Source organism: Micromonospora aurantiaca ATCC 27029, from assembly GCF_000145235.1.
GTDB lineage: Bacteria > Actinomycetota > Actinomycetes > Mycobacteriales > Micromonosporaceae > Micromonospora > Micromonospora aurantiaca.
Genome location: NC_014391.1, coordinates 449,617 through 505,555 on the forward strand (window position 1 = coordinate 449,617; position 55,939 = coordinate 505,555).

At 72.6% G+C, this 55,939-nt stretch carries 52 protein-coding genes and 1 tRNA gene (2 of these 53 running past the window's edge); 33 read left to right on the top strand and 20 right to left on the bottom strand.

The annotated features are described in order from the left end of the window. From MICAU_RS02225 to topA, 5 genes are all read left to right on the top strand, one after another. Positions 1 to 102: the 3' end of an ATP-binding protein gene (locus MICAU_RS02225; RefSeq protein ID WP_013283650.1), read on the top strand. It extends 336 nt beyond the left edge of the window; the window shows 102 of its 438 coding nt (coding positions 337–438); its start codon lies beyond the left edge, outside the window; the stop codon is at positions 100 to 102. Positions 103 to 423: 321 nt separating this feature from the next. Further along, a complete protein-coding gene (locus tag MICAU_RS02230) occupies positions 424 to 2,772 on the top strand; it encodes a sodium-translocating pyrophosphatase (protein ID WP_013283651.1) in 2,349 nt (782 codons plus the stop codon). Between the two features lie 101 nt (positions 2,773 to 2,873). Further along, positions 2,874 to 3,416: a hypothetical protein gene (locus tag MICAU_RS02235; RefSeq protein ID WP_013283652.1), complete on the top strand. Its 543-nt coding sequence runs from the start codon at positions 2,874 to 2,876 to the stop codon at positions 3,414 to 3,416. Then, on the top strand, positions 3,407 to 4,015 hold the full coding sequence (locus tag MICAU_RS02240; protein ID WP_013283653.1) for a hypothetical protein: 609 nt from the start codon (positions 3,407 to 3,409) through the stop codon (positions 4,013 to 4,015). The genes MICAU_RS02235 and MICAU_RS02240 overlap by 10 nt, the downstream gene beginning before the upstream one ends. Before the next feature lie 268 nt (positions 4,016 to 4,283). Continuing rightward, positions 4,284 to 7,094 carry a type I DNA topoisomerase gene (gene topA / locus MICAU_RS02245; protein WP_013283654.1) on the top strand — a complete coding sequence of 937 codons (2,811 nt, stop codon included), beginning with the start codon at positions 4,284 to 4,286 and terminating at the stop codon, positions 7,092 to 7,094. Positions 7,095 to 7,140: 46 nt separating this feature from the next. Here topA and MICAU_RS02250 read toward each other — a convergent pair whose 3' ends face one another. Together MICAU_RS02250 and MICAU_RS02255 are read right to left on the bottom strand one after the other, a co-directional pair. Next, positions 7,141 to 8,061: a DUF559 domain-containing protein gene (locus MICAU_RS02250; RefSeq protein ID WP_013283655.1), complete on the bottom strand. Its 921-nt coding sequence runs from the start codon at positions 8,059 to 8,061 to the stop codon at positions 7,141 to 7,143. 111 nt (positions 8,062 to 8,172) lie between these two features. Then, positions 8,173 to 9,489 carry a D-arabinono-1,4-lactone oxidase gene (locus MICAU_RS02255; RefSeq protein WP_041798765.1) on the bottom strand — a complete coding sequence of 439 codons (1,317 nt, stop codon included), beginning with the start codon at positions 9,487 to 9,489 and terminating at the stop codon, positions 8,173 to 8,175. Positions 9,490 to 9,708: 219 nt separating this feature from the next. On the opposite strand from MICAU_RS02255, the gene MICAU_RS02260 reads away from it, so the two are divergent. Further along, positions 9,709 to 10,284, top strand: coding sequence for a TetR/AcrR family transcriptional regulator (locus MICAU_RS02260; protein ID WP_013283657.1), 576 nt, complete (start codon positions 9,709 to 9,711; stop codon positions 10,282 to 10,284). 80 nt (positions 10,285 to 10,364) lie between these two features. On the opposite strand, the gene MICAU_RS02265 is transcribed toward MICAU_RS02260, so the two are convergent. Further along, complete coding sequence (locus MICAU_RS02265; protein WP_013283658.1) at positions 10,365 to 11,573, bottom strand: amino acid deaminase/aldolase; 1,209 nt, start codon at positions 11,571 to 11,573, stop codon at positions 10,365 to 10,367. A gap of 148 nt (positions 11,574 to 11,721) precedes the next feature. Here MICAU_RS02265 and tmk point away from each other — a divergent pair, with 148 nt between their 5' ends. From tmk to MICAU_RS02295, 6 genes are all read left to right on the top strand, one after another. Continuing rightward, positions 11,722 to 13,947, top strand: a complete 2,226-nt coding sequence (gene tmk, locus MICAU_RS02270) for a dTMP kinase (protein WP_244879714.1) — start codon at positions 11,722 to 11,724, stop codon at positions 13,945 to 13,947. Further along, positions 13,944 to 15,215: a DNA polymerase III subunit delta' gene (locus tag MICAU_RS02275; RefSeq protein ID WP_013283660.1), complete on the top strand. Its 1,272-nt coding sequence runs from the start codon at positions 13,944 to 13,946 to the stop codon at positions 15,213 to 15,215. The genes tmk and MICAU_RS02275 overlap by 4 nt, the downstream gene beginning before the upstream one ends. A gap of 133 nt (positions 15,216 to 15,348) precedes the next feature. Beyond that, positions 15,349 to 15,678, top strand: a complete 330-nt coding sequence (locus MICAU_RS02280; RefSeq protein ID WP_013283661.1) for a YbaB/EbfC family nucleoid-associated protein — start codon at positions 15,349 to 15,351, stop codon at positions 15,676 to 15,678. Between the two features lies 1 nt (position 15,679). Beyond that, positions 15,680 to 15,985 (top strand): hypothetical protein, encoded by a 306-nt coding sequence (locus MICAU_RS02285; RefSeq protein WP_013283662.1) that lies wholly within the window; start codon positions 15,680 to 15,682, stop codon positions 15,983 to 15,985. Further along, positions 15,985 to 16,653, top strand: a complete 669-nt coding sequence (locus MICAU_RS02290) for a hypothetical protein (protein ID WP_013283663.1) — start codon at positions 15,985 to 15,987, stop codon at positions 16,651 to 16,653. The genes MICAU_RS02285 and MICAU_RS02290 overlap by 1 nt, the downstream gene beginning before the upstream one ends. 259 nt (positions 16,654 to 16,912) lie before the next feature. Further along, complete coding sequence (locus tag MICAU_RS02295) at positions 16,913 to 17,755, top strand: PSP1 domain-containing protein (RefSeq protein WP_013283664.1); 843 nt, start codon at positions 16,913 to 16,915, stop codon at positions 17,753 to 17,755. 125 nt (positions 17,756 to 17,880) lie between these two features. On the opposite strand, the gene MICAU_RS02300 is transcribed toward MICAU_RS02295, so the two are convergent. Continuing rightward, complete coding sequence (locus MICAU_RS02300; RefSeq protein ID WP_013283665.1) at positions 17,881 to 19,611, bottom strand: metallophosphoesterase family protein; 1,731 nt, start codon at positions 19,609 to 19,611, stop codon at positions 17,881 to 17,883. A gap of 132 nt (positions 19,612 to 19,743) precedes the next feature. Between MICAU_RS02300 and MICAU_RS02305 the strand changes: the two genes are divergently transcribed. Continuing rightward, positions 19,744 to 19,817 (top strand) — tRNA-Thr (locus tag MICAU_RS02305). A gap of 136 nt (positions 19,818 to 19,953) precedes the next feature. Here MICAU_RS02305 and MICAU_RS02310 read toward each other — a convergent pair. Together MICAU_RS02310 and MICAU_RS02315 are read right to left on the bottom strand one after the other, a co-directional pair. Next, a complete protein-coding gene (locus tag MICAU_RS02310) occupies positions 19,954 to 20,607 on the bottom strand; it encodes a hypothetical protein (RefSeq protein ID WP_013283666.1) in 654 nt (217 codons plus the stop codon). Positions 20,608 to 20,689: 82 nt separating this feature from the next. Beyond that, a complete protein-coding gene (locus tag MICAU_RS02315) occupies positions 20,690 to 21,550 on the bottom strand; it encodes a helix-turn-helix transcriptional regulator (protein WP_041799166.1) in 861 nt (286 codons plus the stop codon). A gap of 96 nt (positions 21,551 to 21,646) precedes the next feature. On the opposite strand from MICAU_RS02315, the gene MICAU_RS02320 reads away from it, so the two are divergent. Together MICAU_RS02320 and MICAU_RS02325 are read left to right on the top strand one after the other, a co-directional pair. Then, a complete protein-coding gene (locus MICAU_RS02320) occupies positions 21,647 to 22,369 on the top strand; it encodes an SDR family oxidoreductase (RefSeq protein WP_013283668.1) in 723 nt (240 codons plus the stop codon). Positions 22,370 to 22,371: 2 nt separating this feature from the next. Next, positions 22,372 to 22,794 carry an Atu4866 domain-containing protein gene (locus MICAU_RS02325; RefSeq protein ID WP_013283669.1) on the top strand — a complete coding sequence of 141 codons (423 nt, stop codon included), beginning with the start codon at positions 22,372 to 22,374 and terminating at the stop codon, positions 22,792 to 22,794. Between the two features lie 53 nt (positions 22,795 to 22,847). Here MICAU_RS02325 and MICAU_RS02330 read toward each other — a convergent pair whose 3' ends face one another. Continuing rightward, positions 22,848 to 23,675, bottom strand: a complete 828-nt coding sequence (locus tag MICAU_RS02330) for a TrmH family RNA methyltransferase (protein ID WP_013283670.1) — start codon at positions 23,673 to 23,675, stop codon at positions 22,848 to 22,850. Between the two features lie 129 nt (positions 23,676 to 23,804). Here MICAU_RS02330 and MICAU_RS02335 point away from each other — a divergent pair, with 129 nt between their 5' ends. Together MICAU_RS02335 and MICAU_RS02340 are read left to right on the top strand one after the other, a co-directional pair. After that, positions 23,805 to 25,979: an acyltransferase family protein gene (locus MICAU_RS02335; protein ID WP_013283671.1), complete on the top strand. Its 2,175-nt coding sequence runs from the start codon at positions 23,805 to 23,807 to the stop codon at positions 25,977 to 25,979. Between the two features lie 42 nt (positions 25,980 to 26,021). Beyond that, entirely contained in the window at positions 26,022 to 26,606 is a 585-nt protein-coding gene (locus tag MICAU_RS02340) for a DUF3592 domain-containing protein (RefSeq protein WP_013283672.1), read from the top strand. Between the two features lie 39 nt (positions 26,607 to 26,645). Here the strand turns inward: MICAU_RS02340 and MICAU_RS02345 are convergent, their stop codons facing one another. Then, positions 26,646 to 27,266 (bottom strand): pyridoxamine 5'-phosphate oxidase family protein, encoded by a 621-nt coding sequence (locus MICAU_RS02345; RefSeq protein WP_013283673.1) that lies wholly within the window; start codon positions 27,264 to 27,266, stop codon positions 26,646 to 26,648. 167 nt (positions 27,267 to 27,433) lie between these two features. On the opposite strand from MICAU_RS02345, the gene MICAU_RS02350 reads away from it, so the two are divergent. The 3 genes from MICAU_RS02350 to MICAU_RS02360 are packed head-to-tail and all read left to right on the top strand — an operon-like array spanning position 27,434 to position 29,638. Beyond that, complete coding sequence (locus MICAU_RS02350) at positions 27,434 to 27,940, top strand: DUF2231 domain-containing protein (RefSeq protein ID WP_013473600.1); 507 nt, start codon at positions 27,434 to 27,436, stop codon at positions 27,938 to 27,940. After that, entirely contained in the window at positions 27,937 to 28,473 is a 537-nt protein-coding gene (locus MICAU_RS02355) for an Hsp20/alpha crystallin family protein (RefSeq protein ID WP_013283675.1), read from the top strand. The genes MICAU_RS02350 and MICAU_RS02355 overlap by 4 nt, the downstream gene beginning before the upstream one ends. Positions 28,474 to 28,480: 7 nt before the next feature. Further along, positions 28,481 to 29,638, top strand: coding sequence for a glycosyltransferase family 9 protein (locus MICAU_RS02360; RefSeq protein WP_013283676.1), 1,158 nt, complete (start codon positions 28,481 to 28,483; stop codon positions 29,636 to 29,638). Here MICAU_RS02360 and MICAU_RS02365 read toward each other — a convergent pair. Both MICAU_RS02365 and rfaE2 read right to left on the bottom strand, forming a co-directional pair. Continuing rightward, positions 29,613 to 30,485 (bottom strand): glycosyltransferase family 2 protein, encoded by an 873-nt coding sequence (locus MICAU_RS02365; RefSeq protein ID WP_013283677.1) that lies wholly within the window; start codon positions 30,483 to 30,485, stop codon positions 29,613 to 29,615. The genes MICAU_RS02360 and MICAU_RS02365 overlap by 26 nt on opposite strands. After that, positions 30,482 to 32,320, bottom strand: a complete 1,839-nt coding sequence (rfaE2, locus tag MICAU_RS02370; protein WP_013283678.1) for a D-glycero-beta-D-manno-heptose 1-phosphate adenylyltransferase — start codon at positions 32,318 to 32,320, stop codon at positions 30,482 to 30,484. Before rfaE2 ends, MICAU_RS02365 begins: the two co-directional genes overlap by 4 nt. A gap of 126 nt (positions 32,321 to 32,446) precedes the next feature. Here rfaE2 and MICAU_RS02375 point away from each other — a divergent pair, with 126 nt between their 5' ends. Then, entirely contained in the window at positions 32,447 to 33,004 is a 558-nt protein-coding gene (locus tag MICAU_RS02375) for a type 1 glutamine amidotransferase domain-containing protein (protein WP_013283679.1), read from the top strand. Positions 33,005 to 33,057: 53 nt separating this feature from the next. After that, complete coding sequence (locus tag MICAU_RS02380) at positions 33,058 to 34,725, top strand: MDR family MFS transporter (protein ID WP_013283680.1); 1,668 nt, start codon at positions 33,058 to 33,060, stop codon at positions 34,723 to 34,725. 7 nt (positions 34,726 to 34,732) lie between these two features. Here MICAU_RS02380 and MICAU_RS02385 read toward each other — a convergent pair whose 3' ends face one another. Continuing rightward, positions 34,733 to 35,224: an NUDIX domain-containing protein gene (locus tag MICAU_RS02385; RefSeq protein WP_013283681.1), complete on the bottom strand. Its 492-nt coding sequence runs from the start codon at positions 35,222 to 35,224 to the stop codon at positions 34,733 to 34,735. Between the two features lie 100 nt (positions 35,225 to 35,324). On the opposite strand from MICAU_RS02385, the gene MICAU_RS02390 reads away from it, so the two are divergent. Beyond that, entirely contained in the window at positions 35,325 to 36,959 is a 1,635-nt protein-coding gene (locus MICAU_RS02390) for a fatty acid--CoA ligase (protein WP_174361760.1), read from the top strand. Positions 36,960 to 37,139: 180 nt separating this feature from the next. Here the strand turns inward: MICAU_RS02390 and MICAU_RS02395 are convergent, their stop codons facing one another. From MICAU_RS02395 to MICAU_RS02415, 5 genes are all read right to left on the bottom strand, one after another. Beyond that, on the bottom strand, positions 37,140 to 38,153 hold the full coding sequence (locus MICAU_RS02395; protein ID WP_013283683.1) for an NADPH:quinone reductase: 1,014 nt from the start codon (positions 38,151 to 38,153) through the stop codon (positions 37,140 to 37,142). A 90-nt stretch (positions 38,154 to 38,243) separates the two neighbouring features. Further along, positions 38,244 to 39,380 carry a glutathione-independent formaldehyde dehydrogenase gene (locus MICAU_RS02400; RefSeq protein WP_030274411.1) on the bottom strand — a complete coding sequence of 379 codons (1,137 nt, stop codon included), beginning with the start codon at positions 39,378 to 39,380 and terminating at the stop codon, positions 38,244 to 38,246. A gap of 41 nt (positions 39,381 to 39,421) precedes the next feature. Continuing rightward, positions 39,422 to 40,075: an HAD family hydrolase gene (locus MICAU_RS02405; protein ID WP_013283685.1), complete on the bottom strand. Its 654-nt coding sequence runs from the start codon at positions 40,073 to 40,075 to the stop codon at positions 39,422 to 39,424. A gap of 32 nt (positions 40,076 to 40,107) precedes the next feature. Beyond that, positions 40,108 to 40,956, bottom strand: coding sequence for an SCO6745 family protein (locus MICAU_RS02410; protein ID WP_030274408.1), 849 nt, complete (start codon positions 40,954 to 40,956; stop codon positions 40,108 to 40,110). Positions 40,957 to 41,095: 139 nt separating this feature from the next. Continuing rightward, positions 41,096 to 41,848, bottom strand: coding sequence for an FKBP-type peptidyl-prolyl cis-trans isomerase (locus MICAU_RS02415; RefSeq protein WP_013283687.1), 753 nt, complete (start codon positions 41,846 to 41,848; stop codon positions 41,096 to 41,098). Positions 41,849 to 41,911: 63 nt separating this feature from the next. Here MICAU_RS02415 and MICAU_RS02420 point away from each other — a divergent pair, with 63 nt between their 5' ends. Then, positions 41,912 to 42,304 (top strand): PPOX class F420-dependent oxidoreductase, encoded by a 393-nt coding sequence (locus MICAU_RS02420; protein ID WP_013283688.1) that lies wholly within the window; start codon positions 41,912 to 41,914, stop codon positions 42,302 to 42,304. Positions 42,305 to 42,352: 48 nt separating this feature from the next. Here the strand turns inward: MICAU_RS02420 and ku are convergent, their stop codons facing one another. Next, the gene (ku, locus tag MICAU_RS02425) at positions 42,353 to 43,345 is read right to left on the bottom strand and encodes a non-homologous end joining protein Ku (protein WP_013283689.1); all 993 of its coding nucleotides are present in this window, start codon (positions 43,343 to 43,345) and stop codon (positions 42,353 to 42,355) included. An 87-nt stretch (positions 43,346 to 43,432) separates the two neighbouring features. On the opposite strand from ku, the gene ligD (MICAU_RS02430) reads away from it, so the two are divergent. Both ligD (MICAU_RS02430) and ligD (MICAU_RS02435) read left to right on the top strand, forming a co-directional pair. Beyond that, on the top strand, positions 43,433 to 44,371 hold the full coding sequence (gene ligD, locus MICAU_RS02430; RefSeq protein WP_041799168.1) for a non-homologous end-joining DNA ligase: 939 nt from the start codon (positions 43,433 to 43,435) through the stop codon (positions 44,369 to 44,371). Beyond that, entirely contained in the window at positions 44,361 to 45,269 is a 909-nt protein-coding gene (gene ligD / locus MICAU_RS02435) for a non-homologous end-joining DNA ligase (RefSeq protein ID WP_013283691.1), read from the top strand. The genes ligD (MICAU_RS02430) and ligD (MICAU_RS02435) overlap by 11 nt, the downstream gene beginning before the upstream one ends. Here ligD (MICAU_RS02435) and MICAU_RS02440 read toward each other — a convergent pair. After that, positions 45,202 to 46,284: a hypothetical protein gene (locus MICAU_RS02440; RefSeq protein WP_013283692.1), complete on the bottom strand. Its 1,083-nt coding sequence runs from the start codon at positions 46,282 to 46,284 to the stop codon at positions 45,202 to 45,204. The two genes, ligD (MICAU_RS02435) and MICAU_RS02440, sit on opposite strands and share 68 nt — an antisense overlap. Before the next feature lie 95 nt (positions 46,285 to 46,379). After that, positions 46,380 to 46,754 (bottom strand): DUF4267 domain-containing protein, encoded by a 375-nt coding sequence (locus tag MICAU_RS02445; protein WP_013283693.1) that lies wholly within the window; start codon positions 46,752 to 46,754, stop codon positions 46,380 to 46,382. Positions 46,755 to 46,842: 88 nt separating this feature from the next. On the opposite strand from MICAU_RS02445, the gene MICAU_RS02450 reads away from it, so the two are divergent. The 6 genes from MICAU_RS02450 (at position 46,843) to MICAU_RS02475 (ending at position 53,812) form a co-directional block, all read left to right on the top strand. Beyond that, the gene (locus MICAU_RS02450; protein WP_013283694.1) at positions 46,843 to 47,421 is read left to right on the top strand and encodes a TetR/AcrR family transcriptional regulator; all 579 of its coding nucleotides are present in this window, start codon (positions 46,843 to 46,845) and stop codon (positions 47,419 to 47,421) included. A gap of 27 nt (positions 47,422 to 47,448) precedes the next feature. Further along, positions 47,449 to 48,144 (top strand): TIGR03089 family protein, encoded by a 696-nt coding sequence (locus MICAU_RS02455; RefSeq protein WP_013283695.1) that lies wholly within the window; start codon positions 47,449 to 47,451, stop codon positions 48,142 to 48,144. A gap of 391 nt (positions 48,145 to 48,535) precedes the next feature. Then, positions 48,536 to 49,393: a GNAT family N-acetyltransferase gene (locus MICAU_RS02460; RefSeq protein ID WP_013283696.1), complete on the top strand. Its 858-nt coding sequence runs from the start codon at positions 48,536 to 48,538 to the stop codon at positions 49,391 to 49,393. Further along, positions 49,386 to 49,709, top strand: coding sequence for a hypothetical protein (locus tag MICAU_RS02465; RefSeq protein ID WP_013283697.1), 324 nt, complete (start codon positions 49,386 to 49,388; stop codon positions 49,707 to 49,709). Before MICAU_RS02460 ends, MICAU_RS02465 begins: the two co-directional genes overlap by 8 nt. A 92-nt stretch (positions 49,710 to 49,801) precedes the next feature. Continuing rightward, positions 49,802 to 50,755 (top strand): zinc metalloprotease, encoded by a 954-nt coding sequence (locus MICAU_RS02470; protein WP_013283698.1) that lies wholly within the window; start codon positions 49,802 to 49,804, stop codon positions 50,753 to 50,755. Between the two features lie 150 nt (positions 50,756 to 50,905). Beyond that, positions 50,906 to 53,812 carry an RHS repeat domain-containing protein gene (locus tag MICAU_RS02475; protein WP_013283699.1) on the top strand — a complete coding sequence of 969 codons (2,907 nt, stop codon included), beginning with the start codon at positions 50,906 to 50,908 and terminating at the stop codon, positions 53,810 to 53,812. Positions 53,813 to 53,859: 47 nt separating this feature from the next. Here the strand turns inward: MICAU_RS02475 and MICAU_RS02480 are convergent, their stop codons facing one another. Further along, entirely contained in the window at positions 53,860 to 55,539 is a 1,680-nt protein-coding gene (locus MICAU_RS02480; protein WP_041784416.1) for a DNA repair helicase XPB, read from the bottom strand. A gap of 216 nt (positions 55,540 to 55,755) precedes the next feature. Here MICAU_RS02480 and MICAU_RS02485 point away from each other — a divergent pair, with 216 nt between their 5' ends. Beyond that, positions 55,756 to 55,939, top strand: partial view of a L,D-transpeptidase family protein gene (locus MICAU_RS02485; protein ID WP_013283701.1) — the start only. The gene runs 692 nt beyond the window's last position; the window shows 184 of its 876 coding nt (coding positions 1–184); its start codon is at positions 55,756 to 55,758; its stop codon lies beyond the right edge, outside the window.

Sequence of the window (55,939 nt, forward strand, 5' to 3'; positions counted from 1 at the left end):
TTCGCGCTGCTCGCCGGTTTCGTGGAGGATCTCCAGGTTCGTCCGGTCGACGACGGCGTCGGCACCGAGGTACGGATGTCCTGGCCGGCCGGCCGCGCCTGACCCGAAACGCACACGCAGGCCGCGCTCCCCGAAGGGGGAGCGCGGCCTCGTCGTATTGGCCGCGCCATATATCAGATTTCTTCGCATAACACAGTTACGAAGATCATCGAGACACGGTGCCCCCTCGGTGTGACCTCCGCCACGCCAGAGGGCTACAGTACGCGGGTTGTCAGCAAGTGATCCCGTCCCGTAGCCAGCGGGAACGGGAGTTCATCGCTGGTCCGCCGGAGTGGGTCGGCGCGCGCTTGCGAGTCCGCATCCAGGCGTCGGCCCGTGCGTCTCCACAGGTCGGCGCGAGTTGTTCGGTACAGGAGGACATAGATGTCCGGGACCTTGGCCGCCGACGGCGGCGCACTGTCCCTTACCGGAGCCAACGTGACGTACGTCGTCATCGCCGCGGTCATCGCGCTGGTGGCGCTCGTCTTCGCGGCCGCCCTCACCAGGGCGGTCCTGGCAGCCGGTAAGGGAACCACCAACATGCAGGAGATCTCCGGCGCGGTGCAGGAGGGCGCGTCGGCGTACCTGCTGCGGCAGTTCCGCACGCTGGCGATCTTCGTGGTGATCGCCGTCGTGCTGCTCTTCCTGCTGCCGGTGCACGACACCGACGGCAACGAAACGCTCGTGAAGGCCGGCCGCTCGGCGTTCTTCGTGGTGGGTGCGCTGTTCAGCGCGTTCATCGGCGGCGCCGGCATGTGGCTGGCCACCCGCGCCAACCTGCGGGTGGCAGCGGCCGCGCGGGAGCGGGAAGGCGGCCGCGAGGCCGCCATGAAGATCGCCTTCCGCACCGGCGGCGTGGTCGGCTTCCTCACCGTCGGCCTCGGCCTGTTCGGTGCGGCGCTGGTCGTGCTGATCTTCCGGGGTGACGCCCCGACCGTGCTGGAGGGCTTCGGCTTCGGCGCCGCGCTGCTCGCCATGTTCATGCGGGTCGGCGGCGGCATCTTCACCAAGGCCGCCGACGTCGGCGCCGACCTGGTCGGCAAGGTCGAGCAGGGCATCCCGGAGGACGACCCGCGCAACGCCGCCACCATCGCCGACAACGTGGGCGACAACGTGGGCGACTGCGCCGGCATGGCCGCCGACCTGTTCGAGTCGTACGCGGTCACGCTCGTCGCGGCGCTGATCCTCGGCCGGGCCGCGTTCGGCGAGACCGGCCTGGTCTTCCCGCTGATCATCTCCACCATCGGCGTGCTGGTCGCGATCGTCGGCGTCTTCATCACCCGGCTGCGCGCCAGCGACCGCAACGGCCTGACCGCGATCAACCGGGCCTTCTACCTGTCCGCGCTGATCGCCGCGGTGCTCGTCGCGATCGCCGCGTTCGCGTACCTGCCGGCCACGTTCGCCGAGCTGGAGGGCGGGCTGACCGACGTCGACCGCAACCCGCGGCTGGTCGCCATCGGCGCGGTCGTGATCGGTATCGTGCTGGCCGCCGCGATCCAGGCGCTGACCGGCTACTTCACCGAGACCAACCGGCGTCCGGTGCAGGACATCGGCAAGAGCTCGCAGACCGGCCCGGCCACCGTCATCCTCGCCGGCATCAGCGTCGGCCTGGAGTCGGCCGTCTACTCGGCGCTGCTGATCGGCGCCGGCGTCTTCGGCGCGTTCCTGCTCGGCGGCAGCTCGATCACGCTGTCGCTGTTCGCCGTCGCGCTGGCCGGCACCGGCCTGCTCACCACCGTCGGCGTCATCGTCGCGATGGACACGTTCGGCCCGATCTCCGACAACGCGCAGGGCGTGGCCGAGATGTCCGGCGACATCGACGAGCACGGCGCGCGGACGCTCACCGAGCTGGACGCCGTCGGCAACACCACCAAGGCGATCACCAAGGGCATCGCGATCGCCACCGCGGTGCTGGCCGCCACCGCGCTGTTCGGCTCGTACACCGACACGCTGCGCTCGGCGTACGAGGACGCGGGCGTGGGCGACGTCGGCACCGAGATCCTCAACTCGCTCAACGTGTCCAACCCGCGCAACCTGGTCGGCCTGATCATCGGCGCGGCGGTGGTCTTCCTCTTCTCCGGCCTGGCCATCAACGCGGTCTCCCGCTCGGCCGGCGCCGTGGTGATGGAGGTACGCCGCCAGTTCCGCGAACTGCCCGGCATCATGGACCGCACCCAGCGGCCCGAGTACGGCAAGGTCGTGGACATCTGCACCCGGGACGCGCAGCGCGAGCTGATGACCCCCGGCCTGCTGGCCATCCTGGCCCCGATCGCTGTCGGCTTCGGCCTCGGCCCGGGCGCGCTGGCCGCGTACCTGGCCGGCGCGATCGGCGCGGGCACGCTGATGGCAGTGTTCCTGGCCAACTCCGGTGGCGCCTGGGACAACGCCAAGAAGCTGGTGGAGGACGGCGCGTACGGCGGCAAGGGCTCCGACGCGCACTCCGCCACCGTCATCGGCGACACCGTCGGTGACCCGTTCAAGGACACCGCCGGCCCGGCGATCAACCCGCTGATCAAGGTGATGAACCTGGTCTCGCTGCTGATCGCCCCGGCCGTGGTGGCCTGGAGCGTGGGCGACGACAAGAACCCGGCGCTGCGCATCACCATCGCCGTGGTGGCCGCGCTGATCATCGCGGCCGCAGTGGTGTTCAGCAAGCGCAAGGGTGTGGCGATGACCGACGAGGACAGCGGGGCCGGCACCCCGGACCAGCGTCCGGAGACGGTGAACGCCTGATCGCACGCGACGGTTCCCGGCCGGCCCCGGCCGGCCGGGAACCCCGTGCCCGGCAAACCTGACCGGTGGCGGTTCCGCCCGGAGGTCGTACGCTGCATCGCATGCGTACGCGCCGGGCGGCAACCGCCGGAAAGCTCACGGTGGTCCTGGCCACGCTGGTCCTCGTGGTCGCCGGGTGCGGTGGCGGTCCCAACCCCCGGGTCTGGGCCGCGTCGGTGTGCCAGGCGCTCACCCCGTGGCGCGCGGAGATCTCCAAGCTGACCAGCAGCACGCAGCAGCAGATGACCGCGCAGACCACCCCGGCGCAGGCCAAGGAGAACCTGGTCCGGCTCTTCGCCGGTGCCGAGCAGGCCAGCGAGACGGCCCGGCGCAAGGTCGAGGAGGCGGGCGTGCCCGAGGCCGAACGCGGCGCCGAGGTGTCCGCCGGGTTCCTGGGGTCGCTGAGCAAGATGCGTGACGCGTACGGCCGGGCCCGGTCCGCCATCGACCGGCTCGACACCGCCCAGGCCGGTCCGTTCTACGACGGCGTGCGCGCCGCCGTGGACACGCTCAACAAGGAGTACGACGCGAGCGCGCTGGACACCAGCAAACTCAACTCGACCGAGCTGAAAGAGGCCTTCGACGAGGTCCCGGAGTGTCGCTGACCCCTCCCACCCCGAAACCGGCCCGCCAGCCCTCGCTGTTCTCCACCGAGGCGGCCGATCCCGCGCTGGCGGACCTCGCCGGCCTGCTCGCCGGGCCGGGTGAGGTGGGGCGGATGGGCGGCACGGCCCGGATCTCCGTGGTGGTCGACGCCGCCTGGCGGGTGCACGTGCTGGTGGCCGAGCTGGGCGCCCGGGGTGTGCCGGCGAGCTGGGAGCCGACCGAGGACGGGCGGCACCGGGTGCGCACCGCGTACACGAGCATGCTGGCGCCGCTCGCGCGGGCCTGGCTGCGCGGCGGTGTGAAGCGGCCACCGGCCCGTTTCCACCTGGACGGGCGGCGGCTGCGGCTCTGGGCGGCCGCCGCCGGCACGGCCGAGCCGGCCGGATTCCGGCTGCGGCTCGGACCGGCCGACGAGCCGTCCTGGCCGGTGGTCCGCGCCGCGCTGGCGGCGGTGGGTCTGCCGGCCGCGTTCGTGGAGCCGGACGAGGGCGGGCCCGCGTTCCGGATCGGCGGGCGGCGGATGTCGCGGCTCGCCGAGCTGGTGGGGGAACGGCCGGCGACGGCGCCGGTGGCGGACTGGCCGGGCTCCCGGGGCTGACCGCCGCTGTCCGAAGCCGGACACCCGGGGAGGGCTCCGCCGGGGGTACGCGATCGTCACAGTGACCCGCCTGTCGCCCTACCCACGGTGTACCGTGACGCCGTCCGGCAGGGTGCGGCCGGCGGTCGCCGGGAGGGCGGCCCGTTTGCCGCCCACGAAACCCGGAACGCGGACGGCGCGTTACGTTGGACATCCGGACCGCCTGTGGTCCGGGTGGCGCAACACGGCCCGAAGCGGGCATGGCGTAGGAGTGAGGTCGGGGAGAGACGTGCCGAGCAACGCTGGAACCACCCGTCTGGTCATCGTCGAGTCACCGGCGAAGGCCAAGACGATCTCGGGCTACCTCGGCCCGGGGTACGTCGTGGAGGCCAGCTTCGGCCACGTCCGGGACCTGCCCCGCAACGCTGCCGACGTCCCGGCGAAGTACAAGGGTGAGCCCTGGGCGCGCCTCGGCGTCGACGTCGACAACGGCTTCCACGCGCTCTACGTGGTCTCGCCCGACCGTAAGCAGCAGATCAGCAAGCTGGTGAAGCTGGCCAAGGAGGTCGACGAGATCTTCCTGGCGACGGATGAGGACCGCGAGGGCGAGGCCATCGCCTGGCACCTGGTGGAGACGCTCAAGCCCAAGGTGCCGGTCAAGCGGATGGTCTTCCACGAGATCACCAAGCCGGCCATCCAGGCCGCAGTGGCGAACCCCCGGGAGATCGACCGCGACCTGGTCGACGCCCAGGAGGCGCGGCGCATCCTCGACCGCCTCTACGGCTACGAGGTCTCGCCGGTGCTGTGGAAGAAGGTCATGCCGAAGCTGTCGGCGGGCCGGGTGCAGTCGGTGGCGACGCGCATCGTGGTCGAGCGGGAGCGCCAGCGGATGGCGTTCCGCACCGCCGAGTACTGGGACATCCTGGCCACGCTCGCCGTGGCGAAGCCGGGCGAGGGCCCGCGGACGTTCAACGCCACGCTCGTCGCGCTCAACGGTGACCGGATCGCCACCGGCAAGGACTTCGAGCCGACCACGGGTCGCGTTCGCGCCGGTGCGGGTGTCGTCCACCTCGACGAGGGCGGGGCCCGGGGCCTGGCGGCCCGCCTGGCCGACCAGCCGTTCACCGTCACCCGGGTCGAGGAGAAGCCCTACCGCCGCCGCCCGTACGCGCCGTTCATCACCTCCACACTCCAGCAGGAGGCGGCCCGCAAGATGCGGTTCTCGTCGCAGCAGACGATGCGCACCGCGCAGCGCCTGTACGAGAACGGCTACATCACCTACATGCGTACCGACTCGGTGAACCTGTCCGAGACGGCCATCACGGCGGCCCGCCGGCAGATCGTCGAGCTGTACGGCGAGCGCAGCGTGCCGCCGGAGCCGCGCCGCTACACCGGCAAGGTGAAGAACGCCCAGGAGGCGCACGAGGCGATCCGCCCCGCCGGCGACAACTTCCGCACCCCGGGCGAGGTGGCCAAGGAGCTGTCCGCCGAGGAGTTCAAGCTCTACGAGCTGATCTGGCGGCGCACCATCGCCTCGCAGATGACCGACGCGGTCGGCTCCAGCGTGTCGGTGCGCATCCGCGCCGTCTCCTCCGCCCAGGAGGAGGCCGACTTCGGCGCGACCGGCAAGACCATCACCGACCCGGGCTTCCTGCGCGCGTACGTCGAGTCGAGCGACGACGAGAACGCCGAGGCCGAGGACGCCGAGCGGCGGCTGCCCACGCTGGTCAAGGACCAGCCGCTGACCGCCGACGAGCTGGCCGCGCAGGGCCACCACACCCAGCCGCCCGCCCGCTACACCGAGGCGTCGCTGGTCAAGGCCCTCGAAGAGCTGGGCATCGGCCGGCCCTCCACGTACGCGTCGATCATGCAGACGATCCAGGACCGCGGGTACGTGGTGAAGCGCGGCCAGGCCATGATCCCGTCGTTCCTGGCGTTCGCGGTGATCGGGCTGATGGAGCGGCACTACCCGCGACTGATCGACTACGACTTCACCGCCAGCATGGAGAACGAGCTGGACGAGATCGCCGGTGGTGACCACGCCGCCGTCGACTTCCTCACCTCCTTCTACTTCGGCAGCACCAACGGCACCGGCGACCAGGCCATCGCCCACGCGGGCGGCCTGAAGAAGCTGGTCACCGAGAACCTCAGCGAGATCGACGCGCGCAGCGTCAACTCCATCCCGCTGTTCACCGACGACGAGGGCCGCGAGGTCGTCGTCCGGGTCGGCCGGTACGGGCCGTACCTCCAGCGGGCGCTGCCCGGCGAGCAGCAGGCGCCGACGCCGGCGGCCTCGGGTGAGGGCGAGGAGAGCGGCTCGCAGGGCGACCGGGCACCGATCCCGGAGGGCCTGGCGCCGGACGAGCTGACCCCGGAGAAGGTGCACGAGCTGTTCCTCGGCGGCGGCGGTGAGCGCAAGCTCGGCGACGACCCGTCGACCGGCGAGCCGATCGTGCTCAAGTCCGGCCGGTTCGGCCCGTACGTGGCGAGCGGCGAGCGCAAGTCGTCGCTGCTGCGCTCGCAGACGCCGGACAGCCTGACCCTGGAGCAGGCGTTGCAGCTGCTGCGCCTGCCCCGGCTGATCGGCGTGGCCCCGGACGGCGTCGAGGTGTTCGCCAACAACGGCCGCTACGGCCCGTACGTCAAGCGCGGTGACGAGTTCCGCTCGCTGGACTCGGAAGACAAGATGTTCACAGTCACGCTGGACGAGGCGCTGGCGTTGCTGGCCGCCCCGAAGACGCGTCAGCGCCGGGCCGCCGCGCCGCCGCTGCGGGAGATGGGCAACGACCCGCTCACCGAGAAGCCGCTGGTGATCAAGGACGGGCGCTTCGGACCGTATGTGACCGACGGCGAGTTCAACGCGTCGCTGCGGCGCGGGCAGACGCCGGAGGAGCTGACGCTGGAGCAGGCGTCGGAGATGCTGGCCGAGAAGCGCGCGAAGGGCCCGGCGCCGAAGAAGAAGGCCGCGAAGAAGGCCGCCCCGGCGAAGAAGACGACGGCGGCGAAGAAGACCACGGCGGCCAAGAAGACCACGGCCGCCAAGAAGGCTCCCGCGAAGAAGGCCGCCCCCAAGAAGGCGACCTCAACCCCGAACGAGTGATCTTGGTACGGAAACGCCCTTCCAGGGGCGGGGCCGTACCAAGATCTCAGTCCGGCCAGCCTGCGGATCGCAGGGCGGCACGCAACTGGGTCACGACGCGGGTGGGGTCGTTGCGGACCGCCCAGGCGGGGAAGCGGAGCACCCGGTCACCGGTGGCCCAGACGTCGTTCTGCCGCTGCATGTCCGCCCAGGCGGTCCTCGGGTCGAGGTGCTGCCCGCCGTCGATCTCGACGTGCACACGCCACCGCTCGAACCAGACGTCCAGGTAGCGCCGCCGCCCGGTGGCGTTCCGCCGCACGACCTGGAGGGACGGTTCGGGCAGCCCGGCCCGACGGACGAGATCGAGGAAGTCGAGTTCGGCGAGGGAGTGGGCTCCGCCCGCCGCGTCCGTGGCGGTCGCCAGGATCAGGCGACGGCGGCGCGCCCGGGGAAGCCGTTCCAGCACCCGGTGCAGGTCGTCGCCCCAGACCAGGCGTTGCTGGAAGCCCGCCGCGATGACAGCCCGTGCCTCCTCGTCGGTCGCCGCCCACTGCGCCGCGTCGACGAGCGAGCGGGCCGGCATGGTCCGGCGGGGCCGGCCGACGGTGAGCACGTCCTCCGGCGGAAGTGCGGTGGTGCGATGGATCCGCACAGCCGGTGGCAGGGTTCGCGTCTGATGCCGGGCCGGCAGCAGCAGATGCACCAGCCGGCTCTCGTAGCGCCGTAGGCCCCATGCCTGAGCCGCGGTGAGTCCACCCAGCGTCGCCGCCGGTCCCGCCGCGAGCACCGCCACCCAACGCCACTCTTTCGGACCCACCGGCCCGTTGTGGGTGACGTAGACGCGCCGGTGCGCCTGCCGCCAGCGCCCGCTGCCCAGCCGGTGGCGGATCGCCTTCTCGGACAGGAACCGTCGAGCCTGCGTCGCTTCGAGCACCCGTTCCTGATGGAACAGCAACCAGCTCAACTCGTCGGCGTCATCCCCCGGCATCTCCACACATGAATCCCACCCGCTGTCCCGTCGTCCCTGCTGCCCCTGTGGACAGCCGTCGAGATCTTGGTACGGAAACGCCCCTCGAGGGGCGTCCTCGTACCAAGATCCTCAAGCGCCCAGGACCTGGGTCAGGTAGGGGTTCTGGAAAAGGTTGTGGGGGTCGAGGCGGGCGCGGACGGACTGGAAGTCGGCGAATCTCGGGTAGGCGCTCGCGAGGGACTCGGCGGTGCGCCAGTGCAGCTTGCCCCAGTGCGGCCGGCCACCCAACTCGGTCGCCACCTGCTCGAACGCGCGGAAGTACGGCTCGTACGGCATGCCCACGTACTGGTGCACGGCGATGTACGCCGAGTCCCGCCCGTACGAGTGGGACAGCCAGATGTCGTCGGCGGCGGTGAACCGCACCTCGACCGGGAACAGCACCTTGAACGGCAGCCGGTCCACGATCCGGCGCAGCTCGGCCAGCGCGGTGGGCAGCGCCTCGCGTGGCAGGCCGTACTCCATCTCCACGAAGCGGACCCGGCGCGGTGTGCAGAACACCCGGTCGGAGCGGCCGGTGTAGGTGCGTTCGGTGAGCGCGCGGGCGGAGACGGCGCTGATCCGGGGTGCGAGGGCGGGTACGGCGCGGCCGAGGCGGCAGGCGCCGGCGAAGACGGTGTTGGAGAGGAACTCGTCGTCCAGCCAGCCGCGCCAGCGGGGCAGCGGCCGGTCGTCGGCGGGTACCCGGTCGTTTGTCTTGACCTGCACCCGGTCGGTGTAGGGGAACCAGTAGAACTCGGCGTGGTCGTGCGCGTCGTACAGGCCGGGCAGGTCGTCGAGCACCTCGGCGAGCGGGGCCGGGCGTTCGTGCGCGCGCAGCACGAAGGCGTCCACGCAGCGCAGCGTGACCTCGACCAGCACGCCGACGGCGCCGAGCCCGACCCGGGCGGCGTCGAAGACGTCGCGGTTCTCCTCGGCCGAGCAGCGCAGCACCTCGCCGGTGCCGGTGACGAGCGTCAGCCCGACCACGAAGGTGGACAGGCAGCCCAGTTTCGCCCCGGTGCCGTGGGTGCCTGTCGACAGCGCACCGGCGATGGTCTGGGCGTCGATGTCGCCCAGGTTCGGCATGGCGAGGCCGTGCCCGGCGAGCAGTTCGTTGAGCGTGTGCAACGTCATCCCGGCCGGTACGGTGACCAGGCGGCGCGCCACATCGACTGTGACGTCCGTCTCCAGCGCGGCGAGGTCGATCCGGTGCCCGTCGGCGACGGCGGTGGCGGTGAAGGAGTGGCCGCTGCCGGTGGCCCGGACGGTCCGGCCCGCCGCGGCGGCCTGGCGCACCGCCTCGGCCACGTCGGAGACGCTATGCGGGCGCACGGTGAGGAGCGCGGTGCTGTGCTGGTTGCCGGCCCAGTTGGACCAGGTGGCGGTGGTACCGGTCATCGCGGCCACTCCTCGACATGAATATGAACTGAATTCATATCAGGAACGTTGTGCCTGGTAAATACCGCAATCGAGCCCGGCTCGTTGTACCGGTAGTCACAGACTCGTGACGTGCAGATATGTTCATCCGTCGAAGGGGGGTGGCGCCGAGTGTCCACACCAGCCGCCACGACCGGGCCGCTGCGTCGGGTACCGGTGCAGGGTCGAAGTGTCGCGCGGGTCCAGCGGATGCTGGACGCCTGCGCCGAGCTCGTCGACGAGGTGGGGTACGAAGGGCTGACCACGACCCTGCTCGCCGAGCGTGCCGAGGTGGCGATCGGGTCGGTCTACCAGTTCTTTCCGGACAAACGGGCGATCGTGCAGGCGCTGACCCTGCGCACCATGGAGTCCTACCTCCAGCGGCTCGACGAGCGGTTCTCCTCGGACGACCTGACCCACTGGTGGGACGGCGTCGACGCGGCGATCGACGAGTACATCTCGATGCACCGCACCGTTCCCGGCTTCCGTACCCTGCACTTCGGCGACGTGGTCGACCTGCACCTGCTGGACGACCAGCGGGACAACAACGGAGTCATCGCGGAGCAGCTCGCCCGCGTACTCACCGAGCGTTTCGGCCTGGCCGTGGTGCCCGACCTGCGGTTCCACCTGGAGGTCGCGGTGGAGGCCGCTGATGCCCTGATCAAGCTGGCCTTCCGTCGCCGCACCGACGGCGACGAGCGGGTGCTGGTCGAGGCGAAGGCGCTCATCCGGGAGTACCTGCACCGGCAGGTGAACGCCCCCACGGAGGCCGTCCACCAGGGTTGAGCGGCACGTTGAACGGCGGGTTCTGAGAGTGCGCCGGGGCCCGCCGTCGTCACGGCGGTGGGGCAGAGCCGCGGGGCGGCTCAGAGGAAGGCGTGCCCCTCGCCCCGGTAGGTCGGCACGGTGGCGACCACCGCGTCCCCCTCGACCAGGTGCACCTCGTTGACGTGCTCGCACAGCTCGCCCGCCTTGGCGTGGCGGAACCACACCCGGTCGCCGACGCGCAGGCCGTCGGCGGCCTCCCCGGCCAGCGGGGTCTGCACCTCGCCGGCGCCCTCCGCGCCGAGCAGCTTCAACCCCTCCGGCAGCCACGGCCGCGGCAGCCGGCTGTCCGCCGCCGGGCCGGAGGCGATCCAGCCGCCGCCGAGCACCGTCGCCAGCCCGGGCGCCGGGCGGCGGACCACCGCGCAGGCGAAGAACGCCGCCGGGGTCGGCTGCCAGGCACGGTACGCGTCGAACAGCGTCGGCCCGTACAGGCCGGAGCCCGCGGTGACCTCGGTGACGGCGGGGTCCGCGCTGGTGGCGGCCACGCTGCCGGTGCCGCCGCCGTTGACGAACTCCAGGTCGGCGTGCTCGCGTACCGCACCGACCGCGGCCGAGCGGCGTGCGAGCAGTTCCCGGTACGAGCCGCGCTGCGCGACCCGGATCGCCGAGCCGAGCATCGCCTGTCCGGGCGGCGCGTCGCCGAGGCCGGCGATCTGTGCCTCGTACGACATCAGGCCGACCAGACGGAAGCCCGGCCGCCCGGCGACGGCGGCGGCGAGCGCGCCGGCCGCCGTGGCGCTGTGCACCGGGGAGCGGCGCACGCCGACGTGCACCCGGCCGCCCAGCGGGCGCCAGGAGGCGTCCAGGTCGAGGCAGATCCGCAGCGCGGGGCGGCGTGCGGGCGGGCACACCCGGTCGATCAGGTCGAGCTGTGCGGTGTCGTCGATCATCAAGGTCACCGCGTCGGCGAGCGCCGGGTCGGCGGCCAGTTCGGCGAGGCCGCCCCGGTGGGCCGTCGGGTACGCCACGAGCACGTCGTCGCTGACCCCGGAGCGGACCAGCCACAGCGCCTCGGGCAGCGTGAAGGCCATCACGCCGTGCCATCCGGGCCGCTTGAGCGCCCGGGTCAGCAGCTCGCGGACGCGTACCGACTTGCTCGCCACGCGCAGCGGCTTGCCGCCGGACCGGCCGGCGAGCGCCTCGGCGTTGGCGTCGAACGCGGTGAGGTCGACCACCGCGTACGGCGGGTCGAGGTGAGCGGTCGCCCGGTCGAGACGATCGCGAGTTTTGTCACGGTCGATGGCCACGTCTGCACGCTAACTGTCTGGACGGCAATGCGAAATACCCTCGCGTCTGTCCGGGCTGCGGGCGGTGGTCCCGGCGGCCTAGGCTCGGCGAGCAGGTGAATGTCGCGGGGGACGACCCTTCCTGCGCGACTAGAGTGTTCCACCGGGGATGCCCAGACCTGGGCCGGCACGTGGAGGTACGGCCATCGAAAGCCAGAACAACGGCGAGTCGCCCGGCGTGTCGTCGCCCGGGACAGCCGCCGACCACTCCGGCGTCGCCGCCATCCGCTCGGTGCTGCGCATCCGGCCGTTCCGCAGGCTGTGGATCGTCCTCAGCGCCGCCTCGTTCGGCGACTGGCTCGGCCTGCTCGCCACCGCGCTGTTCGCCGCGTCCCAGGTCTCCGGCAGCACCGCCCAGGGTGCCGCGTTCGGCGGTGTGACGGCGATCCGGCTGCTCCCGGCGCTGGTGCTCGGCCCGGTGGCCGGTGTGTTCGCCGACCGGTTCGACCGCCGGTGGACCATGGTCATCTGCGACCTGCTGCGCTTCGTGCTGTTCGCCTCGATCCCGCTGTACGCGCTCACCGGCGCCGCGGGCGGGCTGGTGGTCGGCTGGGCGCTGATCGCCACCTTCCTGATCGAGTCGATCACGTTGATGTGGATCCCGGCCAAGGAGGCGGCGGTCCCCAACCTCATCCCGCGTACCCGGCTGGAGGCGGCGAACCAGCTCACGCTGATCACCACGTACGGCCTCACGCCGGTGGCCGCGGCCGTCGCGCTCGCCGTGCTGGACCGCGGCGTCCGCGGCGCGGTCGGCGGCGACCTGCCCGGCTGGGCCGAACCGGCCCAGCTCGCGCTCTGGTTCAACGCCTTCTCCCGGCTGGCCACCGCGCTCGTGGTGGCGTTCGGGATCAAGGAGATCAGTCACGCCCAGCGCGGCGAGGCCGAGCGCTCCGAGCAGAGCATGTTCCGGCAGTTCTCCGAGGGCTGGAAATACATCGGCCAGACCCCGCTCGTCCGCGGCCTCGTGCTGGGCATCTTCGGCGCGTTCGCCGGCGGCGGCATCGTGGTCGGCACGGCCAAGTTCTTCGCCAACTCGCTCGGCGCCGGTGACGCCGCGTTCTCGCTGCTCTTCGGCGCGATCTTCGTCGGCCTGGCGCTCGGCATCGGTCTCGGGCCGATGATCGTGCGGGACATGTCCCGCCGCCGCTGGTTCGGCATGAGCATCGTGCTCGCCAGCGCCTCCGTGCTGGTGCTCGCGTTCGCCATCCACCTGTCCATGGCCATCCTCGGCGCGATCCTGGTCGGCGCGGGCGCGGGCATGGCGTTCCTGGCCGGCACCACGCTGCTCGGCGGCGAGGTGGCCGACGAGGTGCGCGGCCGGGTCTTCGCGGTGGTGCAGATCGGCACCCGGCTGGTGCTGATCCTGGCCATCGCGCTCAGCAGCCTCCTGGTCGGCGTCGGCGGCTCCCGCCAGCTCACCATCGCCGACCTGGGCATCTCCATCTCCTCCACCCGCCTGCTGCTGCTCGCCGCCGGCGCGGCCGGCATCATCGCGGGCATCAGCGCGTTCGGCCAGATGGACGACAAGAAGGGCGTACCGGTCCTCGCCGACCTGTGGGGCTCGATCCGGGGCCGCCCGCTGATGCCGGCCGAGCCGTTCGTCTCCAGCGGCCTGTTCGTGGTCTTCGAGGGCGGTGAGGGGGCCGGCAAGTCCACCCAGCTCGCCGAGCTGGCCGAGCGGCTGCGCGCGCAGGGCCGCGACGTGGTGGTCACCCGCGAGCCGGGCGCCACGCCGGTCGGCGAACGGATCCGCTCCCTGGTGCTCGGCACCACGCCCGGCGAGGCGCCGTCGCCGCGCGCCGAGGCGCTGCTCTACGCCGCCGACCGGGCGCACCACGTAGCCACCGTCGTCCGCCCGGCGCTCGTGCGCGGCGCTGTGGTGATCAGCGACCGGTACGTCGACTCGTCGCTCGCCTACCAGGGCGCCGGCCGGACGCTTCCGGTGGACGAGGTGTCCTGGCTCTCCTCCTGGGCCACCGGCGGCCTCAAGCCCGACCTGGTGGTGCTGCTCGACGTCGAGCCGCGTACCGGCCTGAGCCGGGTCGAGGACCGCGCCGAGGGCACCGACCGGCTGGAGGCCGAGTCGCTGACGTTCCACGAGCGGGTCCGGTACGCCTTCCTCGACCTCGCCGCCGGTGACCCGAAGCGCTACCTGGTGCTCGACGCGTCCCGCCCGATCGACGAGACCGCCGACGCGGTCGCCCGCCGGGTGGGCGAGCTGCTCGCCGACCCGGCCGGCATCGTGCACCCCCGTCCGGCGCAGGGCCCGGACACCTCGGTCCAGCCCGAGTTATCCGACGCGGAGCTGGTGACGATGGAGCAACCCCGACGATGACCGACGTCTTCGGCGATCTGGTCGGGCAGGACGAGGCGGTGGCCATGCTGCGGCGGGCCGCCGCCTCGGCCGCCGCCCTGCTGCGCGCGCCGGTGACGTCCCCCGCGGGCGGGCACGACGACCTCGACGCGCTCGCCGAGGAGCACGACGGCGACCCGGGCCCGGTTGCGCCGGCCGACCCGGGCGGCGGCATGACCCACGCCTGGATCTTCACCGGGCCGCCCGGATCGGGCCGCTCGGTGGCGGCCCGCGCGTTCGCCGCCGCGCTGGAGTGCGTGCACGGCACCGGGTGCGGCACCTGCCCCGGCTGCCACACCACGCTCGCCGGCACCCACGCGGACGTCCGTCTCGTGGTGCCCGAGGGCCTGTCCATCGGCGTCAACGAGATGCGCGCGCTGGTGCTGCGGGCGGCCAGCGCGCCGTCCGGCGGCCGGTGGCAGATCGTGATCATCGAGGACGCCGACCGGCTCACCGAGGCCGCCGGCAACGCGCTGCTCAAGGCGATCGAGGAGCCGCCGCCGCGTACCGTCTTCCTGCTCTGCGCCCCGTCCACCCACCCGGACGACATCTCCGTGACCATCCGGTCGCGCTGCCGCGTCGTACCCCTGCGGCAGCCGCCGCCGGCAGCGGTGGCCGAGGTGCTGGTCCGCCGCGACGGCATCGCGCCGGACGTGGCCGAGTGGGCCGCCGCGGCGGCGCAGGGGCACGTGGGCCGGGCCCGGCGGCTGGCCCGCGACCCGGAGGCCCGGCAGCGGCGTGACGCGGTGCTCGCCGTACCGCGTCGGCTGACCGGCGTGGGCGCGGCGTTCGACGCGGCCTCGGCGCTGATCGAGGCCGCCGAGGCGGAGGCCGCCGCGTCCGTCGCGGAGATCGACGAGGCAGAGCGTACGGCGTTGCAGACCGCGCTCGGCGCGGGCGGCACCGGCCGGGGCGCGGCCGGCGCCATGCGCGGCGCGGCCGGTCAGCTCAAGGATCTGGAGAAGCGGCAGAAGTCGCGTGCCACCCGTGCCCAGCGGGACGCCCTCGACCGCGCCCTGGTCGACCTGGCCGGGTTCTACCGGGACGCGCTCACCATGGCGTGGCGGGCGCCCGTCGCCCCGGTGCACACCGACACGGCGTCGCTCGCCGGTGCGGGTGCGCAGAAGTGGGACGCCGAGGGCTCGCTGCGCCGCCTGGAGGCGGTGCTGGAGTGCCGCGCGGCGATCGAGGCCAACGTCAAGCCGCGGATCGCCGTGGAGGCGATGATGCTGGCCCTCTGGCGCGGCTGAGCCGGGCACTTTCCGCACTGTCCACAGGGCATCGACACGCGCGATTGGCGTGCGGTACGGTCCGGTGATGCCGCGGTGACCGAGGCGGCACGCTCAGTGAGGGTCGGGCCGACCGGCCGGGAGGAGTCCGCCGATGCCGCGGGGCGAGATCGACGAGGCCTGGATCGAGGAGGCGGTGCGGCGCTACCGCCGGATCGAGAACCTGCAGGCCGAGTTCGACCACGCGGTCGCGACGGTCGAGGTCACCGTCCGCTCACCCGACGGGCTCGTCGAGGTGGTGGTGACCGCCGGCGGGCGCATCACCGACGTGCGTTTCCTCGGCCCGCTGCACCACCGCAGCCCGCGCGACGTGGCCGGTTCGGTGCAGGCCGCTGTGACGGCCGCCGCCGACGCGGCCCAGTGGGCGCGGGAGAAGCTGCACAACGAGACGTTCGCGGCGTACCGGCCGCTGGCGGGGGCCTGACATGGAGACGCTGCGTGCCCTGGCCGCCCGTCTCGACGAGGCCGGCGCGACCCTCGCCACCCTGTCCCGCACGGTGACCGCCACCGACCCGCCGCATCCCGCGTTCGGCGCGCACGCCGCCGGCCGCCCCGGTGAGGTGGGCCGTGCGCTGCACCGCCAGTGGACAGTGGCCACTGCCGACCGGGCGCGCGAGGCGCAGGCCGCCGCCGTCCGGCTGGCCGCCGCAGCGGCGGCGCTGCGCAGCGCCGCCGACCGCTACGCCGCCGCCGACGACGCGGTCGCCCGGCGGCTGGCCCGGGAGGCCTGATGGACGCGCTCGACCGCCTCGCCGAGCCGGGGCTCGACCTGCTCGCCCGCGTCGACACGCTGCTGGCCGCCGGTGCGCCCGAGGGGCACCGGCTGTGGCCGCTGCTGCGCCGCATGCAGGTGCTTCCCGGCGCGGCCGTGCGCGAGTTCCTCGACCTGCATCCCGCGCCGCTGACCGGCGCCGGCCACGCCGTGCGCCGGCTCGTCCGGGGGTACGACGACACCTGCGCGCTGCTGGCCGACCAGGTCGCCTGGTCCGGCGCTGCCGCGTCGGCGTACGACGAGGCACGTGCCGCCCTGCTGCGGCACCTGGACGAGGGGCCGGACAGCCTGGTCGGGCGGCTGGAGTCGACAGCGGGCTACGCCGACGCGCTGGCCGGCTGGGTGGAGGGCAGCCGGGCGGCGCTGGCCCGGGCGCTGGCCGAGGTGCTGGGCTCGGCCGAGGCGGTCGCGGTGCACGCGGCGACGCGGCCCGGCGCCGAGGCCGGACGGGCCGGGGCGTCGGCGGCGGCCGAGATCGCGACGAGGATCCTGGGTGTGCTCGGGGTGGCCTACGACGGCGCGGAGACGCTGCTGCGCCAGTGGGGGCCGAGCCTGGCCGAGACGCCGTGGCGGGACCGCGCCACCACCGCCCCGCGCTACGGCGGCACCACCCGGATCGGCTACTGACGGTCCACGGCGCCGCGCACCGGACCGGCCGTGGCCGGGTGACGGCGGCGGCGCCGTGGCCTCCCCTGCACCCCCCGCAGGTATGCCTTCACTCAACGCGCCCGGGCGGTGTTTGTCAGGGGCCCGCCGGAGATTCAGCCGTCCGGGCGAGGCGATGGGGCCGGTTCGGCCGGGTCGACGACGATGATCGCTGCGGTGGGTGACCGGGCGGCGACAGGTGCGCCGTGCGGCGGTCGTCGATCCGCGTAGGGTGTGGCGTATGGGCATGCTCTGCGCGGTCAGCTTCAACCGGTACGGGCGCCTCTACTACCTCGACCCGGGCGAGCTGCGCCCGCAGGTGGGCGACCGGGTGCTGGTGCCCACCGACGAGGGGCCCGAGGTGGCCGAGTGCGTCTGGGCCGCGCAGTGGGTCAGCGAGGACACCGACAGCTTCCCGAAACTCGCAGGGATCGCCGGCGACGAAGACCTGCGCCGCGACGAGATGCTGCGCCGGCGCAAGGCCGAGGCGAAGGTCGCCGCCAAGCGGCTGATCCGCGAACACGGCCTGCCGATGAAGGTGGTCGCCGTCGACCACGTCCTGGCCACGCCGGAGAACGGCAGTGACCGCACCACCATCTACTTCACCGCGCCGCACCGCGTCGACTTCCGCTCGCTGGTCCGCGACCTGGGCGCCACGCTGCACTGCCGGGTCGAGCTGCGGCAACTGTCCGCCCGGGACTCCGCCCGCGTGCAGGGCGGCATCGGCTCCTGCGGGCGCGATCTGTGCTGCGCCACGTTCCTGACCGACTTCGAGCCGGTGACCATCCGGATGGCGAAGGACCAGGACCTGCCGCTCAACCCGCTGCGCATCTCCGGGGCGTGCGGGCGGCTGATGTGCTGCCTGAAGTACGAGCACCCGCTGTACCAGAAGTTCCAGGAGTCGGCCCCGGCGGTCGGCAGCCGGGTGTCCACTCCGCAGGGCGAGGGCAAGGTGGTCGGCCACAGTGTCCCGCGCGACGCGGTCACGGTCCGGCTGGACGCCGACGGCTCCCGCTCGATGTGCTCCCGCGCGTCGGTGTGCGGCCCGAGACAGGCCCACGACCAGCACTACCCCCAGCCCTGACCCTCCCTCCCTCCCTCCCTCCCTCCGTTTCCCCGTTGATCATGAAGTTAGCGGTCGAAATGGTGATCGAATTCGCCGTCAACTTCATGATCGACGGGGTGGGGCCCGGTGTGTGCCGGGTGGGGTCAGCGGATGACGATGGGGGGTTCGGCCAGGCGGGGGGTCAGCGGGGTCTTCGGGGTCAGCCAGGCGGCGGTGGGGGACTGGTCGGGGTTCAGCTGCCAGTCGTGCGACACCTTGTCCACGGCGATCGGGTAGATCGTCAGCGTGCCGTCCGGGTCGATCCGGAACCGCAGGAACGCCTTCGAGTCCTCGATGCCCTGCGCCGCGAACAACTCGTTCAGGTTCACCCCGAACGCGCCCGCCACCAGCAGGTAGAGCGCCACGAGCTGGCTGGCGACCAGCCCGCTCAGCGGCCCGTAGAGCACCACCGCGGCGACCGCCGGCAGCGGCCACGGCCAGTCGTAGAACGGCAGCTGCAACCAGACCCACGTGCCCCCGGCGGCGAGCGCCACCTGGGCCAGCCCGTGCGCCACCCCGAGGATCCAGTGCCGGGCGTGCCGTTTCCCGCCCGCCGTGGGCGGCTTGGCGAAGAACACCGCGCCCATCATCGCCACCACCAGCATGATCGCCAGCGGCACGCTGAACAGCCGCTGCTCGGTGGTGCCCACCTGCTGCACCGCCACCCCGGCCATGGCCAGCATCAGCAGCGTGTGCAGCGTGCCGAGCAGCGTCGTGAAGCCCGGGTTGCGGAACGGCAGCCGGGCGAAGATCCCCCAGCCGTACCGGCGGGAGCGCGCCTTGTCCGGATAGCGCGCAGCCAGGTCGTACTCCCGGGTGTTGCTGGCCCGCCGGGTCAGCGTGTCACGCGGCGGCACCTCCAGCTTCTCCGGCAGCCGGTGCGTGGGGTAGAGGTAGGCGCCGCCGCCGCCGCACGTGATGAGCTGCCGGTCCGTCCCGGCATAGCGGGCGTAGTGGTGCAGGTCGCCGGAGACCAGCACCCGTACCTGCGCCCCGGTCGGCGCGACGAGGGTACGGATGAAGTAGTCGATCGAGTCGTACGCGTTGGGGTGGTCGACGGCCTTGACCCACGTCGGCGCCGGCACCGCCAGGATCACCTTGGATTCCGGGGTGAGCTTGCGGGCCACCTCGTCGAAGTAGGTGAGCTGCGGGTCGTCCAGGTACGACCCGGACTGGTCGTCGAGGCCGAGCAGCCACCAGCCGGCCGGCAGCTCGACGGCGAAGTACGAGCGGGACTGGCCGGTGCCCCAGCCGCCGAAGTGCCGGTCCCGGGTACGCACGAACAGGCGCAGGAACGCGGTCAGGCCGTCGTACCAGTCGTGGTTGCCGGGCACCGCGAACAGCTTCGGCTGCTCCGGCGGGGCAACAGGCAGCGCCGCCTGGTACGGACCCTTGCACCGGTCCTCGTACGCCTCGTAGCCCGCCGCTGGATAGACCTGGTCGCCGCCCATCACCAGTGTCTGTGCGCGGGGAAGGGTGTGCCCGTCCACTGTCAGCTCCGGCTGGGCGAGCAGGTACGCCACCGAGTACGTGGCGTCGAAGCCGTCACCCAGGTCGGCCACGTAGTCGAGCCAGAGCCCACCGTCCGGCCCGACCTGCCGGAACGTGCCGTCGCTGAACGCGTTCTGCAACTCACGCTTGTCCAGGTACGCCCCGAACAGCATGGCCAGCAACGTACGCAGGCCGGTGCTGATCAGGAGCAGTGGCGCGAGCCAGGGCACCGGCCGGCGGGGGGTGAAACCCAGCTCCCGGGGGTCGATGCTGCGGGGGCGGCGGGTGGCACGCTCGCCGGGACGCGCCTCGGGAGCCGGTGGGCGCGGCGGTTCGTCGGTCACCCGCCGCAGGGTAGTCCGGACCGGGCGCGAAGTCTCTCCCGTACCGGGGCGGATGTGGTCGGGTGTCCGGCTTCGGAGTCGGGGGATCCGGTTCGGCTTCCGGTCGGGCGTGCCGTACACTTGGCGGTCGTTGCCGCCTTAGCTCAGTCGGCTAGAGCGACGCACTCGTAATGCGTAGGTCGACGGTTCGATTCCGTCAGGCGGCTCGGTACAGAAGCCCAGGTCATCGACCTGGGCTTCGCCGTTTCCCGAGGGCGATCGCCCCTCCGCCGATGGGTGCCGGTCCGTAAATCGTCCGCGCCGCGGCTGCTTCGACCGGCCGGGCCAGCCGGCAAGCCCCTTTCACGCCGTCGTCCGGACACCAGGCCGGCGGGGCCAGCCGGCGGCAGCCGCCCAGGCCAGCAGTACGCCCATGGTCAGGCCAGGCGGCAGGTACCAGAACGTGAGGAAGCCGGACGGTGGCGTCAACGGCAGTGCCGCGATGAGCGCCCACGCGACGCGGCGTGGCAACACACCGCGACGCAGCCCCTGCAGCCCGCACCAGACGGTGCCCGCCAGCGCCGTCAGCAGGGCCACGAGGTCGAACATCCACCCGTATCCGGGGCTGTTGTATTCCAGGCCGATCGCGATGGCCGCGGCGAGGAGCCCGTACCTCGTGAGGCGCCGAGGCGTCGCGGTGGCGTGGCCCGTCACCGTCCAGACGAGCGGCAGCGTCAGCAGCACCGACACGAAGAAGGGACCACGCCAGATCCAGGCCGGCTCCCCACCGTCGAACAACGGCAGGTTCTCGGCCATCCATCGCGCCGGAGCGGGGAGAGAGCTGACGGCTCGGCCGCCGCCGACCTCCCACTGCGTGGCCATCGCGGCGCCGAGCACCGCTGCGACCAGCGGCGCGAGAACCGCAAGGGCGCGCCGCCAGCGGGCGACCGCCCACCTGCCCTCGACACCGGGCGGGTCGGTGCGGTCGGGTACGCGCTGCGGATGCTCCTGTCGCATCGGATGATCGTCCTAGCGTCGCTGGGAAATCCCATCAGGAGAACAGTCGGGATCATCGCTAGCGTGTCGGCTGTAGACGCCGTTACGAGGCCGCCCGAGTTCTTCTGCCCGGAGCGGGCAGGTCGGCGGCCACCGTGCCCAGCAGCGCCAGCGCCTGCGCCGGCCGGCTGCCGGGCTCGGCCTGGTAGACGACCAGCTGCTGGCCCGTCGCCCCGGCGACGGTCAAGGAGTCGTACGTGAGGGTCAGCTCGCCGACGTCGTGATGGTGGAACAGCTTCGCCTCGTGCGTCTTTCCCCGTACGTCGTGGCGGGCCCACAGCCGGCGGAACTCCGGACTCTTCAGCGAGAGTTCCCCGACCAGTTCGGTGAGCCGCGCGTCGTCGAGCATGTCGGCTGCGGCGGCCCGCAGCGCGCCCAGGCTGGACTGCGCGACCCGGTCCCAGTGGGGATAGAAGGAACGGGCCGCCGAGTCGAGGAAGACGAACCGGACGAGGTTGGGCTCGTCGGCCTCGAACAGCTTGGCGAACAGGGCGCGTCCGAGCCGGTTGGCGGCCAGCACGTCCATCCTGCGGTCGACGATCAGCGCGGGTGTGTGCAGCCAGCCGTCCATCAGGCGCAGCAGGCTCGGCCGGACGGTCTCCCGCGTACCCCTGCGGGCGGGCTTGCGGCCGCTCCTGGCCAGCAGGTGCAGGTGCGCCGCCTCCTCGGCGTCGAGTCCGAGGGTGCGGGCCAGGGCGTTCAGCATCTGTTCCGACGGGTGCTGTTCCCGCCCCTGCTCCAGGCGGGCGTAGTAGTCGGCGCTGACCCCGGACAGCTGGGCGACCTCCTCGCGCCGCAGACCTGGCGTCCGGCGCCGGCCCGAGGAGACGATGCCGGCCTCCGCCGGGCTGGTCGCCTCACGCCGGGCGCGCAGGAACTCGCCGAGCGGATTGCTGCCGTCCACCACTTCAACATAACCGCGGGCGGTCGGCCGCCAGGAGGCTCAGCCGGGGTGTGACGCACCCTGGTTGCGACCGGCCGTACTCCGCACCGTGGACTCATGGAATCCACACAGAAGGTCGTTCTGGTCACCGGCGCGAGCAGCGGCATCGGCGAGGCGACCGCACTGCGCCTGGCCGCCGAGGGGCACGCTGTGGTCGCGGGCGCGCGGCGCCGCGAGCGGCTCGCCGCGCTCGCCGCACGGCACGACAACATCAGGGTACGGCGGCTCGACGTGACCGGCCGTGACGACGTGGTGGCGTTCGTCGACAGTGCGGTGGCTGAGTTCGGGCGGGTCGACGTGCTCGTCAACAACGCGGGTCTGATGCCGTTGTCCCGGCTCGACGCCCTGCTGGTGGACGAGTGGGATCGGATGATCGATGTCAACGTCCGGGGTCTGCTGCACGGCATCGCGGCCGTCCTGCCGGTCTTCCAGCGGCAGGGCAGTGGCCACCTGATCACCGTCGCCTCCGTCGGCGCGCACGAGGTGGTGCCGACCTCCGCGGTGTACTCGGCGACGAAGTTCGCGGCGTGGGCGATCACCGAGGGTCTGCGACTGGAGGCCGACCCGAGCCTGCGGGTCACCACGATCACGCCCGGCGTTGTCGAGTCGGAGCTGGCCGAGTCGATCACCGACCCGGTGGCTCGGGAGGCGATGCGGAAGTACCGGCGGAACGCGATCTCACCGGACGCCGTGGCGCGAGCCATCTCGTACGCCGTCGGCCAGCCGGCGGACGTCGACGTCAACGAGATCATCATCCGTCCGACCCGGCAGCGAGGCTGAACATGTCCGGCACCAGCCACCGCAAGGCCGCCACCGTCCTCCTGACGGCGGCGCTCACCGCCTGCGGCACGGAGACACCGCCCGTACCGCAGGCCGCCCCGTCCGCGACGCCGGCGCGGCCCTCGGTCTGCGAGGCCCTTCATCCGTACGTCGGGATGTGGGTCACCGCCGACGGCCACATCCGGCAGGAGTTGTTGCCCGACGGCCGGTACGACGAGGCGCGTGGCGACCGGGCGAGCGCCTACACCGGCCGGTACGAGGTGACCGGCGAGCACATCGACTACTGGGACGACAGCGGGTTCACCGCCGACGGCCGGTTCGACGGCGACGTCCTGCACCACGGCGGCTACCTGTTCTATCGGGAGGGCAGTGCGGCCCACCGGCAGGCGGTCGCGGGGCGGGCGTCCACCCGCCCGTCCGGGTAGGGGAGAACGCCGACGGACAGGGGAGCGTCGGGCGTCCGGTGGCGGCGCAACCGCTACCGGCGCTCGGCCCGCTGCCGGGCCGCCTCGTACAGCGCCACGGTCCCGGCCGCCGCCGCGTTCAGGGAACTCGCCGCCCCCACGATCGGGATGCGCACCATCCGGTCGCTGGCCTCCTGCCAGCCCTTGCTGAGCCCGTGCGTCTCGTTGCCGATGAGCAGGAGAGTGGGGCCGGTCAGGTCGTGCTCGGCGACGTCCACGTCCCCGTGCTCGTCCGTACCGATGATCTGGACCTGCGGAAGTCCGTCCGCGCGCACCGCGGCGACCCAGTCCAGGACGTCGCGGTGACTGGGGACGCGCACCACGGGTAGGGCGAACAGCGACCCGGTGGTGGCCCGGACCGCCTTCGGGTCGTACGGGTCGGCGGCGTGGCCCGTGATGATCACGCCGGAGGCGCCGAAGGCGTCAGCGGAGCGGATCAGCGTGCCGATGTTGCCCGGGGTCTTGGGGCGGTCGAAGACCACCACGAGCATGGCCGGCCCGACCGGGATGCGGGCCAGGTCGTCAGCGGGCTGCGCCACGACTGCGAGCAGTTCGGGTGACTCCTCCTCCTTGCCGCTCAATTCACGCATCAGCTCCGGCGCGAGGGCCACCCGCCTGGCGTCGGAGCGGTCGAGCAGGTCGCGGCACCAGCGGGACAGGGGCTGCCGGTCCGGGTGGAGGAGGGCACGGATCTCCCAGCCCTGTTCCAGGGCCACCGTGATCGGGCGCACCCCCTGGACCAGGAACTCCCCGGAACGCTGCCGCTTGGTGCGGTTGGTCAGCAGCGCCTGCCACTGCTGGAAGCTCGCGTTGCGGGTGGTGATCGTCAGGGTCTTCGCCACGCAGCCGATTCAACCGCATCCGGGTTCGAGGTCACGCGCCGGTGAGGTGGTGACGCGGCGCGATTGTCCCGCCGAGTGACCAGCCGCTATCGTTCCCTCGCCCCCAGCCCGCAGAGTTTGAGGATCGCGATGACTTCCCCGCCGTTGACGAAAGTTGCCGATCGGGAAGGTTCGCCCGCCGAGGAACCGGCCGGCACGGCGACCGGACGCGAGCCGGGCAGGGAGGCGACGCCGAGCCGGTTCCGGGCAGACGTCGCCGGGCTCCGGGCTGTCGCCGTGGGGCTGGTGCTGCTCTACCACGCCGGGTTGCCGTTCATCCCCGGTGGCTTCGTCGGCGTCGACGTCTTCTTCGTGATCTCCGGCTTCCTCATCACCGGGCAGCTCATCTCGGAGATCGAGCGCAGCGGACGGGTCTCGCTCACCGGTTTCTACGCGCGCCGGGCCAAGCGGATCCTGCCCGCGGCCACTGTGGTGCTGGCGGCCACCGCCGTCGCGGTCCGGCTGTTCGTACCCCGGGGTGAGTGGCAGGTCATCGGCGGCGACATCGCCGCCGCGGCGACCTACGTCGTCAACTGGCGGTTCGCCGACCGCGCGGTCGACTACCTGGCCGAGGACGTCGCGCCGTCGCCGGTCCAGCACTTCTGGTCGCTCGCCGTGGAGGAGCAGTTCTACCTCCTCTGGCCGCTGCTGATCGTGCTGGCCATCCTCGCCGCGCGCAGGCTCCGGCGGGCGAACGTACGGCCGGTCCTGTGGGTCGGTCTCGCGGTGCTGGCGGTGCCGTCGTTCGTCTGGTCGATCGTCGAGACGGCGAACTCGCCCGAGCGCGCGTTCTTCGTCTCCACCACGCGGCTGTGGGAGCTCGCGGTCGGCGCGGCGGTCGCGCTGCTGGCGGTCCGCGCCGCGCGGATGCCCCGGTCGGTGGCTGTCGTCCTCGGGTGGCTCGGCCTCGCCGCGATCGTGGCGGCGGCGCTGCTGGTCAGCGGGAAGACCGCATGGCCGGGGTACGCGGCGGCGCTGCCCACGCTCGGCGCGGCGGCGGTGATCGCGGCCGGTGCCGCGGCCGGCTCCCGAGGGCCGGTGCTGGTGCTCGGCATGCGTCCGTTCCAGTGGATCGGTGACCTGTCGTACTCGCTGTACCTGTGGCACTGGCCGATGCTCGTGGTGGCCGCCGCGCACTTCGGTGACCTGTCGGTGACCGAGGGCCTGGTGGTGGCGCTCGCCTCGGTGATCCCGGCCTGGCTCACCTTCCGGCTGGTCGAGAACCCGCTGCGGTACTCGCGGAAGATCTCCACGTCGCCGCGTCTGGCGTTGAGCCTGGGCGGCAACTTCACGCTCGCCGGCATCTGCGCCGGTCTGGTCCTGGTGCTGATGGGCGCGTGGGCCGCCGCCGCGACCACGACCAAGGGCCGGTACGCCCCGGGCGCGGCGCTGCTGTCGACAGCGCCCGGCACGGCGCCGATCGGCCCGGTCCCGGAGCGGTTCGACGCGATCACGCCGGACCCGCTGCAGATCCGGCAGGGCTTCATGGACGTGCCGGACACCAACCGGGACAAGTGTTTCCAGCAGGTCGAGGGCGCCGAGGTGCTGTCCTGCACGTACGGCGTTCCGAACGGGTCCACCACCGTCGCGCTCGTCGGCGACTCGAAGATGGACCAGTGGCTGCCCGCGTTCCAGGTGCTCGCCGCCCAGAACGACTGGAAGCTGCTGATCATGGCGAAGGCGGGGTGCGCCTTCACCAGCGCCCAGGTGCTCAAGGGCGACGGGTCCGGCAAGCCGTACACCGACTGCATCGAGTGGAACCGTGCGCTGCTGGACCGCCTGGTGCAGGAGCGCCCCGACTACGTGGTCACCTCGCAGTCGGCGTCGACGGCCCTGGACAGCGGGGGTGAGCGCGCCACCGTCGCGGCGATGGTGTCCGGCGTACGGGCCTCGTGGAAGAAGCTCGACTCGGTGGGGACCAAGGTCGTCGTCCTCGCCAACAACCCGCATCCGGGCGCGGCGGTGGCGTGCGCCGACAAGAACCGCAAGCGCCTGTCCGCCTGCGCGTTCGACAGGGAGAAGCACGACCAGGACCCGGCCTACCGGATGCAGCGGCAGGCGGTCGCGGGCGCGCCGAAGGTCAAGATGATCGACCTGTTCGACGCCGTCTGCCCGACCGACAGGTGCCCTGTGGTGTTCGGCAACGTGCTCATCTACCGGGGTGGCTCGCACATCGGCGCGGCGTACGTGAAGACGACCGCGCCGCACCTCGCCCGTGCCCTGTCCGACGTCGGCGTGCCCGCGCGCTTCACCCCGGCCGGGTAGGTCGCCGGGGTTGCGGCGCCCGGCCACGATGGCGGCGTGATCATGCGTCGGCCGCTCTGGCTCAGCCTCGCGTACGTGCTGCTGGCGGTCGCCGGTGGCGCCCTGCTCTGGCTGCCGTTCCACACCCAGATGGCGCTCGACGACTGGGGGGTGACGCTGCGCGAGCGGGGTACGCCCGCACAGGCGACGGTGGTCGACCAGGTGACGGAGAGCGGTGGCAACCGGAGTTCCTCGTCGCGCACCATGTACTTCAGTTACGCGGTCGACGGCCGGACGCACTCGCAGGAGGTGCCCTGCTTCGAGGTGTGCCGGGCCGCGGGCACCGAGGTGCCGATCTGGGTCAACCCGGCGGACCCGAACGACTTCGTCACCGACTTCGGGCAGCTCAGCGGGCATCGCGGGCGGGTGCAGGGCGTACTCGGCGTGGTCGGGCTGTTCGCCCTGGGCGCCGGGGTGGTGCTGACGCTGTCCCGCATCCGGCGCGCCGCCCGACCAGGCGACCGCGCCGGCCGGCCGGGCCACGACGCGGCGCGCCGCGACCGGCCGCGCCGGATGGCGCCGACGCCGGTCGGAGACGGTCGCGGCTACACCGGCCGGGGCAAACGCAAGCGCAACGCCGGGCGTTGACGCAAGCGCAACGCTCGGTGCCGGCCGCCGGCGACGGGGTCAGCGGTAGAGCGTCTCCAGGTAGGCCGGGCCGTAGTGGCGTTCCAGGTCGGCCAGGCTCTCCGCCGGGGCCTCCACCTCCTTGATCAGCCGGGCCCGCGTCGGCAGCACGTCCGGTTGCCAGGTCTCCGGCTGCCACAGCTCGGAGCGCAGGAACGCCTTCGCGCAGTGGTAGAAGATCTGCTCGATCGCGACCTCGACGGCGAGCACCGGCCGGTGGCCCTTCACCTCCATGTCGGCGAACCACGGCGCGTCGGAGATCAGCCGGGCCCGGCCGTTGATCCGCAGCGTGTCGGTGCGGCCGGGGATCAGGAAGATCAACCCGACGTGCGGGTTGGCCAGGACGTTGCGGTAGCCGTCGGCCCGCCGGTTGCCGGGCCGCTCCGGGATCGCGATCGTGGTGTCGTCGAGCACCAGCGCGAAACCGGGCGGGTCACCCTTGGGGGAGACGTCGCAGGTGCCGTCCGCGCCGGCGGTGGCGATCAGGCAGAACGGCGAGGCGGCGAGCCACTCCCGGTCGCGTTCGTGCAGCGTACGGCGGTCCTTGGCGGCCGCTCGCGGCATCGGTGTGCCGATCAGCTCGCGTAGTTCGGCCTCGCTGGTGATCTCCCGGGTCGTCACGTCTTCCTCCCCCGTCCGTTGACCTCGACGACGGTTCCGGCCCGCGACGGGCCGTGATCCGCCACTGTCAGCCTAGGAGAGCGCGTCGAGTGCCGGGTTTGCCCCCGGAGCCGGCGGGTAGGGACCGGTTCGCAGCGTGCGTCCGGACGCGACGGATGGAGGCCGAGATGGAGAGCCGACTCAAGGTGCTCGGCCATCCCGTGCATCCGATGCTCGTGATGTTCCCGGTGGCGCTCTTCGTGACCGCGGTGATCTTCGACGTGGTGGACACCGTGGGCGGGCCCGGCTTCCTGGCCGAGGTCGCGTACTGGAACATCACCGTCGGTCTGATCGGCGGCCTGCTGGCCGCGGCGGCGGGGGCGTTCGACCTGCTCGCCCTGCCGGCCGGCACCCGCGCCAAGCGGGTCGGTGTCACCCACGCCGCCGCCAACGTGGCGGTCATCCTGCTGTTCGCCGCGGTCTGGGCGGTCCGGCTCAACGCCGACTCCCGGGCGGCCGGGGGCGCGCTCGTCGCCATCGAGGTGGTCGCCCTGGCGATCCTCGGCGTGAGCGCGTGGCTCGGCGGCGAACTGGTGGACCGGCTCGGTGTCGGCGTCGACCCGGAGCACGATCTCAACGCGCCCAGCTCGCTGCGCCCCTCCTCGGCGACACAGCGGATCGGAGACGCGCGATGACGGAACAGGGCAGCGGACGGGGCTGGCGTGGTCGCCAGCAGGGCTGGGATCCGATGGGCGAACTCCAGTCGCTGCGGTCCGAGCTGAGCCGGCTGGTCGGCGGACGCTCCGGCAGCCAGGACGTGGATCTGGCCGAGACGGCCGACGGCTGGGAGGTAGTCGTCCGGCTTCCCGGCGTGGCGCCGGAGGAGGTCGCCGTCGAGCTGGACGACCGGGAGCTGTGCGTACGCGCCCGGTCGGAGGCCGAGGTGAACGCCGACCACGGCATCCCGGGCGGGTTCACCACCCGGGGCTTCGAGTACCGCGTGGACCTGCCGTCCCGCGTGGACCCGGACCGGATCGACGCGGTGATGGACCACGGCCTGCTCCGGATCCGCCTGCCCCGGGCGACCCGGCCCGCGCCGCGCACCATCACCGTCGGCCGGACCGGCCCGCGACCGGGCGCCGACCGTACGCCGATGCCCGCCGACCCGGCCGCGGACCGGGAGCTGCACCACCCGGACACCGCGCTCGACGAGATCGACAGGCCGTAGGGGCCGCGTGACCAGCCCGCCTGACTCCCGCTCGCCGCGCCGCGACCTGGAGCCGTCGGCGCTCGGGCCGGTGGGCGAGCGCGTCCCTGACGTCGAACGGATCGCCGTGCTGCGCGCCAACGCGCTCGGTGACTTCATCTTCGTGCTGCCCGCGCTGGACGCGCTGCGGTCCGCGTACCCGTCGGCCGAGATCGTGCTGCTCGGCGCGCCGTGGCACGCGGCGCTCTGGCGCGACCGGCCCGGCCCGGTGGACCGGGTGCTGGTGGTGCCGGCGGCGCCCGGCATCCGCGACCCGGGGCCCGGCGAGTCGCCGGGTGACGTCCCGGCGTTCCTGGCCGCCGCCCGCGCCGAACGGTTCGACCTGGCGTTGCAGGTGCACGGCGGCGGCGGCAACTCGAACCCGTTCGTGGCCGGGCTGGGCGCCCGGGTCACCGCCGGTCTGCGGGCCGAGGGCGCGCCGCCGCTGGACCGGTGGCTGCGCTACGTCTACTACCAGCACGAGGTGATCCGCTACCTGGAGGTGGCCGCCCTGGTCGGCGCGCCCGCCACCACGATCACCCCGTCGCTCGCGGTCACCGCCGCCGACCGGGCGGAGGCCGCCGCCGTGCTCGGCGAACCCACCCGGCCGCGGGTCGCGCTGCACCCGGGCGCCACCGACACGCGGCGGCGCTGGCCGCCGGAACGCTTCGCCGAGGTCGCCCGCGAGCTGACCGGAGACGGGTACGAGGTGCTGGTCACCGGCACCCCGGCCGAGCAGGAGACGGTCGACGCGGTGGTGGCGGCGGCCGGGGTGCCGGTGCGTCCCCAGGTCGGCACGCTCAGCCTGGGCGCGCTGGCCGCCGCGTACGCGGACTGCGCGCTGGTGGTCTCCAACGACACCGGCCCGCTGCACCTGGCCGCCGCCGTGGGAGCACCGACAGTGGGTGTCTTCTGGGTCGGCAACCTGATCAACGGGGCGTCGCCGCTGCGCGGGCGGCACCGCCCGATCGCCGCCTGGACCACCCACTGCCCGGTCTGCGGCGTCGACTGCACACCCGGGATCTACCCGCACCGGCCGGGCGACGGCGAGTGCCCGCACCGGGTGTCGTTCGTGGCCGACGTACCAGTCGCCGAGGTGGTCGAGGCGGCCCGCGAGCTGCTCACACCTCCGCGGGCGACTCGCTGAGCACGACCTCCCACGCCTCCACGTCGCGTTCGGTGACTGTGGTCGGCGACTCCAGGTGATAGGCCCCGCTGGGCAGCACCCCGGCGCCGCCGTGGCGCTCCAGCACCGCGAGCTGCGCGGCGACGTCCTCGCCCTGGTGCCGCTCGGGCAGCCGCTCCCAGAAGTCGAAGCCGCCGGCCTCGACGAGCTTGGCCCGGTCGTAGAGCACGCACCCGCCGATCCAGGAGATCTTGTACGCCCGCCACTCGTCCGCCGCCAGGTCGAGCTTCTCGGTGACGTGCAGCAGGTTCGCCGCCGGGTGGATGGACGCCCGGTGCCACTCCGGCGTGCCGGGCTGGATGCGTTCCGGCACCGGCGGCCCGGTCCACTCCTCGTAGTGCTGGTGCGTCTCCGGGCGGACGTCGTCGGCGTAGGAGAGGCCGTGCACCGCGTTGCCGACGAACCCGCAGCCCAACTCGTCGAGCGCGGTGACCAGGCGGGACAGCGCGCCCGGCTCCAGCCACACGTCGTCGTCGAGGCAGAGCACCGCGTCGGCCGCCGACTGGGCCAGCAGGTACGACCGGTGCTCGGCCAGGCCGCGCCGGGGCAGCCGCCGGGTCAGCAGCACCGGATGCCCCCGGTGCCGCAGCGCCCGCACCATCGTGGCGGCGGCCGGGTGGGCGTACGCGGGATCGCCGTCGGACTGGTCGCTGACCACCACCCCGAACCCGGGTACGCCCTCCTGGGCGGCCAGCCCGGACAGCGTGACCGCCAGTTCGGCGGGCCGGTTGCGGGTGGGGATCAGCACGTCGAGCCGCCGGTGGTGCCGGAACCGTCCGGGCGTGCCCGGGTCGAGCGGACGGGTCACGCCGGCCTGCCCTCGCCGACGGTGTCGCCGACCGTGTCGCCGACCGGGTGGGCGCGGATCCGGTCGATGATCGCCGAGGTGGAGCGGTCCGGCACGTACCCGAGCGTGCGCACCTGCCCGCCCAGCCGCCGTACCAGCGGCGCCTCCGGCACCATCTCCGGCGGGTAGTCGCCGCCCTTGACGTAGACGTCGGGCCGGACCGCCTCGATCAGCCGGGCCGGCGAGTCCTCCTCGAAGACCACCACGTGGTCGACGCAGGCCAGCGCCGCCAGCAGGGCGATCCGGTCCTCGACCGGGTTGACGGGCCGATCCGGGCCCTTGAGTCGCCGTACGCTGCCGTCCGAGTTGACCGCCACGATGAGCAGGTCGCCGAGCGCGCGGGCCTGGGTCAGGTAGCGGACGTGCCCCGGGTGCAGCACGTCGAAGCAGCCGTTCGTGAACACCACCGACCGCCCGGCCTGCCGGTGCTCGTCCACCAGGGCGGCCAGCTCGTCGGCGCCGACCAGCGCCGGATGCCCGCCCTCGTCCGCGCCGGTGCCGAGCGCGGCCAGCAGGTCCTGCCGGCGGCACACGCAGGTGCCGGTGTCGGCCACAGTGATGGTGGCGGCGAGCTGGGCGAGCTGGGCGGCGGTGGGCAGGCCCGCGTCGGCGGCGAGCGCCAGCGTCATGGCCGCCAGGTACGCGTCCCCGGCACCCACCGCGTGACTGGCCGGAACCGGGGTGCTGTGGCTGCGCCGGGGCTCGCCCTCGGCGCCGCCGACCACCGCGCCCTCGGTGTCCAGGGTCACCGCCACCACGTCGGCGCCGGTGTGCTCGCGCAGCTCGGGCAGGCGTGACTCGGCCAGCACGGCACGGTCCACGCCGGCGCCGGCCGCCGCGCTCACAGTCACGCCGGTCCCGGTGACGCTCAGCCCGTCGCCGGTCAGCGCCACCCGCTCCTCGCCCGGCACCGGTTCGCCGGTCGGGCCGGCGGGGACCTCGGCTGCGGGCGTACCGGAGGTCGGGTGCGGGCTGCCGGGTACGCGCTCACCGGACCCGCCGGGCGCGGCGCCCACCATCAGCTCGGACGGGCCGTCGGCCTCCGCCGGGTGGTTCAGGTGCACGTCACCGCTGGGGACGGCGCCCCGCTCGGCGTGCGCGAACCCGGCGGCGGCGCGGGCCAGCAGCCGGGTCGCCTCGGCGAAGCTCGGCGTCACCACTGTCGGGTTCAGCCCGCGCCAGTCGGCCAGGTCGTGCGCGTCGAGCGCCACGGTGCCGTACCGGTCGCGGTTGGCGATCAGCCAGGCGCGTACCGCCGACGGCAGCGCGCCCAGGCCGTAGTCGCAGACCACAAGCGTGAGCGGCTGCCCGGCGGCCACCGCCCGCAGTTCCTCGGTGGCGCAGTGCAGCGCGGTCAGCAGGCGGGCCACGCCGTCGGCGTCCAGCCCGTCCTCCGGACCGCCGGAGTCCTCGCGGAGCAGGATCTGGTTGCCGGCGAGCATCCGCCGCTTGACCGGGGTGGGCCGGCCGGGCTGGCTCACCGTGCGGTCCCAGACCGCCGCCCGGTCCAGGCAGTCGTGCAACTCGTCGCCGGCCACGTCGGCCCCGACCGGGGCGACCAGCGCGGCCCGGCCGCCGAGCGCCGCCACGTTCACCGCCGTGTTGGCGGCGCCCCCCGCAGCGGAGATCCGCCGCCGCAGGGTGAGGACCGGCGCGGGCGCCTCGCGGCAGAGCCGCTCCGACTCGGCGAACCGCCACTCGTCCAGCATGGCGTCCCCGACGACCAGCACGGGACGCTGCTGCCAGCTCGCCACGACGGTGGCCAGCCGGCGCTCTTCCGCTGCTGCTCCTGCCATGCCTCTGCGGATCCCCCCGGGCCGTCGGGCCAAACCTTGGTGCGACGCGGGCCACCCGATGCGTCCGGTTTCGCGGCATCGGGCGGGGGAACCGTCTCAGACGTACCCCGGAGAGGAGAGAACAGCATGGCAGCGACACTTCAGGGCAAGCGCATCGCCTTCCTGGCCGCCGACGGCGTCGAGGAGGTCGAGTACACCAAGCCCCGGGAGGCGGTGGAGAACGCCGGCGCCCAGGTCGAGCTGGTCTCCATCGAGTCCGGCACCATCCAGGCCTTCAACCACCTCGACCACGGCAAGCAGTACCAGGTCGACGTCACCACCGAGGAGGCGGACGCCGGGGCGTACGACGGCCTGGTCCTGCCCGGTGGCGTGGCGAACCCCGACTTCCTGCGGACGGACCCGGAGGCGGTCCGGTTCGTCAAGGCGTTCTTCGACGCGGGCAAGCCGGTCGGCGTGATCTGCCACGGCCCGTGGACGCTCGTCGAGGCGGACGTGGTGCGGGGCCGCACCATCACCTCCTGGCCGAGCCTGCGCACCGACCTCACCAATGCCGGCGCCAAGTGGGTCGACCAGGAGGTCGTTACCGACAACGGGCTGGTCAGCAGCCGCAAGCCGGATGACCTGCCGGCGTTCTGCGCCAAGATCGTCGAGGAGTTCGCCGAGGGGCGGCACGCCGCCCGATGAAACTCGTACGCCCACCGGGGGCATGATCCGCCCCCGGTGGGATAGGAAGCGGGATGACCGCCCAGGCCGCCCGTCCCGCGTTGCCCGCCCGACAGATCCGCCTGCTGATGTTCGGTCTGATGACCGGCATGCTGCTGGCGGCGCTGGACCAGACGATCGTCGGCACCGCGCTGCCGACGATCGTGGGCGAGCTGGGCGGCATCAACCACTACTCGTGGGTGGTCACCGCGTACCTGCTGGCCTCGACCGCCTCGACGCCGCTGTACGGCAAGATGGCCGACCTGTACGGACGCCGGCCGGTCTTCCTGTTCTCGATCGGGATGTTCCTGCTCGGCTCGCTGCTGGCCGGGCTGTCGCAGGACATGACCCAGCTGATCGTCACGCGGGGCGTGCAGGGCCTGGGCGCGGGCGGCCTGATGACGCTGGCGTTCACCATCATCTCGGACGTGGTGTCGCCCCGGGAGCGTGGCCGCTACCAGGGGTTGTTCGGCGCCGTGTTCGGTGTGTCGTCGGTGGCCGGACCGCTGGTCGGCGGCTACTTCGCGGAGAACAACTGGCGGTGGATCTTCTACATCAACGTGCCGCTGGCGATCCTCGCCATCGTGGTCTGCTGGCACGTGATGCGGCTGGTGCCGTTCGAGCGGCGGGAGCACACCGTCGACTGGATCGGCGCGGCACTGCTGGTGGCCGGCGTGAGCTGCCTGCTGCTGGCGCTGAGCTGGGGCGGCGCCGAGTACGCCTGGGGCTCCGGCGTGATCGTCGGGCTGTTCGCCGCGGGCGCGGTGCTGGGCGTGCTGTTCGTCGCCCAGGAGGCCCGGACCAAGGAGCCGATCCTGCCGCTGCGGCTGTTCCGCAGCGCCACGTTCGCGCTCGCCAACGGCGCGGGTTTCGTGCTCGGTCTGGTGATGTTCGGGTCGATCATCTTCATCCCGCTCTACCTCCAGATCGTCAAGGGCGCCTCGCCGACCCGCAGCGGTCTGCTGATGCTGCCGATGATGGCCGGCGTCATCGTCACCTCGGTGCTCACCGGCCGGGCGATGAGCCGGATCGGCAGGTACAAGTGGTTCCCGGTGGCGGGCGCGGCCGTGCTGGTGGTCGGCATGCTGCTCTTCCAGCAGCTCCAGGTGGCCACCTCGCTCTGGCTCGCGTTCGGCTACATGGTGGTGATCGGCGTCGGGCTGGGCCTGTGCATGCAGTCGCTGATCCTGGCCGTGCAGAACGCGGTGAGCGTCCGCGACCTGGGCGCGGGCACCTCGTCTGCGACGTTCTTCCGGTCGCTCGGCGGATCGTTCGGCGTGGCCATCCTCGGCGCGGTGCTGTCGTCCCGGCTCACCGCCGAGATGTCCGCGCGGCTGCCCGGTGCGCTGGCGCAGCTCCCGCCGGAGCAGCGGGCCGCGGTGACGGCCGGCGGGGACTTCTCGATCAACGACCCGGCGGCGATCCTCGCGCTGCCCGCCCCGGTACGCGCCGCCGTCCAGGCCGCGTTCGTCGAGTCGCTGCACCTGGTCTTCCTGACCACCGGGCTGATCGCCGTGATCGCCGTGCTGGTCACGCTGGCCATGCCGAACCTTCAGTTGCGCGGCACCGGCCCGCAGGGTGCCACCGGCGGCGCCGACCCGCTCGGCGGGAAGGCGCCCGCGCCCGGCGGCAAGCCGCTGACGAAGGAGTCGAAGGACGAGGCCGCCGCCGACATGGAGGCGAAGTCGCAGACGATGCTGTGACCGGCGGCTACTTGAGGATCAGCCGGTTGGTCTGCTCGAACACGTCGAGGTCGGCGAGCGTCTCGTGCACGCTCGACGACAGCGGGTGCGGGAAGTCCGCCGGGCGGAAGAAGCCCGAGTCGGTGGTCTCGTCGGTGAACCGGGCCAGCTCGCCGTCCCACTCGTCGACCCGGAACGCCGTGGTGAAGACCTGGTACGTGTGGCCGTACATGTTGGTGTGGGTGCGGTCCGGGCCGGTGTAGAGCGCGAACGCGCTGACCCGCAGCGCCCGCAGCCCGGTCTCCTCCCGGACCTCCCGGACCGCGCAGTCGGCGATCGACTCGCCGAGTTCCATGGCGCCGGCCGGCAGGGCCCACTGGCCGTTGTCGGAACGCTGGATCAGCAGCACCCGGGCGGCGTTGTCGCGCACCACGGCGCGGGCGCCGACGAACATCAGGGTGCGGTCACCGGCCAGGGCGCGGAGCTGCCCCACGTACGAGTCGGCCCACGAGATGCTCACCCGGACAATCTACGCACCATCCGTGATCACCTCGGCGATTCCGGGGGGTTCCGCAGATGTGACCGCCGCCACTACGTTGTTACCCATGCGTAGCACGATGATGGATGCCCCTCTCCAGGTCGCCCGGATCCTCGAACACGGCTCCACCGTGCACGGCGCGGCGGAGGTGGTCACCTGGACCGGCGCCGAACCCCGCCGGATGACGTACGCGGAGGTCGGCCGCGCCGCCGCCCGGCTGGCCCACGCGCTGCGAGACGAGTGCGGGGTGACCGGCGACGAGCGGGTCGGCACGTTCATGTGGAACAACAACGAGCACCTGGTGGCCTACTTCGCCGTCCCGAGCATGGGCGCGGTGCTGCACACGCTCAACATCCGCCTCTTCCCCGACCAGGTCGCCTACATCGCCAACCACGCGCAGGACCGGGTGGTGCTCGTCGACAGCACGCTCATCCCGCTGCTCGCCCGGGTGATCGGCGAGATGACCATCGTGGCGCACGTGGTGGTGGTCGGCGGCGGTGACCCGGCGCCGCTGCTGGCCGCGGCCGGCGACCGGATCACAGTGCACCACTGGGACGCGCTGCTGGCCGGCCGCCCGGACCACTTCGACTGGCCGGAGGTGGACGAGCGTGACGCCGCCGCCCTCTGCTACACCTCCGGGACCACCGGCAACCCCAAGGGCGTCGCCTACTCGCACCGCTCGATCTACCTGCACTCGCTCCAGGTCTGCATGCCGGAGGGCTTCGGGCTCGGCCCGAACGACAGGGAACTGGCGATCGTGCCGATGTTCCACGCGATGTCGTGGGGCCTGCCGTACGCGGCGTTCCTCTCCGGCGCCTCGCTGATCATGCCGGACCGGTTCCTCCAGGCCGAGCCGATCGCCGCGATGATCGCCGCCGAGCGCCCCACGCTCGCCGGGGCGGTGCCGACCATCTGGACCGACCTGCTGGCCTACCTGGACGCGCACGAGGTGGATCTCTCCTCGCTGAAGGAGGTCATCGTCGGCGGATCGGCCTGCCCTCCGGCGCTGATGCACGCGTTCCACGACCGGTACGGCATCGACGTCATCCACGCCTGGGGCATGACCGAGATGTCGCCGCTGGGCTCGGTCTCCCGGGCACCGGCCGGCGCGACCGGCGACGACGCCTGGCGCTACCGCTACACGCAGGGCCGTGTTCCGGCCGGCGTGACGGCGCGGATCGTCGGCCCGGCCGGCGAGCCGCTGCCCGCCGACGGGACGTCGGTGGGTGAGCTGGAGGTACGCGGGCCGTGGGTGACCGCGCGGTACATCGGCGACGACGCCCCGGAGGAGGAGAAGTTCCGGGACGGCTGGCTGCGGACCGGTGACGTCGGCACGCTCTCGCCGGACGGCTACATCACGCTCACCGACCGCGCCAAGGACGTGATCAAGTCAGGCGGGGAGTGGATCTCCTCGGTCGAGCTGGAGAACGCCCTGATGGCCCACCCGGCGGTGCTGGAGGCGTGCGTGGTGGGCGTACCGGACGAGCGGTGGGACGAGCGGCCGCTGGCCACTGTGGTGGTCCGCGAGGGCGCCTCGGTGACCGCGGAGGAACTGCGGGACTTCCTCGCCGGCTCGGTGGCCCGCTGGCAGTTGCCGGAGCGCTGGGCGTTCATCGACGCGGTGCCGAAGACGAGCGTCGGCAAGTTCGACAAGAAGGTGGTGCGCTCGCGGTACGCCGACGGCGGGCTCGACGTGCGGGAACTGACCGCGTCGTAACGTTTCGCGGCGTACCGTCGCCTACACGGGTAGGAACGCGTTCCCAGCGGACATTCCTCCCAGAGGGCGGCCCCGGCGTTCGCACCGCGCCGGGGCCGCCCGTCCGTTACGGGGTGACCCGCACCGTCATTGTTGCGAAACTTGTTCGCGTCTGTCCGGCTGTCGGGGAAATCCGGTCGTCTACTCGTCGGCGGTGCTCACCAGCACCTTTCCCACCACGCTGTCCTGCACCGCCTGCTGTGCGGCGGCGGCCTCCGCCAGCGGATACCGGTGCAGCGGCAGCCCGGCCTCCTCACCGACCCGGATCGCGCCCTGCGCCACCGCCGCCGCGATGTCCGTGACCGCCTGCGCCTTCGCCACCTTCGGCGCGGTGTAGATCAGTACGAACTGCCAGCGGGCGTTCGGGCCCATCAGCGGCCGGATCGGCAACGTCACCTCGCCACCGCCGTCGTCGGCGTACACGCAGACCGCCCCGCCGGTGCGCAGCATCCGTACGTCGGCGGCGGCGTTGCGGGCGGCGGACACCTCCACGATCGTGTGGACCCCGTCGGGCGCGACCTTGCGGACCTCCTCGACCACGTCCTGCTCGCGATAGTTGATCACGAAGCTGGCACCCGCCGCCGCCGCGAGCTGCGCCTTCTCCGGGCTGCTCACCGTGGTGATCACGCACGCGTCGGCCCACCGGGCGAGCTGGATCGCCGCGTTGCCCACCGCCCCCGCGCCGCCCTGCACCAGCACCACGTGGTCGCTCAACGCGCCGGCGTGCAGCTTGTCCGGCATGAACTCGCCGGCGGTCAGGCAGCGGTGCGCGGTCATGAACGGGATGCCGAGCGCCGCGCCCAGGTCGAACGAGGCCGGACCGAGCGGCACCGCGTGCCGGACCGGGACCAGCGTGTACTCGGCGGCGGTGCCCCACGGCCGCTGCCACGCCGCCTCCCACACCCAGACCCGCTCACCGATGAGCGTCCGGTCCACGCCCTCGCCGACCGCCTCGACCACCCCGGCGCCGTCCTGGTGCGGGATCTGCCAGCCGGCCGGCAGCGGCCACGCCTGGCGGGCCTTCCAGTCGGTCGGGTTCACCCCCGACACGGCCATCCGGACCAGCACCTCGCCCGGTCCGGGTTCCGGCACCGGCCGCTCGACCACCTGGAGCACCGAGGCGTCCCCGCTGCGCTCGTACACGATCGCCTTCATCGCCGTCCCTCCGCCGTCCTCCCGGGTGCGCTACCCGGCAGCCGCCCGAACATTCGGTCCGGGCGCACCCGGCCACCGTACGACGGCTCGTCAGGCGGCCGGCTTGAGCACGACCTTCGAGTAGCCCGGTTCGCGGCGGTCGAAGCGCTGGTACGCCTCCGGCGCCGCGTCCAGCGGCAGTTCCTTGCTCACCACGAAGCTCGGCGTCGCCCGCCCCGCCGTGATCAGGTTCCGCAGGTACGCGTTGTACGTCTTCACGTTCGCCTGCCCGGTGCCGATCCGCAGGCCCTTCTCGAACAGCTTGCCCACCTTGAACAGCAGCTCACCCCGGGCGGAGTGCTCGTCCGGGGCGCCCGGGTCCGCCGAGAGGTAGAGCCCGACCACGCCGATCGCCCCGGTCGCGCGCACCACCTCCACGAGCGTGTTCAGCACCAGCGCCGGCTGCTCCTCGCCGCTGGGCGCGGACGCCTGGTATCCCACCGCGTCCACGCCGTGATCGGTCCCCACCCCGTCGGTCCGGTCCCGGATCTGCTCGACCGGGTCGCCCGCGCTGAAGTCGATCGCTGTGGCGCCGATCGACTCGGCCAGCCGCAGCCGGTCCGGCACCCGGTCCACCACGAACACCTCGGACGCCCCGATCAGCACCGCCGAGTACGCGGCCATCAGCCCGACCGGCCCGCCGCCCATCACTGTCAGGTTCTCGCCCGGCCGCAGCCCGGTCATCGCCACACCGTGGTAGCCGGTCGGGAAGATGTCGGCGAGCATCGCGTAGTCGTTCTCGTGTTCGGTGCCCGGCGGCAGCTTCAGGCAGTTGAAGTCGGCGAACGGCACCCGCAGGTACTCGGCCTGCCCACCCCGGTACGGCCCCATCGACACGTAGCCGTACGCGCCGCCGGCGAAGCCCGGGTTCACCGTCAGGCAGAAACCGGTGCGCTGCTCCCGGCAGTTGCGGCAGAACCCGCACGCCACGTTGAACGGCATCGAGACCCGGTCGCCCACGCGCAGGCTCGTCACGCCCGGCCCGGTCTCGACGATCACGCCCATGTTCTCGTGGCCGAACACGATGCCCGGCTCGGCGGCCGTCCGTCCCTCGTACATGTGCAGGTCCGAACCGCAGATCGCGGTCGTCGTGACCTGGACGACCACGTCGTTCGGATCCTCGATCCGGGGGTCGTCGACCTCGTTGACGGCCACCTCGTGCGGCCCCTCGTACACCACAGCCCTCATGTCACCGACCGTAGGCCGGGTGGCGGCGGCGGGTGGGTGGTTCAGTCGATCCCCGCCACCACCTCGGGCGTGAGCGCGCCGATCGAGGGGAGCAGCACGGCCGCGAGCGCCTCGGCGTCCGGGTCGAGCGGGTACGACGCGTGCGGCACCGCCACCACGCGGCACCCGGCGGCGGCCGCCGAGCGGACCCCGTTCGACGAGTCCTCCACCGCCACGCACCGGGCCGGGTCGACGCCCAGCCGCTGCGCCACCGCGAGCCACACGTCGGGCGCGGGCTTGCCCCGGGCGGTCTCCTCGGTCGACAGCGTCGCGCCGAACGCGCCGGCCAGGCCCGTCGCGTCCAGCGCCGCCGCGATCAGCCGGGTCGGTGAGGAACTGGCCAGCCCCAGCGGCCACCGCGCGGCGATGCGGCGCACGACCGCGTCGGCGCCGTCGATCAGCGGTACGTGCTGCGCGTACCGCCGGGCCATCTCGGTCACCACCTCGGTGGCGACCTGCTCGGCCGACCTGTCGACGCCCAGCTCACCGCTGAGGTATTCGGCCCACTCGGCGGTGCTCATGCCCATCAGCCGGCGCTGCGTGTCCGGCTGCCAGACGCCGCCGTGCTCGGCCACGTACGCCCGCCGGACCTCCTCCCACACCGGCTCGGAGTCCACGATCACGCCGTCCAGGTCGAAGAGCACCGCGTCCACCACGTCGACCATCCTGCCCCAGCCGGCGGCCGGACTCACCGTGGCAGCGCCGCTCCGGCCGAACGCTGAGCCGGAAGGCCGATCGGGGCCTTGGCCGGGATGATCGTGCGGCAGCGCGTCGCGATCGGCTCCAGCAGCTCCCGCAGCCGGCCGGTACGCTCCGCGCCCAGCGCCCGCCACGGACCCGCGGCGGCCCGGTCGGTAGCCTCCTCGACCACGCGGAACGTCTCCGTGGCGTACGGCGTGGGGTTCAGGTCGGCGGTCAGCCAGCCCTTGTCCACCAGGCGCTGCTCGGCGGCGGTCCACTGCTCGTCGGTCCAGCCCCGGGCCGGCTGGTGGAACTCGCGGGACTGGTCGACCCGGCACCGCCAGGCCACCACCTCGGCCGGTTCCAGCCCGGTCGTCACCAGCGCCGCCACGTGGCCGTCGCCGCGGTGCTCGCGCAGCGTGGTGGCGGCCTGCCAGAGCCGGGCCAGCGGGTACTCGCCCCGGGGCAGCGCGGCGTTGACCGCGCCGAGCACCCGGCCCGCGACGTCCACCCGGCCGGCCGCCTCCTCCAGCAGGTCGGCGGCCTCGACCAGGTGCGACTCGGGCAGTTCGTAGGTGAACTCGGCGAGCGCCTGCACGCCACCGGTGAGCCGGGCCCGCAGCGTCTCCTCCGGGGTGGCCAGGCGCCACACCGAGGGCAGCGCGCGAGCCACCATGGCCGGCGCGAAGCTGAAGAAGGCGGCCGTGACGGTCGGCGCGTCGACCGGCCCGAGCGGCGCGGCCCGGCCGGCGAAGTAGCCGCGCCAGTAGCCCCGCAGCCCGACCGCCTCGAACGCGGCCCGGGCCCGGGGGTGGAAGTAGGTCACCGCGTGGACCGGCTCGTAGAGCGTCCACATCTGCCGGGTCACCCCGGACTCGTCCAGCGCCGCCACGTGCACCTCCGCGTCGGTGGGCAGATCACCACGGGCGAACGTGCCGCCCGTGGTGACCATGAACCTACTGCCGCTGGGTGACCGGACGGAAGCCCGGAGTGATCTACTGCGCAGCCAGCACGTCGACGACGAAGCGCAGCGGCCCGGCCGGACGGCCGCCCGCGGCGTCGTTGCCGTACGCCAGCTCGGCCGGGAGGTCCAGCTGGACCCGGCTGCCCACCGGCACGCCGACCAGGCCCTGGTCCCAGCCCTTGATGACCTGGCCCACGCCGATCTGGAAGGTGGCCGGCTGGCCGCTGTCCCAGGACGCGTCGAACTGCTTGCCGTCCTTGTAGAACACGCCCACGTAGTTCGTGGTGATGTTCTGCCCGGCCTTCACCGCCGGGCCGGTGCCCTTGACCAGGGTGGTGACGGTGAGCTTCGTCAGCTCGCCGGTACCGGCCTGCACTGTCGGCTTGGTCTTCAGCGCCGGGTCGAAACCGGCGGGCAGCTCCGGAGCGGGCGCCGCGGTGGGCTCGGCCGGCGCGGTGGGGCTGGCCGAGGAGCCGGCGGTGGACGTCTTGTCGTCGTCCCCGCTGTTCAGCCAGACCAGGCCGCCGACCAGGGCCACCACCGCGAGCACGCCGACCGCCGCGCCGAGGATCGACTGCCGGCGGCGACGCGCCTCGGCTGCCTTCTTCTCGGCCAGCTGGGCGGCCAGCCGCCGCTGTGCCTTGGTGGCCGGGGCCTGGCCCGCCGACCGGTTCTCCACACGCTCGCTCACGTCGACTCCCTGCAGGGTGGGTGGGTGCGCCCCCGGCGGGCCGCCGCCGAGGCCAGCGCACACGGTACCCGCCCGGAGCCCCAGCGTGCCCATACGGCCGCCACGATCCGGACACGATGCCCGATACGGGGGCACCACACGGGGTACGTTCCGACCATGGCGATCCTCAGCGAAGAAGACCTGGCCCTGCTCGGCGAGCCGCAGCTCGCGCACGTGGCGACGATCGAGGCCGACGGCACCCCGCACGTCACCCCGGTCTGGGTCGACACCGACGGCGAGCACATCGTGTTCAACACGGCCAAGGGCCGGCAGAAGTACCTGAACATGTCCCGCAACCCGGTGGTCGCGGTGTCGGTGGCGGACAAGGCCGACGACTTCCGCACGCTCTGGATCAAGGGCACCGTCGAGTTCGTCACCGAAGGCGCCGACGAGCACATCGACCGGATGGCGAAGAAGTACCTCGGCCAGGACACCTACCCCTGGCGCCGCCCCGGCGAGGAGCGCGTCATCGTCCGCGTCACCCCCACCGAGAAGCTCGGCCGCGGCTGAACGGCGGAGCCCCGCCCGCCACCGGGGGCGGGGCGATCGCCGTACGCGTCAGGCGGTCTTCTTCTTCGCGGGCGTCTTCTTGGCGGCGGTCTTCTTGGCCGGTTCGGCCTTCTTCGCCGCCGTCTTCTTCGCGGGCGCCTTCTTGGCAGTGGTCTTCTTCGCAGGCTCGGTCTTCTTCGCCGGCGCCTTCTTCGCGGCCTTCTTCGCCGAGCGGGCCGACGAGATCGGCGTCGGCTCGGCGCCGCCACCGGACGGCGCCTCGCCCCGGGCCGCCCGGGCCCGCTCCACCGACGCCTTCAGCGCGGCCATCAGGTCCACGGCGGCGGCCGGAGCGGCCTCTTCCTCCTCCGGCTGCACCACCTCGCGGCCCTCGACCTTCGCGTCGATGACCTCCTGCAACGCGGCCCGGTAGTCGTCGGTGAACGCGTCCGGCTCGAACTCCCCGGCCATCGAGTCGATCAGCGAGCTGGCCATCGCCAGCTCCGGCGGGCGTACCTTCAGGTCCTCGTCCAGGAAACCGAAGTCGGGCCGGCGGATCTCGTCCGGCCACAGCATGGTGTTGAGCAGCAGCACGCCCTCGCGGACGCGCAGCGTGGCCAACTGCTCCCGCTGGCGCAGCGCCACCTTGACGATCGCCACCCGCTCCGAGTCGGACAGCGCGTCACGCAGCAGCACGTACGGCTTGGTCGCCGAGCCCTCCGGCTCCAGGAAGTACGCCTTGTTGTAGAGGATCGGGTCGACCTGCTCGGCCGGTACGAACTCCAGCACGTCGATCGCGTGCGACGTGCTCAACGGCAGGTCGGCGAAGTCCTCGTCGGTGAGGATCACCATCTCGCCGCCGCCGATGTCGTACCCCTTGGCGATGTCGTCGTAGGTGACCTCCTCGCCGCAGACCGAGCAGGTGCGCTTGTAGCGGATCCGGCCGCCGTCCTCACGGTGCACCTGGTGGAAACGGATGTCCTTCTCCTCGGTGGCCGAGTAGACCTTCACCCCGATCGACACCAGGCCGAACGACACCGCTCCTTTCCAGATCGCCCGCATTCCCGCGCTCCTCTCCCCGGTTGACAACCAGAATCGCAAACGATCGAACGGGACGCACGCGCTTCCGTGCGCAACTACAGTCAGGAGGTGCCCGGCGCGCCGTTGAAGCCGATGCTCGCGACGACCGGGCAGCTCCCGGCCGGCGCCGCCTGGTCGTACGAGTTCAAATGGGACGGCGTCCGCGCGCTCGCCGACATCTCGCGCGGCGACAGGCACTTCTACGCCCGCTCCGGCGTCGAGATCACCACCGCGTACCCGGAACTGCTCAACCTGGCCGAGCAGGTCGGCGACGCGCTGCTCGACGGCGAGGTCGTCCTCTTCACCGACGGGCAGCCCTCGTTCACCGCGCTCGCCGAGCGGATGCACGTCCGCAACCCGGCCAAGGCGGCGCGGCTGGCGGCGACAGTACCCGTCACGTACATGATCTTCGACCTGTTGCGGCTCGACGGCGTCGACCTGACCGCCCGGCCGTGGCGGGAGCGGCGGGCGGCGCTGGAGTCGCTCGGGCTCGGCGCCGCCCGGTGGGCGGTGCCGCCGGTCTTCGGCGACGGCCCGGCCACCTACGCGGCGGCCGGCGAGCACGGGCTGGAAGGGGTGATGGCCAAGCGGGTCGACTCGCTCTACCGGCCCGGCGTGCGCTCGCTGGACTGGGTGAAGGTCAAGCTGGAGGTCACCGCCGACTTCGTGGTCGGCGGCTGGCGGCCCGGCGCGCGGCGCGTCGGTGGCCTGCTGGTCGGCGTGCCCGGCCCGGACGGACGGCTGGTCTACCGGGGGCGGGTCGGCGGCGGGATCGGCGCGGCGCTCGAACGGGAACTGCTGCGCGAGCTGGAACCACTGCGCTCCACCGACTCGCCGTTCGCCGCCGGCGTGCCGCGCGAGGATGCCCGGGGCGCGATCTGGGTAACTCCCCGGATCGTGGTGGAGGTCAAGTACGGCCAGCGCACGCCGGACGGCCGGCTGCGCTTCCCGCGCATCCTGCGCCTGCGCCCGGACAAGCCGCCCGAGGAGGTCGACGATGCCCTCTGAGCGGTTGAAGGTCGAGGTCGAGGGGCGCTCACTGGAGCTGTCCAACCTGGACAAGGTGCTGTTCCCGAAGGCCGGGTTCACCAAGGGCGAGGTGATCGACTACTACACCCGGATCGCCCCGGTGCTGCTGCCGCACCTGCGCGACCGCGCGCTGACCCGGATCCGGTTCCCCAACGGCGTCGACGGCGGCTCGTTCTTCGAGAAGAACGCACCCGCCGCGACCCCCGGTTGGGTACGCACCGAGAACCTGCCCGCCCCCGGGTCGACGAAGGGGCGGGAGACCATCGACTACGTGGTCTGCGACGAGCTGCCCACACTCGTGTGGCTGGCCAACCTGGCCGCGCTTGAGCTGCACACTCCGCAGTGGAAGATCGGCGCCCACCCGGACATGATGGTGGTCGACCTGGACCCGGGCGCCCCGGCCGCGCTCAAGCAGTGCTGCCGGGTGGCGCTGCTGATGCGCGACCGGCTGGCCGACGACGGGATTTCCTCGTTCCCGAAGACGTCCGGGAAGAAGGGCATGCAGCTCTGCTGCCCGATCGCCGGTACGCAGGACGCCGAGGTCGTCTCCGACTACGCCAAGCGCATCGCGCAGGAGCTGGAGCAGGCACACCCGAAGCTGGTCGTGTCGAAGATGGCGAAGAACCTGCGCCCCGGCAAGATCTTCATCGACTGGAGTCAGAACAACGCGGCGAAGACGACTGTGGCGCCGTACTCGCTGCGGGCCCAGTCGGTGCCCTCGGTGTCCACGCCGCTGACCTGGGACGAGGTGGAGGCCGGGGCGGCGGGGAAGCGGCCGTCGACGCGGCCGTACACCGCTGGTGAGGTGCTCAAGCGGGTGGAGAAGCAGGGCGACCTGCTGGCGCCGCTGCTCGACGGCGGTCCCGAACTGCCGTGACCCGCCACCACGCGCCGCCCACCAGCAGCAGCACGATCACGCTGATCGCCACGTCACCCACCAGCGCCGCCGTCGGGCTCGCCGGGGCATAGGTCGGCACGGTGTACGCGAGCGCTGCCGCGACGACCAGGCCTGCCGTACCGGTGGCGAGCACGTGCCGCTGCCCCCAGCCGGGTCGCCGGGACCAGCGCGTCAGCAGGGCGGCGGCGATCCCGGCGAGTGCGAGGGCGAGCACCACTCCCGGCCATCCCGGGGCGATCGTGGAACCCACGTACGCCGCCGCCACGACCAGCGCGGGCCGGAGCGGCCGGGGCGGGCCGGCTTCGGTTTGCGGTCGGCCTGCGGGCGTCGGCCCGGCGGGCGCAGGCGCGTCGGGCGGTGGCCCGGCGTGCCGGTGGCGGAGCAGGGCGGCGGTGATGAGGGCCAGTGCCACGCCGGTGGCGACCGCCAACTGGACCGGCGAGGCCAGGAAGTTCTTGCGGCCACCGTCGTCGGCGAACACCAGCAGGCTGCCGCCGAGCCAGAGCAGCGCCGCCGCGGTCAGCCCCGGTCGGCCCAGCCAGGGCCGCGCCCGCCGGCCCGCGCCGAGGTACGACTCGACGAGCGCGATCGGCGCGCAGACGGTCAGCACCACATGGTTGCCCACGTAGTCGACCGCCTGCCTCGCGCTGAACCCGAGACCGGGCACCAGCGTGGCCTCCGCCGCGGCCCGGGTGTCGGCGAACTCGGTGTCGTCCAGGAACCCCGGATTGAACAACGACTGGTCGACCAAGCCGGCCTGGATCACGCCGAACGCGGCAGCGAGCAGCGCGATCCCCGGCCAGCCGAGCCCGAACCGCCGGGCCGTCTCGCGGATCAGCAGCGCGGCCCCGCCGTACATCGGGGCGAGCACCAGCACCACGAACGGCATGCCGGTGAGGGTGAAGCCGCCCCAGGAGCACTCGGCGGTCCACGGGGCGAGCAGCAGCAGCGCGATCGCCGGCACCAGCCGCCGGCGCGGGGGTTCGGTCGTCATGCCCGCACGGTCCCGCAGCCACCCGGCCCCCCGATACGGCCGTCGGACGACCGGGCCCGCGACCAAAGTCGACGGTCGCGGACCGGTGGGCCCGGCTAGAGCGCGAACAGCAGCGCGGCGTCGAGGAGGACGACCACGGCGGTGGCGAAGTGGATGCCGAAGGCGGTCGCCCGGGAGCCGCCGTGCCGCAGCACGATGAGGGTGTCGCCCAGCGGGGCGAGTGCGACCACGAGCATGAACCAGGCGACGGCGTCGGCGCTGGTGAAGGCGATCAAGGCGAGGCCGACCAGGCCGTAGGTGAGGTCACGCAGCCCTTTGATCGTGAGGTACGCGGGATCTCCCGTGCCCTCCGCGGCGGGGACGCCGTAGCCGGCGGCGGCGGCTCGGGGAACGAGGAGGAAGCGCGCGCCGATCAGGACGATGAAGAGGCTGAGGACGATGGCGAGCCCGTAGGCGACGAGGGTGAGCATGCCGACTCCAAGATTCTAGCGCTGCTAGGGATGAGAGCGAAGCTAGCAGAGCGCCGATAGATTGGCTAGCGGTGCTAGAGTGCCGGTCATGTCGATTCAGGCGCGCCGGGAGCGGGAGCGGGCGGACCGCGAACGGGCGATCATCACCGCCGCCCGGGACCTCGCCGAGTCGGAGGGCTGGGACGCGGTCACCACCCGCCGCCTCGCCGCCGAGATCGAGTACAGCCAGCCCGTCCTCTACAGCCACTTCAAGGGCAAGGACGCCATCATGGCGGCCGTCGCTCTGGAGGGCTGCGCCGAACTGGCAGTCGAACTCGCCGCCGCCCGGGCCGCCGCCACCGACCCGCGGGCCGCGGTGGCCGCCATCGCCACGGCGTACGCCGCGTTCGCCGAACGCCGGCCCGCGCTCTACGACGCGATCTTCACCCTCCCCGTCGCCCTCTCCTTCGCCAGCCAGGACACACCCGTCGAGCTGGTCCGGGCCTTCGCCGAACTGGCCGAGACGCTGCGCCCGTTCACCGGCGACGACGACCTGGAGACGTTCACCGAGACGTTCTGGAGCGCGCTGCACGGCCAGGTCACGCTGATGCGCGGCGGCCGTCTGCGGCGGGACGAACACGAGCGGCGGTTGGCCCTCCTGGTCGACCGGTTCGCCCGGCTAGGGTGAGCTGACCGCCAGGGAGGAGTACATCCGATGGCCACCCGCGCACCCGCCGCCGTCGCGACCGACGAGCCACTGCTGACCTACCTCGACGACGCCACCGGCGAGCGAACCGAGCTGACCGGGCCGCAGTTGGGCCGGTGGGCGGCCCGTAGTGCCGGGCTGCTGCGCGACGGGTGCGGGCTGCGCCCCGGTGACCGGGTGGCGGTGCTGCTGCCGCCGCACTGGCGTACCGCGGCGGTGCTGATCGGCGCCTGGTCGATCGGGCTGACCGTGTCGTTCCGTCCCCGCGCGCTGGCCGGGCTGCCGGTGCTCGAACCCGGCGCGGACCGGCCCTACGACGCGGTGTTCGTGACCCCGGAACGCCTCGACGACTGGCTGGAGGACGTGCCCGAGGGGACGCACCGCTACCTGGTGGGCACCGGGCCGGGCCCGCTCGACGAGGTGCCGCCGGGCTGGCTGGACTGGTCGGCCGAGGTGCTGCGGCACCCGACCGACCCGCCGGACTACACCGCCGTCGACCCGTCCGACCCGGCCACGCCGGACGGCACCAGCTTCGGCGCGTGGCGCCGCCTGGCCGCCGAGATCGCCACCCAGATGAACCTGCACCAAGGTGATCGCCTCGTGATCGACCCGACCGAGGACGAGCAGCCCCTGAAGTGGCTGCTGGCCCCGTTGTCCGCTGGCGCCACAGTCCTGATCCACGCCACCCCCACCCCCACCCCCTAGCCCCGCCCTCCCCACCCTCCCCGCCCGCGCCGCGCCTACCGCCCTCGCTCTCGTCGATCTTGCGGTTTCGGCCCTCCTGATGCCCGGGTTGCGACTTTTATCAGGGCAGCAACTGCATGATCAACGGGGTGATGGGGCGGCTTCCGTCGATCTTGGAGCTGTGGCGCCCAGATGGTCGGATTAGCGGTATTCGTGAGGTGCCACAACTCCAAGATCGCGGAGGGTGCTTCCGAGATCTCGGCCGATCCCGGTCGGTGGGGCGTCTGTCTCAAGGTGGGTGGCCCGGAGGGCCGGGGTGGGTGGGGAAAGTGGTTGACCTCGGGGGGAGGGGTGGGGCCTACTGCGTCGGTGTGCTGGACCGTGGGGGTCGGGCGGGGTGGCGGGAGCGGGCGTGGACGGGACGGATGCGTTGGTCTGGCGGGAGTTCGGCGAGGACGACCTGCCCGCGTTGACCGGCCTGGCGCAGGCGTGCCTCGCCACTGACGGCGGGTTGCCGCTGTTCGGGCGTACCCCGTTGGCGCGGGCGCGGCTGCTCCAGACGCGTACCCACGGCGCCTGGTCCGGCGACGACCTGGTCGCGGCCGTCGGGGTCGGCACCGGACGGACGCCCGCCACCGCCACCGGCCTCGTGCATCCGGCATGGCGTGGGCGCGGGCTCGGCGGCGCGCTGCTGGACCGGGCGGAGAAGCAGGCGGGCGATGCGGGCCTGCTGGTCACCACGGAGACGTGGACCGCTGGCGCGGAGGAGTTGTTCGCGGCGCGTGGCTACACGCGGACGTTCCTGGAGTGGGTGCTGCGGCACGACCTCGACGCGCTGCCCGAGGTCGCCGCGCCGGACGGCGTGACTGTGGAGCCTGCGACGCTGGGGCCGGAGTTGTTCGCCACCTACCGCGCGTCGTTCGCCGACCGGCCCGGATTCGTCGAACCGGAGGCCGGCGAGTGGCTGGGCGACCTGCGTGACGACGAGGACTTCCGCCCGGAGCTGACACTGCTCGCACGCGGCCCGGACGGTGCGCCGGCCGGCTTCGTCACCGTGCTCGACAACTGGATCGACCAGGTCGGCGTGGTGCCCGGGTGGCGCGGGCGGCGGGTCGGCGCGTACCTGGTGGCGCGCGTGCTGCGCGGCCTCGCCGACGCGGGCGCGGACGCCGCGTGGCTCTGCGTCAACGACGACAACCCGGCCGCCGGGCTGTACCGGCGGCTCGGCTTCCGCGACTTCGGCCGCCGCGCCCGCTATCTGCATGGCTGACCCGACGCGGGAGGCGATTCTGCGGGCCCTCGCCGACCTGTGGGCGAACGGCTGCCCGGTGCCCGCGCCCGAACTCCACGAACGGCTCGCCGACGTCGGTCTGCGCCGGTGGCGCAGCGTCGCCCGCCGGCACCGGGGGCGGCGGCTCGGCCCGGACGACCGGCTCAGAGATCTGGTACGCGGACTGGTCGCCGCGTTCGAGCCGGACCCCAAGCTGGTCGGGCCGCTGGTGCGCGACTACGAGTGCGTGGCGCGCGCCATCGCCGACGCCGTGACATCGACCGAGCCGCCGGGGGCTGTTGCGGACGCCCGGTGACGTGGTCTCATGGCGGAACGACGACGTCATCGATCCGCAGCTTTGACAACCCCGCGTCGGTACTCCTTTCATGCCTCTCGAAAGGTGCAACGATGCACAGGAAACCGACGATCCACCTGGCAGTGCTCGTCGCTGCCGCCGCCACCTTCCTGACCGCCGGAGGAGCCTCCGCCACGACCGCACCCGTGGCCGCCTCTCCCGCGGTCGCCGAGTGCGACCCGGGCGCCGACACGCACAGCGCCGCCCGGGTACGCGAGGGCGCCACCGTCAAGGAGCCCGAGCTCTACTCGACGAACGAGGCCAAGGCGTACGGCGTCATCAAGGACTCGCCGCGCCTGGCGAACGGCAGCGTCACAGTGCCGACGATCTTCCACATGATCTCGGACCACGAGCTGAGCGCGGCCGAGAAGGCCCGCTGGAACACGCTCATCGCGGCGCAGATGACTGTGCTGAACGACTCGTTCGCGGGTCGTACCGCGGCTGACGCGTCGGACACGCCGTTCCGCTTCTCGCTCGTGGACACCACGTGGACCGTCAACAGCTCCTGGTACACGGTGGTGCCGGGCAAGAGCGAGCGGGACATGAAGAAGGCGCTCTACACCGGCGACTCCCGCACGCTGAACGTCTACGCGGCGAACATCGGTGACGGGCTGCTCGGCTGGGCGTACTTCCCGAAGGGCTACAACAACGGCCGCGACTACATCGACGGCGTGGTGATGCTCGACGAGTCGATGCCGGGCGGCACGGCCGGCAAGTACGCGCTCGGTGACACGCTCACGCACGAGGTCGGGCACTGGCTGATGCTGGAGCACACGTTCGCGCACGGCTGCTCCGCGTCCGGCGACTTCGTGGCCGACACGCCGCGTGAGGCGGCGCCGCAGTTCAACTGCCCGATCGGGGCGGACACCTGCACCGCGCCGGGCCTCGACCCGATCCACAACTTCATGGACTACACGCAGGACTCCTGCATGAACATGTTCACCCCGGGCCAGGCCGACCGGATGAGCGACGCCTGGGTCGCGTTCCGCGCCGGCGGACGAGGCTGACCGCGAGACCGGGCGGGCCGTGACGACGCGGTCCGCCCGGTCGACCGGAGCCCACCCGAATCGGCGTACTCAGATGTCGTCCCTTCTCGATACCCTCATGCGACTCGACGGCGATGCACGCCGTTGTCCAACGGGGGGAGGGGCATCGTCGTGCGCGCACGAAGAATGCTCGCCGCGTCACTGGGCATTGTGCTCGGTGCCGGCCTGATCAGTGTCGACACCGCTCCGGCGCAGGCCTACGAGCACCGGACCACCGGCAAGTCCGGCTGGGCCTACACGGATTCGCAACAGCCGAGGAAGTCGTTCGTCAACACGGACGGGGACGCGCCGGTCGGCGCCTGGACGGACGCGACCGGCACGAAGCACAAGTCCCGGTCCTACTTCACCTTCGACATCTCGCGTTTCCGCGGGACCGTCGTCCACAAGGCGGACCTGGTCGTCGCGGAGCGCTCCGCGGCGGACTGCGCGACCGCCCAGCCGGTCGAGCTGTGGCGTACCGACCCGATCACCGCGACCACGAGCTGGGCGTCGAGCCCGCGTCGTCGTGAGCTGCTCGGCACGGTGCAGGCCGGCGGGGAGGCGGCCTGCCCCGGCTATCTGGCGTGGGACATCATGCCCGCCCTCCAGAAGCTCGCGGATCAGGGCAAGCAGACGCTCACCGTCGAGATCCGGGTGCCGCACGGCTCCGAGGGCAAGCTCTCCCACGGCCGCAAGCTCCGCCCGTTCCCGGTGATCAACAGCGAGGCGAACCACGCGCCGACGGTCGGGCAGATCGGGATCGACTTCCCGGCCTGGGCCTGCGGGACCAAGACCGAGCCGCAGCCGGTGGGGCCGCGCAACCACGGCCTGATGGTCAAGGGCGCGGACGCGGACAGCAACGACGCCAACTACCGGGGGCAGTTCGCGGCATGGCCGGTCGGCCACGAGGACCAGCGCGCCGAGCAGTTCGGCTACAGCTACGGCGGCGCCCTCTCGAAGCTCGACTGGGACATGTCGCAGTACCCGCACGGGACCGTGGTGGCCTGGACCGCCCGCGCCTACGACGATCACGACTTCTCGCCGTGGGCCGAGCCGTGCTACGTCAAGGTGGACGCGCAGCGACCCGCCGCCCCCGTGGTGACCTCGGAGAAGTACCCGAACGACGGCCTGCCGCACGGCGGGGCGGGAGTGCCGGGGACGTTCACGTTCAAGGCCAACGGCTCGCCGGACGTGGTCGGCTACTACTGGGGGCGCTTCGGCGACGCGTACAACTACATCCCCGCGCCCGCGCCCGGTGCGGACGTGACCCTCGAATACACCCCGACCTCGTTCTCCGACTCGCTGAGCGTGCGCAGTGTGGACAGCGCGTCGAACTCGTCCGAGACGGTCCGCTACGAGTTCTGGGTGAAGTCGACCGCGCCGGAGGTGCAGGTGACGATGGCCGGCATCGGGCTGCCCAGCAAGCTGGCCGTGTCGACGAATGTGGAGGGGGTCACCGAGTTCGGCTACCGGATCGGTGCCGGCGGTGAGACCAGGGTGCCGGTGAACCCCGACGGCCCGACCGAGATCCCGGTGACGTTCGCCGAGGCGGGCCTCGTCAAGGTCGAGGTACGCAGCTACGTCGGCAGCGAGTTCGTCGGCGGGTACACCGAGAACGTGTCGGTCCGCGACCTGCCGACCGTGGAGTCGGCCGACTTCTCCTTCCCCGAGCACGACGGCGTGGTGGACCGTCCCGGCAGCTTCACGTTCCGGCCCGGCCGGACCGCTGTCGTGGCGTACGAGTACTCGTTCGGTGACGGCAATCTGCTGCGCGTCGACGCGGCCGCGGACGGCACCGCGGTGCTGCACTGGACGCCCACCGAGCCGGGCTGGTACGCGCTGACCGTGCGGAGCGTCAGCGCCGACGGCACGGTCTCGGAGACGCAGGAGCACCAGTTCAACGTCATCGACACCAAGCCGTCCGTCTACTCCAGCACCTACTACGAGTACGGCGCCTGGGGCGGTGTCGGCATGCCGGGTGAGTTCCAGTTCGACACCGTGATGCCCGACGTCGACGCCTACGTCTATCGCCTCAACGACGGGCCCGAGCAGGTCGTGGACACGGATTCCAGCTGGACCCGGGTGATGCTCACGCCGGACCGCTCCGGCAGCAACACGCTGACAGTGCGTACCCGGTTCCTGGACGGCTCCTTCTCGCCGACGCGGACGTACACCTTCGAGGTCAGCGACGCGCCTGTGGTGACGTCGAGCGACTACCCGGAGAACGACTCGGCGGGTCAGCCCGGCCAGACCGGCCGGTTCACCTTCAACCCCGGCCGTCCCGGCGTGACGGAGTACCGCTACGTCCTGGAGTACAGCGGCGAGGAGCAGGTGGTTGCCGCCGGCGCGGACGGCCGGGCGACCATCGAGATCACGCCGACGCACTCCGGCTACACGCTGCTGACGGTCACCAGCCGGACGGCCGACGGCACGGTCAGCCCGGAGCGCCGGTACTACTTCCGGGTCCGTGAGCCGCGGGTCAACGTCAGCAGCGCGTACGACGAGTACAGCCCGCGTGGCGGGGTCGGGTCGGTCGGCACGTTCGGGGTGTACACCGAGATCAGCGAGGTGACGACCTTCGAGTACCAGCTCAACGGCGGCGCCTGGCAGAGCGTGCCGAAGAAGCCTGATGCGTTTGTCACGGACATCACTGTGACGATGGACCGCAACGGCGCGAACCTCATCTCGGTGCGGGGCCGTACCGCCTCGGGCGACCAGACGCCGCAGACCGACTACCCGTTCCTGGTCGGCACGGCGCCGCTCGTCGCGTCGGGCACCTACCCGGCCGGTCAGTGGTCCGGCGGTGTGGGGGTGGCCGGTGAGTTCACCTTCACGCAGGGCAGCCCGGGTGTGACCGAGTTCGAGTACACGGTCGACGACGGGCAGCCGGTGACAGTGGCCGCGAACGCCGCCGGAGTCGCCACGGCGACCTTCACGCCGACCTCGGCCGGCTCGTACACCATGCGGGTGCGCGGCCGGACCGCCGACGGGGTGTGGACCGACACGACGAGCTACTACTTCCTGGTCAACTACTCCTGACCCGGTGGTGACGGTGGGCCGCCCGGAAGGGGCGGCCCACCGGTCGCTCAGTCGACTGTGGGCAGCGACGGCCCGAGCACGTCGTCGGCGTCCACGATGGTGTACGCGTACCCCTGCTCGGCCAGGAACCGCTGCCGGTGCGCGGCGTACTCGGTGTCGATGGTGTCCCGGGAGACCACCGTGTAGAAGTGCGCCTGCCGGCCGTCGGCCTTCGGGCGCAGCACCCGGCCCAGCCGTTGCGCCTCCTCCTGCCGGGAGCCGAACGTGCCGGACACCTGGATCGCCACCGCCGCCTCCGGCAGGTCGATGGAGAAGTTCCCGACCTTGGAGATGACCAGGGTGCGGATCTCGCCGGAGCGGAACGCGTCGAACAGCCGCTCGCGCTCCTTGTTCGTTGTGGAGCCCTGCACGATCGGCGCGTCCAGGTATTCGCCGAGCTGGTGCAGCTGGTCGAGGAACCCACCGATGACGAGGACCTGCTCGGACGGGTGCCGGTCCACCAGGGCCCGCACCACGGGCAGCTTCGTGCGGGCGGTCGCCGCCATCCGGTAGCGCTCCTCGGCCTCCGCCGTCGCGTACGCCAGCCGCTCGGCGTCGGTGAGCGTCACCCGTACCTCGGTGCACTCCGCCGGGGCGATCCAGCCCTGCTGCTCGATGTCCTTCCACGGCGCGTCGTACCGCTTCGGGCCGATCAGGCTGAACACGTCGCCCTCGCGGCCGTCCTCGCGTACCAGAGTCGCGGTGAGGCCGAGCCGGCGACGGGCCTGGAGGTCCGCCGTGAAGCGGAAGATCGGCGCGGGCAGCAGATGCACCTCGTCGTAGACGACCAGGCCCCAGTCGCGGGCGCCGAACAGGTCCAGGTGGGTGAACGCGCCGCCGCGCCGTGAGGTGAGCACCTGGTACGTGGCGATGGTGACCGGGCGGATCTCCTTGCGCTCGCCCGAGTACTCGCCGATCTCCTCCTCGGTCAGCGACGTGCGGGCGATCAGCTCCCGCTTCCACTGCCGTCCCGCCACCGTGTTGGTGACCAGGATCAGCGTGGTCGCCTTCGCCTCGGCCATCGCCGCCGCCCCGACGAGCGTCTTGCCGGCGCCGCAGGGCAGCACCACCACGCCGGACCCGCCGGCCCAGAACGCCTCGACCGCCTCCCGCTGGTACGACCGCAGCGTCCACGGCTTGCCGCCGTCCTTGCCGGACTCGGCCAGCTCGATCGGGTGCGCCTCGCCGTCCACGTACCCGGCGAGGTCCTCGGCCGGCCAGCCCAGCTTGAGCAGCGCCTGCTTGAGCCGCCCCCGCTCGGACGGGTGCACCGCGACGGTGTCGTCGTCGAGCTTCGCGCCGAGCATGCCGGCGAGCTTCTTGCTCTTGGCGACCTCGATCAGCACCACCCGGTCGAGCGCGCGCAGCACCAGGCCGTGCACCGGGTCGTTGGCGAGCTGGAGCCGGCCGTACCGGTCCATCGTCTCGGCCACGTCGACGAGCAGTCCGTGCGGCACCGGGTAGCGCGAATACTTGATCAGCGAGTCGACCACGCCCTCGGCGTCGTGGCCGGCGGCCCGGGCGTTCCACAGGCCAAGCGGCGTGAGCCGGTAGGTGTGCACGTGCTCGGGGGAGCGTTCCAGCTCGGCGAACGGCGCGATCGCCATCCGGCACGCCTGCGCGTCGGGGTGATCCACCTCCAGCAGCAGCGTCTTGTCCGACTGCACGATCAGTGGTCCACCGCTCACGCCAGCGTCCTCTCGCATCGCCCGGAACCCGCTGCCCGGAAACTCGTCGCCCGGAACCCGGTCGCCCGGCATCCCGTCCGCACCCCGGCTGACCTGCCGCAGGCCGACCATCCAGTGTTGCACGCCGGAGGGCGCCGCAAAAAAGTCTCGCTGGACAGGCAACGTCATACTCGTCCCACACGTCTAGCAAGCGGGACAACTGTCCAGGGAGGGCCCATGCAGCGTGTCCGGTTTCTCGCCCGGGTCACCGCCCTGGCGGTGGTCGTGCTGGTCGGTGTCGGCGCCTGTGCGCTCGATCCGCAGGCGGAAGGCGCCGGGGGGAGCACCCCCGGCCCGGTCGGGCTGACGGAGGGAGCATCGGGGGCGAGCGCGTCGCCCACGCCGGAACAGCCGGTCACGT

Bases quoted from the DNA above. Each gene is read 5' to 3' on its own strand.
- MICAU_RS02260 (WP_013283657.1), top strand. From the start codon at position 9,709: ATGCTGGACGCCTGCGCCGAGCTCGTCGACGAGGTGGGGTACGAAGGG.
- ku (WP_013283689.1), bottom strand. From the start codon at position 43,345: ATGCGGGCGATCTGGAAAGGAGCGGTGTCGTTCGGCCTGGTGTCGATC.
- ligD (WP_013283691.1), top strand. From the start codon at position 44,361: ATGCCCTCTGAGCGGTTGAAGGTCGAGGTCGAGGGGCGCTCACTGGAG.
- MICAU_RS02340 (WP_013283672.1), top strand. From the start codon at position 26,022: ATGCGTCGGCCGCTCTGGCTCAGCCTCGCGTACGTGCTGCTGGCGGTC.
- rfaE2 (WP_013283678.1), bottom strand. From the start codon at position 32,320: ATGGCAGGAGCAGCAGCGGAAGAGCGCCGGCTGGCCACCGTCGTGGCG.
- MICAU_RS02320 (WP_013283668.1), top strand. From the start codon at position 21,647: ATGGAATCCACACAGAAGGTCGTTCTGGTCACCGGCGCGAGCAGCGGC.
- MICAU_RS02350 (WP_013473600.1), top strand. From the start codon at position 27,434: ATGGAGAGCCGACTCAAGGTGCTCGGCCATCCCGTGCATCCGATGCTC.
- MICAU_RS02285 (WP_013283662.1), top strand. From the start codon at position 15,680: ATGGAGACGCTGCGTGCCCTGGCCGCCCGTCTCGACGAGGCCGGCGCG.
- MICAU_RS02325 (WP_013283669.1), top strand. From the start codon at position 22,372: ATGTCCGGCACCAGCCACCGCAAGGCCGCCACCGTCCTCCTGACGGCG.
- MICAU_RS02310 (WP_013283666.1), bottom strand. From the start codon at position 20,607: ATGCGACAGGAGCATCCGCAGCGCGTACCCGACCGCACCGACCCGCCC.
- MICAU_RS02355 (WP_013283675.1), top strand. From the start codon at position 27,937: ATGACGGAACAGGGCAGCGGACGGGGCTGGCGTGGTCGCCAGCAGGGC.
- MICAU_RS02295 (WP_013283664.1), top strand. From the start codon at position 16,913: ATGGGCATGCTCTGCGCGGTCAGCTTCAACCGGTACGGGCGCCTCTAC.
- MICAU_RS02415 (WP_013283687.1), bottom strand. From the start codon at position 41,848: ATGGGCACGCTGGGGCTCCGGGCGGGTACCGTGTGCGCTGGCCTCGGC.
- MICAU_RS02280 (WP_013283661.1), top strand. From the start codon at position 15,349: ATGCCGCGGGGCGAGATCGACGAGGCCTGGATCGAGGAGGCGGTGCGG.
- MICAU_RS02395 (WP_013283683.1), bottom strand. From the start codon at position 38,153: ATGAAGGCGATCGTGTACGAGCGCAGCGGGGACGCCTCGGTGCTCCAG.
- tmk (WP_244879714.1), top strand. From the start codon at position 11,722: ATGCCCAGACCTGGGCCGGCACGTGGAGGTACGGCCATCGAAAGCCAG.
- MICAU_RS02335 (WP_013283671.1), top strand. From the start codon at position 23,805: ATGACTTCCCCGCCGTTGACGAAAGTTGCCGATCGGGAAGGTTCGCCC.
- MICAU_RS02235 (WP_013283652.1), top strand. From the start codon at position 2,874: ATGCGTACGCGCCGGGCGGCAACCGCCGGAAAGCTCACGGTGGTCCTG.
- MICAU_RS02230 (WP_013283651.1), top strand. From the start codon at position 424: ATGTCCGGGACCTTGGCCGCCGACGGCGGCGCACTGTCCCTTACCGGA.
- MICAU_RS02380 (WP_013283680.1), top strand. From the start codon at position 33,058: ATGACCGCCCAGGCCGCCCGTCCCGCGTTGCCCGCCCGACAGATCCGC.
- MICAU_RS02465 (WP_013283697.1), top strand. From the start codon at position 49,386: ATGGCTGACCCGACGCGGGAGGCGATTCTGCGGGCCCTCGCCGACCTG.
- MICAU_RS02275 (WP_013283660.1), top strand. From the start codon at position 13,944: ATGACCGACGTCTTCGGCGATCTGGTCGGGCAGGACGAGGCGGTGGCC.
- MICAU_RS02390 (WP_174361760.1), top strand. From the start codon at position 35,325: ATGGATGCCCCTCTCCAGGTCGCCCGGATCCTCGAACACGGCTCCACC.
- MICAU_RS02455 (WP_013283695.1), top strand. From the start codon at position 47,449: ATGGCCACCCGCGCACCCGCCGCCGTCGCGACCGACGAGCCACTGCTG.
- MICAU_RS02450 (WP_013283694.1), top strand. From the start codon at position 46,843: ATGTCGATTCAGGCGCGCCGGGAGCGGGAGCGGGCGGACCGCGAACGG.
- MICAU_RS02440 (WP_013283692.1), bottom strand. From the start codon at position 46,284: ATGACGACCGAACCCCCGCGCCGGCGGCTGGTGCCGGCGATCGCGCTG.
- MICAU_RS02250 (WP_013283655.1), bottom strand. From the start codon at position 8,061: ATGCCGGGGGATGACGCCGACGAGTTGAGCTGGTTGCTGTTCCATCAG.
- MICAU_RS02410 (WP_030274408.1), bottom strand. From the start codon at position 40,956: ATGTGGACGCTCTACGAGCCGGTCCACGCGGTGACCTACTTCCACCCC.
- MICAU_RS02375 (WP_013283679.1), top strand. From the start codon at position 32,447: ATGGCAGCGACACTTCAGGGCAAGCGCATCGCCTTCCTGGCCGCCGAC.
- MICAU_RS02420 (WP_013283688.1), top strand. From the start codon at position 41,912: ATGGCGATCCTCAGCGAAGAAGACCTGGCCCTGCTCGGCGAGCCGCAG.
- MICAU_RS02290 (WP_013283663.1), top strand. From the start codon at position 15,985: ATGGACGCGCTCGACCGCCTCGCCGAGCCGGGGCTCGACCTGCTCGCC.
- MICAU_RS02445 (WP_013283693.1), bottom strand. From the start codon at position 46,754: ATGCTCACCCTCGTCGCCTACGGGCTCGCCATCGTCCTCAGCCTCTTC.
- MICAU_RS02400 (WP_030274411.1), bottom strand. From the start codon at position 39,380: ATGAGGGCTGTGGTGTACGAGGGGCCGCACGAGGTGGCCGTCAACGAG.
- MICAU_RS02470 (WP_013283698.1), top strand. From the start codon at position 49,802: ATGCACAGGAAACCGACGATCCACCTGGCAGTGCTCGTCGCTGCCGCC.